Origin of the sequence: Hamadaea tsunoensis DSM 44101, from assembly GCF_000428945.1 — a bacterium.
Lineage (GTDB): Bacteria > Actinomycetota > Actinomycetes > Mycobacteriales > Micromonosporaceae > Hamadaea > Hamadaea tsunoensis.
In genome coordinates this window covers 57,672-115,342 of the sequence record NZ_AUAX01000018.1, presented here as the reverse complement: position 1 = coordinate 115,342, position 57,671 = coordinate 57,672, and the positions used below count along the sequence as shown (strand labels likewise).

Here is a 57,671-nt window from a genome sequence, read left to right as displayed (position 1 = left end):
TCGACCTGCCGGTACGCAACGTCCACCGGACCGTCGGCACCATGCTCGGCTCCCGGGTGACCCGGGTGTTCGGCGGCAAGGGACTGCCCGACGACACCATCGAGGTGGTGCTCACCGGCACCGGGGGCCAGTCCTTCGGCGCGTTCCTGCCGCCGGGCGTCACGCTGCGGCTCTACGGAGACGCCAACGACTACGTCGCCAAGGGCCTGTCCGGCGGCCGGGTCATCGTCCGTCCGCACGAGGCCGCGACGTTCGCCGCCGAGGAGAACATCATCGCCGGCAACACCATCCTCTACGGCGCGACGTCGGGCGAGCTCTTCCTGCGCGGCCGGGTCGGCGAGCGGTTCTGCGTACGCAATTCCGGCGCGGTGGCGGTGGTCGAGGGCGTCGGCGACCACGGGTGCGAGTACATGACCGGCGGCCGCGTGGCGGTGCTCGGCCCGACCGGGCGCAACTTCGCCGCCGGCATGTCCGGCGGGGTGGCGCACGTCCTGGATCTGGACCCGGCGCTGGTCAACACCGAGATGGTCGACATCGAGCCGCTGTCGGCGCAGGACGCCGTCGAGCTGCGCTCGCTGGTGGAGCGCCACCAGGCCGAGACCGGGTCGGTGGTGGCCCGGACGCTTCTCGCCGACTGGGAACGGTACGCGGCGGCGTTCTCGACGGTCATGCCCCGCGACTACAAACGTGTACTACAGGCAAGACGGTCGGCCGAACTGGCCGGCCGTGACGTGGATGAAGCGATCATGGAGGCCGCTCGTGGCTGATCCCACTGGTTTTATGAGGCACGGCCGGGAGCTGCCCCAGCGCCGCCCGGTGCAGGTGCGGATTTCGGACTGGCGGGAGGTCTACCAGCCGTTCGCGGCCGAGAAGCTCAACGCGCAGGCGAGCCGCTGCATGGACTGCGGGATTCCCTTCTGCCACAACGGCTGCCCGCTCGGCAACCTCATCCCGGAGTGGAACGACCTGGTCCGCACCGACCGGTGGCAGGCCGCCATCGAGCGCCTGCACGCGACGAACAACTTCCCGGAGTTCACCGGGCGGCTGTGCCCCGCGCCGTGCGAGGCGGCCTGCGTGGTCGGCATCAAGTCCGACCCGGTCACCATCAAGCAGGTCGAGGTCGAGATCATCGACCGCGCGTGGGCCGAGGGCTGGGTCACGCCGCAGATCCCGGGCCGGCTGACCGGGATGCGGGTCGCGGTCGTCGGCTCCGGCCCCGCGGGGCTGGCCGCCGCCCAGCAGCTCACCCGGGCCGGCCACGAGGTCACCGTCTACGAGTCCGCCGACCGGATCGGCGGCCTGCTGCGGTACGGCATCCCGGAATTCAAGATGGAGAAGCGCCACCTCGACCGGCGGCTGGCCCAGATGGAGGCCGAGGGCACCCGGTTCGTCACCGGCGTGCACGTCGGCACCGACCTCACCGCCGAGCAGCTGCGCGCGGACTCCGACGCCGTCGTGATCGCCACCGGGGCGACGGTCCCGCGCGACCTTCCCGCGCCGGGCCGCGAGCTCGCCGGGATCTACTCGGCGATGGAGTACCTGGTACCGGCGAACCGCGTACAGCTGGGGGACCTGGAGTCGTCCCCGATCGACGCGGCCGGCAAGCACGTCGTGATCATCGGCGGCGGCGACACCGGTGCGGACTGCCTCGGCACCGCCCACCGCCAGGGCGCGCTGAGCGTGACCCAGCTGGAGATCATGGCGCGCCCCGCCGACCAGCGCCCCGGCTACACCCCGTGGCCGACCTGGCCGCTGATCTACCGCACCTCCAGCGCCCACGAGGAGGGCGGCGAGCGGCTGTTCGCCGTCAACACCGAGCGGTTCGTCGGCGACGAGGACGGCAACGTACGCGCGCTCGCCCTGCACGAGGTCGAGCTCGTCGAGGGCCGTTTCGCCAAGATCGAGGGAACCGAGCGCGAGATCCCTGCGGACCTGGTGTTCCTGGCGATGGGCTTCGTCTCCACCGGTGACACCGCCGAAGGAGGCCTCCTGCAGTCCCTCGGCGTCGCGGTCGACCCGCGCGGCCGGGCGGTCCGCGACGCCCAGTGGAAGTCCACTGCGGACGGTGTGTTCATCGCCGGCGACGCCGGACGCGGGCAGTCGCTGATCGTGTGGGCCATCGCCGAGGGGCGGGCCACCGCGGCGGCCGTGGACGCGTACCTGTCGGGGTCGTCGACGCTGCCGGCGCCGGTCCGGCCGGACAGCATGGCGCTCGCCGCGGGCTGACCTCCACCTCACCGCACGAAGCGGGCCTGGCCGACACCGGCCGGGCCCGCTTTTTCGTGGTCACCCCACCTGAGGTATGACACGTCGACGATATATCGGAGATATAGTAGACTGGCGCTCGTCATCCACGTCGACACCCCTGGAGACTTCATGATCGACACTGCGGGCGCGAGTACGCCCGACCGCGGCACCCCGGCCGGTCCGCAAGGCGGCCGCGGCCGCCGCCGGCAGCCGCCCCAGCCCGTACAGGTCGTGGCCGTCGAGCGGCTGACCCACCGGCTCGTCTCCGTGCGCCTCGGCGGGGCGGCGCCCGGCACGTTCGCCGACCTCCCGCCGACCGCGCACGTCAAGCTGTTCCTCCCCGCCGACGGCCAGGCCGCCCCGGTGCTCCCCCAGGCCGGACCGGACGGCCTGGTCTGGCCCGCCGAGGCGGAACGCCCGGTCGTGCGTACCTACACGCCCCGGCGGTTCGACCCGGCGAGCGGCGACCTGGAGATCCAGTTCGTCCTGCACGGCCCCGGCCCGGCCGCGGCCTGGGCCGCCCGCGCCGCCGTCGGCGACCGGCTCGCCGTCAGCGGTCCCGGTGGCCGCTTCCAGCTCGACCCCGCGGCGCGCCGCTGGTGGATCGCCGCCGACGAGAGCGCGATCCCGGCCGTCGCCACGCTCCTGGAGGCCCTCCCGGCCGGCGCCGACGCCGAGGTGCACGTGGAGGTCGACGGCCCGGGCGACGAGTTCCCCCTGCCCCGTCCGGAGCGGACCACCGTCGTCTGGCACCACCGGCGTACGCCGGAAGCCTGGGGCGCCGAGCTGGAGCAGGCCGCGCGCGAAGCCGACCTGAGCGAGGGTACGCACGCCTGGGTCGCCTGCGAGGCGGGCGCGATGCGCCGGATCCGGGGCCTGTTCCTCGGCGAACGGGGACTGCCGCGGGCGTCGCTGACCAGCCGGGGATACTGGCGCCTCGGTACGGCGAACCACCCCGACCACGACTACGGCGACGACGACTGAGGCGGTGGTGACGTCCGCCCGGAGCCGGGCGGACGTCACCGTCCACTGTCGAGAGTGACCGCGCGGCTCAGACCGCCAGGGCGGCCCGGACCGTCGTCTCGGTGGCGGGGTCGGCGTCGCCGGACGCCGTGATGCGCCCGGCCGCCAGCACGTGGTAGCGCTGCGCCGCCGACAGCACGAACCGCAGGTGCTGCTCGACCAGCAGGATCGCGATCGAGGAGCCCAGCGCCACGATCTTCTGCTCGATCTCGGCGACCACCGACGGCTGGATGCCCTCGGTCGGCTCGTCGAGCAGCAGCAGCCGCGGCCGGGTGATCAGCGCGCGGGCGAGGGCCAGCTGCTGGCGCTGGCCGCCGGACAGCAGGCCCGCCCGGCGTTTGGCCAGCGGCACCAGCGCCGGGAACAGGTCGAGCGCGTCGGCCAGGGCCGCGGCGCCGTCCCGCCGGCCGTCGGCGATCAGCCGCAGGTTCTCCATCGTCGTCAGGTGCGGGAAGCACTGCTGGCCCTGCGGCACGTACGCCATCCCGCGCCGGACCCGCTCGTGCGGCGCCAGCCGCGTGATGTCCTCGCCGAACAGGCGTACGCTGCCGCGCTTGGGTTTGAGCAGGCCGGCGGCGGCCCGCAGCAGGGTGCTCTTGCCGGCGCCGTTGTGCCCGAGGACGGCGGTGATCCCCTCCCCCGGTACGCCGAGCGTCAGGCCGTGCAGCACCGTGCTGCGCCCGTAGCCGACGTCGATCGCCGAGATCTCCAGCATCACGCCGCTCCCTCGGTCGAGGTCGAGTGTCCCAAGTAGACTTCCTGGACCCGCTGATCCGCCTGGACTTCGGCGACCGTACCCTCGCTGAGCACCTTCCCCGCGTGCAGGACGGTGACCGTACGCGCGTACCGGCGCAGGAAGTCCATGTCGTGCTCGATGACCACGACGGTCCGTTCGAGCGCGATCTGGTGCAGCAGTTCGCCGGTGGCGTCGCGCTCCTCGTGGCTCATCCCGGCGACCGGCTCGTCGAGCAGCAGCAGCCGGGCGTCCTGGACGAGCAGCATGCCGATCTCCAGCCACTGCTTCTGCCCGTGGGCGAGGGTGCCCGCGAGATCGTCCAGGCGGCCGGTGAGCCCGATGGTCTCCAGCGCCCGCGCGACGTCGTCCGGTACGCCCCGGCGCCGCCGCAGCAGCCCGAGCGCGGACCGGCCGGAGCCCGCGGCGATGTCGAGGTTCTGCAGGACGCTGAGTTCCTCGAAGACCGTCGCGGTCTGGAAGGTACGCCCGACGCCCAGCCGGGCGATCCTGTGCACCTCCCGGCCGAGCAGTTCGGTCTCGCCGAAGCGTGCCGACCCGGTCGCCTTGACCAGCCCGGTCACGGCGTCGACCAGGGTGGTCTTGCCGGCGCCGTTGGGGCCGATGAGGAAGCGCAGATCGCCCGGCGGCACGTCGAGGTCGACGCCGTCGACGGCCACGAAGCCGTCGAAGCTGACGGTCAGCCCCCGGATCGTCAGTCCACTCACGACGGAACTCCCTCCTCGACCGGGCGGGCGGCCGGGCCGTCCACGACCGTGCTCACCCGCGGGGTGGCCCGGCGACCGCGCAGCCACGCGAAGATCGTGGCGAGGCCGCCCGGCAGGAACGCCACGACCACGACGAACAGGGCCCCCTGCAGGTACGTCCAGGTGCCCGGGAACCGTTCGGACAGCGCCGTCTTCGCCCAGGCCACCGCGACCGCGCCGGCGATCGGGCCGAGCAGGGTCGCCCGGCCGCCGACGGCGACGCCGATGACGAACTCGATCGACGGCACGACCCCGATCAGGGCCGGCGAGATGATCCCGACCGCCGGCACGAACAGCGCCCCGGCCAGCCCGGCCATCCCCGCCGCCACCACGTAGGCGGTCAGCTTCACCTTCGCCGGGTCGTAGCCGAGGAAGCGTACGCGCTCCTCCGCGTCGCGTACGGCCACGAGCAGTTCGCCGTAGCGGCTCTGCATCAGCTGCCGGACGATCGCGAGCAGCACCAGCAGGCAGGCCGCGACGACGAAGTAGACGGTCTCCTTGTTCACCGGGTCGGCCAGGTCGTAGCCGAAGAAGCCCTGGATGTCGGTGAGGCCGTTCGTGCCGCCGGTGGTGCCCTGCTGGCCGACCAGGAAGATCACCATCGCCGCCGCCAGGGCCTGCGACAGGATCGCGAAGTACGCGCCCCGCACCCGCCGGCGGAACACGACCCAGCCGAGGACGAAGGCCACCGCCATCGGCAGCAGGACCGTGGCCGCGAGGGCGAACGCCGGGTTCTCGAACGGCTTCCACCACCAGGGCAGCTCGTCCAGCTGGCCGTAGAGCTGCATGAAGTCCGGCATCTGCCCCGGCCCGGCGTCGGCCAGCTTGAGGTGCATGGCCATCGCGTACCCGCCGAGGCCGAAGAAGACGCCCTGGCCGAGGGTCAGCAGGCCGCCCCGCCCCCAGGCCAGGCCGATGCCGACGGCCACCATGGCCAGGCACAGGTACTTCGCGAGCAGGTTCAGCCGGAAGTCGTCGAGCACGGCCGGGGCCACCGCGAACAGCAGCAGCGCTCCCCCGGCGAAACCGAGCCCCGTCCGCAGCCTCGACGGCCGGCCCAGTCCGGTCAGGACACTCATGCCAGGCTCCTCGTCCGGACCGTGAACAGGCCCTGCGGTCGCAGTTGCAGGAACGCCACGATCGCCACGAACACGATGACCTTGGCGACGCTCAGCGTGGTCGCGTACTCCACGCCGGACTGCAGGACGCCGAGCGTGAACGCGACGATGACGCTGCCCTTCAGCTGTCCGATGCCGCCGACCACCACGACGAGGAAGGCGTCGATGATCACGTTGGTGCCCATGGTCGGGCCGATCGGGCCGAGCAGCGTCAGGGCGACCCCGGCGACGCCGGCGAGGCCGGAGCCGAGGAAGAAGGTGAGCCGGTCCACCCGCGCGGTCGGCACGCCCGACACCGCGGCCAGGTCGCGGTTCTGCACCACGGCGCGGATCCGGCGGCCGAGCGGGGTCAGCCGCAGCACCAGGGTGAGCGCGACCAGGCAGACCAGCACCAGGCCGAGGATGAACAGCCGGTTGCTCGCGATGGTCAGCTCCACCCCGTCCGACCCCGTCCACAGGTGCACGTTGCCGGTGAGCAGGTCGGGCGCGCGGGTCTGCACGTTGGGCGCGCCGAAGACGTCGCGCGCCAGCTGCTGCAGCATCAGCGACACGCCCCACGTCACGAGGAGGGTGTCGAGCGGGCGCGCGTACAGCCGGCGGATGAGCAGGATCTCCAGCAGCACCCCCATGAGCCCGGCCACGACGAACGCGGCGGGCAGCGCCACCAGCAGCGAGACGCCCGCGTCGCTGAACACCTTCTGGAGCACGAACGTCGTGTACGCGCCGGCCATGATGAACTCGCCGTGGGCCATGTTGATGACGTTCATCTGCCCGAAGGTGAGGGCGAGGCCGAGCGCGATGAGCAGCAGCACCGCGCCGATGCTGATGCCGGTGATGAACTGGCTGGCAACCAGGGTCACGTGGACTCCTCGGCTCGTGGCCGGCGGCCCCGGGCGGGGCCGCCGGCCGGCGGATGCGTCAGGACAGCCCGGCTGCCCAGGGGTAGCCCTTGAGGTAGGGGTCCGGCTTCACCGGCGAACCCGAGTTCCAGACCTCGGTGATCAGGCCGTCGTCGCCGATCTTGCCGATCCGGGCGGTCTTGTAGATGTGCTGCGTCGCGCCGTCCACGGTCACCTTGCCCTCGGGCGCGTCGAACGTGATGCCGTCCGAGGCCGCCTTGACCTTCTCGACGTCGAACGAGCCGGCCTTCTCGACCATCGCCTTCCACAGGTAGACCGACACGTACGCGGCCTCCATCGGGTCGCTCGTCGGCTTGTCCGCCCCGTACTTCGCCTTGTACGCCTTGACGAACTTGGCGTTCGCGTCGCCGGGCGTGGTCTGGTAGTAGTTCCAGGCCGTCAGCTGGCCGGCGAGGTACTGCGTACCGATGCTCTTGACCTCCTCCTCGGCGATCGAGACGGAGACCACCGGCATCGCGGCCGCGGTCAGGCCGGCCGACTTGTACTCCTTGAAGAAGGCCACGTTGCTGTCGCCGTTGAGGGTGTTGAAGACCGCGTCGGCCTTGGCCGCCTTGACCTTGTTGACGATCGTCCCGAACTCGGTCGAGCCCAGCGGCGCGTAGTCCTCGCCGAGGACGGTCATCCCGTTGGCGGCCGCGTACGCCTTGATCTCCTTGTTGGCGGTACGCGGGAACACGTAGTCCGAGCCGACGAGGTAGATGGTCTTCTTGCCCTGCGACTTCAGGTAGTCCAGCCCGGGAATGATCTGCTGGTTGGTGGTGGCGCCGGTGTAGAAGATGTACGGCGACTGCTCCAGGCCCTCGTACTGCACGGGGTAGAACAGCAGCGCCTTGTTCGCCTCGAAGACCGGCTTGACGGCCTTGCGGCTGGCCGAGGTCCAGCAGCCGAAGACGGCCGCGACCCGGTCCTCCTTGATGAGCTTGGACGCCTTCTCCGCGAACGTCGGCCAGTCGGAGGCGCCGTCCTCGCTGATCGGGTCCAGCTTCTTGCCGAGCACGCCGCCCGAGGCGTTGATCTCCTCGATCGCGAGCTTGATGGAGTCGCGCACGGTGACCTCGGAGATCGCCATCGTGCCGGACAGCGAGTTGAGCAGACCGACCTTGACCGTGTCGCCGGCGGTGTCGGCGGTGACACCCGCTCCGGACTTGTTCTCGCCGGTCTTGCTGCCGCAGGCGGACAACGCGACCGCCGCGACAAGGATTGCGCTGTACGCCAGAAGGCGTCCGCGGGACCTGAGCATCGAATCTCCTAGAGAAAATGCAGAAGTGCGCAACGGCCGTGCGGTGGGGTGAGGAAAGCCTGATCCGGGCGCGTTGCGCGGGTGTTTCGGCACCCTTAAGTCACTGTTTCCCTAAGACAGTCCAATGAGGACTCCGGATACACGAAAAGCCTATGCGACAAGCCATTCCGTACGCGTGTCGGCGCGCATCGGATGACCTATCGCATAGGCTTCGGAGAATCGTATGGTCAGCATCCCGGAAGAAGATGCTTCACACAGGAAGTATCTCGGTCGCCGGGTTCGGATGTCAAGCACGCCCGCGGCAGGCCGGCTCACAGCTCGGCCGGGACGGCTCACAGCTCGGCGAGGACGTCGAACTCCAGATCGCGTGCCCGGGCGAGGTAGATGCGCTGCCTGACGTGCCGCTCCCGCAGGCGCATGGACCCGCGCGGCCCCTCGTAGGAGACGGCCTCGCCGACGGCGCCGATCGCGCGTACGTCGAGGGTCCGGGCCCGCTCGATCAGCGCGGCCAGCAGCAGCACACCCTCGTGGCAGGACTCGCCGAGGCTGCCGAGCTGCGGCGCGTCGACCCCGAAGCGGCGCGCGTACCGGCCGTGGAAGTCGAGGTTCTCCGGCGTGATCATCGAGGCGAAGAACCCGGCCGTGCTGTAGAGGTCGCCGGTGGCCCGCGCCCCGCTGGCGAGCAGCATGTTCTCATCCATCAACGTGGACAGCCGCAGGCAGCGCGCGTCCAGCCCGGCGGCCGCGAAGGCGCGGTTGAAGCGTACGGCGTCGTTGCCGACGAGCAGCATCAGGACGCCGTCGGCCGCCGAATGCTCGATCCGGCGCAGCACGGACGCGAAATCGTGGGTGCCGAGCGGCAGGTAGGACTCCCCGCAGACGACCGAACCCGAGGCGGCCGCGAACCTCCGGGCCGCCCGGGCCGTCCGCCGCGGCCAGACGTAGTCGTTGCCGACGATGTGCCATCGGCGTACCCGCCGCTCCCGGGTCAGCAGCCGCATCGCGGGCAGCAGCTGGCCGTCGGGCGTCTCGCTGGTCAGATACACGCCCTCGGTACGCTCGCCGCCCTCGTACAGCGCCGTGTACACGTACGGCACCCGGTGGGCGATCCGCGGCGCGAGCGCCTGGCGCACCGACGAGATGTGCCAGCCGGTCACGCCCTGCACGGCCCCGACCGAGACCAGCGCCTCGACCTCGTCGGCCACCTGCTTCGGCGGCGCGCTCCCGTCCACCGCCAGCAGCCGCAGCTCCCGGCCCAGCACCCCGCCGGCCGCGTTGACCTGCTCGACGGCCAGCTGCGCGCACAGCTCGCAGGTGGGTCCGAAGATGCCCGCCGGCCCCCGCATCGGGAAGACCAGCGCTATGTCGATGCGGGAGTCGTCCGGCAGCTCCAGCCGAGGCATGACGCCATGATTGCCCGCCCCCGCCGGTCGCGGAAGAGCATTCCCGAAGCTGCGGCTCATCTGTAGCATCGGTGGCGTGAGCGGGGACCTCATGCGGATGCTGACCCGCGCCGAGCGCCTCCTGGCCCGCCGGGTGACCGAGATCGTCGGCGGCCACGGGCACGGCGTCGACGCCTGGCGCGTCCTCAGCCTGCTCGCCGACGAGGGCGGCCAGCCCATGACCGCCGTGGCCGATCAGGTCTTCCTGCCGCCGGGCACGCTCACCAAGCTCATGGACTCCCTCGTCGAGTCCGGGCTCGTGCACCGCAAGGTCGACCCCGCCGACCGCCGTCGCATCCGGGCCTATCTCACGCCGCGCGGCCAGGCGCTCCACGATCGCATCCAAGCGGAGATACGCGAAGACCTGCGCTCGGTCCTCACCAGCGACGCGGAGTCGGCGCACCTGTCGATCGCCTTGGACTCGCTGGTGAGCGCCCTGGAGAACCGCTCCGTACCCGTCGCCTGAGCAAGCCTCAAGATCCCGTTCGGATCAGGGTTCCGCACGTCATCATGGACCAAGATTCGGGTGATTTCCCTGATCCAAACAGGATCTTGTAGCCGCCGGGGTCAGCGGGTGAGGTAGGCGCGCAGGGTGTGGGCGTCGGGAGCGGTCGCGGTGACGAGCCAGCCCGGCCCCGCGAGCGGCATCCCCACCGCGGTCGGCGCGATGATCTCGGAACCCGGCCACGCGATCGAGGCGTCCACCCGCAGCAGGGAGCCGGAGGCCCGGGCGCCGTCGAGGACCGCGGGGCCGTCCCAGCCGGGCGCGTGCGGGCCGACGTCGAGCGACTGGACGAGCAGGGGGCGGCCGGCGTACTCGGCGCGGAAGGAGATGACGCCGTCGCCGGACGGCTCGTCGTGGCGGCCGCAGATCAGCTCTTCGCGCCAGAGCAGGGTCGCGCCGCCGCACAGGTCCACTATGGAGGATACGCGGTGGTCGGCGCGGTGGCCGAGGATGAGCGGTTCGGGCAGCCATTCGAGCCGGGCACCGGGCGCGACCGTCGCCGTCACCGACATCCGGGACGGGCCGGGGCGGTGGCCGGGCAGGGCCAGCTGGGCGGCCGCTGAACGGATCCGGAGCACGGCGTTCTCGCGTACCTCCAGGTGGAGATGGAGATCGTCGCCGCCGAGCGGGCCCGCGGCCGTGCCCACGACGTAGACCGCGTCGGGGGTGGCGCGCAGGGTGAGCGGCGGTTCGCCGCGGAGGACCGGCAGGCGGCCGGCCTCCGCGACGACGACGGCCTCAGCGCGCATGGTCCACGAGGTGGCGCACCCAGTCCGCGACGGGCTTGGCGTGCTTGTCCTCGGCGAGGGAGAGGAAGACGGTGGGCAGGTCGCCGCGGCGGGCGCGGGCGTCGCGGTCCATCACCTCCAGGGAGGCGCCGACCAGCGGGGCGAGGTCGGTCTTGTTGATGACCAGCAGGTCGGCGGCGGTGACGCCGGGGCCGCCCTTGCGCGGGACCTTGTCGCCGCCCGCCACGTCGACCACGAAGATCTGGACGTCGACGAGCCCCTTGCTGAAGGTGGCGGTGAGGTTGTCGCCGCCGCTCTCGACCAGGACGAGGTCGAGCCGGCCGAGCTCCTCCTCCAGATCGTCGACGGCGTCCAGGTTGGCCGAGATGTCGTCGCGGATCGCGGTGTGCGGGCAGCAGCCGGTCTCGACCGCGCGGATGCGCTCCGGATCGAGGACGCCCGCCCGGCGCAGGAAGTCCGCGTCCTCGGTCGTGTAGATGTCGTTGGTGACGACGCCGAGGCGCAGCTCGCCGGCGAAGGCCCGGCAGAGCGCGGCGACCAGCGCGGTCTTGCCGGAGCCGACCGGGCCGCCGATGCCGACCCGCAGCGCCCGGTCGAGCCGGGGCAGCGGCGGATGCGGATCGCTCGTCGGATGCGGATGGGTGTGCACGGGTTCGAGGATCTCAGCTGGCAAAGAGACGCACCTCCCAGGTGGCGTGGAGTTCGGCGGAGAGGTCGGTGAGCGGCGCGGCGCCGCGGGCGAGGTCGCCCTTGACCGCCTCGGCCGCGAGGGCGTCCAGCTCGGGGGCGAGCCGGATCAGGAGCGCCTGCACGGCGAACGGGTCCAGGCCGAGCAGGCGCAGGGCCGCGCTCGCGGTGGCGGTCGCGACGCCGTGCACGGCCGCGAGCGCGGTCCGGTCGTCGGTCAGCCCGGCGGCGGCCGCCGCGAACCCGAGGACGATCGGCTGATGGGGCTGGGCGGGCAGGCGTACCCAGGGGGCGTCGGGCCAGATCACCCGGGCCGCCCGCAGCAGCGCCCGGCCCTGCCGCCGCGACGCCGTCCGCAGCGCGGGCGAGGCCGTACGCGCGTCCAGCTCGGCGTCGAGCCGGTCGGGGTCGCCGTCCCGGGCCGCCACCGCGAACGCGGCCGTCATCAGGCCGGCGGTCCGCAACCGTCCGATGAGGACGCGCTCGACGGCGTCGAGATCGCGTACGCGGCCGGAAGCGACCATCGCCTCCAGACCGTGCGAGTGGGCGTGCCCGCCGGCGGGGAACCGGCCGTCGGCGAGCAGGAGCAGGGCGGCGGTCATCAGAACAGGAAGTAGCGGCGGGCCATCGGCAGCTCCGTCACCGGGTCGGGGTCGATGACCTGGCCGTCGATGCGTACGGTGAAGGTGTCCGGGTCCACCTCGATCCTCGGCAGCGCGCCGTTCTCCGGCAGGTCCTCCTTGCCGCGGCTGCGGACGTCGCCGACGGGGACCAGCGGCCGGCGGATGTCCAGCTCCAGTCCGGCTTCGAGGGCCGCGGGAGCCACGAACGCCAGGCTCGTCGCGCCGGGTCGGGCCGCCCCGAACATCGGCCGGGGGAACTGCGGCTGCGGCGTGGGGATCGAGGCGTTGGCGTCGCCCATCTGCGCGTACGCGATGAAGCCGCCCTTGAGCACCAGATGCGGGCGTACGCCGAAGAAGGCGGGCTCCCACAGGACGAGGTCGGCGAGCTTGCCCGGCTCGACGGAGCCGACGTGGTGTTCGAGGCCGTTGGCCATCGCGGCGCAGATGGTGTACTTGGCGACGTAGCGGCGGGCCCGGTGGTTGTCGTCGTCCCCGTCGCCCGGCAGCGCGCCGACCCGCTTCTTCATGACGTGGGCGGTCTGCCACGTCCGCAGCACGACCTCGCCGACCCTGCCCATGGCCTGGCTGTCGGACCCGATGATGGAGATGGCCCCGAGGTCGTGCAGGAAGTCCTCGGCGGCCATGGTCGAGGGCCGGATGCGGCTCTCGGCGAAGGCCAGGTCCTCGGGCACGGCGGGGTTCAGGTGGTGGCAGACCATGAGCATGTCGAGGTGCTCGGCCAGGGTGTTGCGGGTGTAGGGGCGGGTCGGGTTGGTCGAGGACGGCAGCACGTTGGGGTGGCTCGCGACGGTGATGATGTCCGGCGCGTGCCCGCCCCCGGCGCCCTCGGTGTGGTAGCTGTGGATCGCCCGGCCGTTGATCGCCCGCAGGGTGTCCTGCACGAAACCGGCCTCGTTCAACGTGTCCGTGTGGATCGACACCTGTACGCCGGACGCGTCGGCCACCCGCAGGCACGCGTCGATCGCGGCCGGGGTGGTCCCCCAGTCCTCGTGGAGTTTGAAGCCGCCCGCCCCGGCGCGCAGCTGCTCCCACATCGACGCCTCGGAGACGGTGTTGCCCTTGCCGAGCAGCAGGTAGTTGACCGGCCAGGTGTCCAGCGCCTCGTGCATCCGGGCGAGGTGCCAGGCGTTGGGCGTGACCGTGGTCGCCTTGGTCCCCTCGGCCGGCCCGGTGCCGCCGCCGACCAGCGTGGTCACGCCGGAGGCGAGCGCCTCCTCGATGATCTGCGGGCAGATGAAGTGCACGTGGGTGTCGACCGCGCCTGCGGTCAGGATCCGGCCGTTGCCCGCGATGACCTCGGTGCCCGGCCCGATGACCAGGTCCGGGTGTACGCCGGGCATCGTGTCCGGGTTGCCGGCCTTGCCGAGGGCGGTGATCCGGCCGTCGCGGATGCCCACGTCGGCCTTGACGATGCCCCAGTGGTCGAGCACGACGGCACCGGTGATGATCGTGTCGACGGCGTTCTCCGCGCGGGTGGCCAGGGACTGGCCCATCGACTCGCGGATCACCTTGCCGCCGCCGAAGACGGCCTCGTCACCGCCGGCGCTGCGGTCCTCCTCGATCCGGATGAGCAGGTCGGTGTCGGCCAGCCGGATCCGGTCCCCGGCCGTCGGGCCGTAGAGGGCGGCGTACCGGGCGCGGGTCAGGGCGCTCACAGGGCACCTCCGGCCAGGCCGCGCAGTCCGGGCACGATCCTGTTGCCGTCCAAGGGAACCAGCTCGACCTCGCGGCTGACGCCGGGCTCGAAGCGTACGGCGGTCCCGGCCGGCACGGCGAGGCGCTGCCCCCAGGCGGCCGCGCGGTCGAACTCCAGACCGGCGTTGGCCTCGGCGAAGTGGAAGTGCGAGCCGACCTGCACCGGGCGGTCGGCGGTGTTCACGACGACCAGTGTCGTGACAGGACGGTCCACGTTGATCTCCACGTCCTCGGCGGCGAGCAGGAACTCGCCGGGGATCACGCTCACGGGATCGGGTGGTGCACCGTCACGAGCTTCGTGCCGTCGTCGAACGTCGCCTCCACCTGCACCTCCTTCACCATCTCGGGGACGCCGTCCAGCACGTCGGCCCGGCTGAGCACCTCGCGGCCGGCCTGCATGAGGTCGACGACCGTACGCCCGTCGCGCGCGCCCTCCAGCAGGAAGGCGCTGATGATCGCGACGGCCTCGGGGTAGTTCAGTCTCAGCCCGCGCTCCCGGCGACGCCGGGCGACGTCGGCGGCGACGTGGATGAGCAGGCGGTCCTGCTCGTGTGGGGTCAGGAACACGCTTCCTCCGGGCGGGATCACGCCTCCCGGGCACCTTCCCGGGCCCGGAAAGCTTCCTGGAGGAAGGATTCCAGTCGCGGATTACAGGCCCATTTCGCGCACGGGTCCGGCGAATTCACGGCCCGGTTCACCAGGACGGGACGATCGGGGTGGGGCGCGTGCGTACGGGCTGTCCGGTTCCTGATCGTCCACGGCGGATCCGGGGAGCGGCGGGCCGCTCCCCGGATCCGGTCAGCCGATGTGCGTCGCGCCGACGATGCCGATGGCCAGGCCGGCGATGATGACGATCACCCCGAAGGCCGTGCCGAAGCCCTGGTTGTAGCTCGACGCCCAGGCGAACAGCAGCGGCGGGGCGGGCTTCTTGCGATTGGCGTCCCACAGGCTGTAGACACCCAGGGCGATCATCGCCAATCCGACCAGGAGCAGGACGACCGCGATGGCGGTACCCATGATCCAACCTCCTCCATAGTGGAGTTGTCTCGGACGGATCAACGTATCGCCGGGCAGGGCGGGCGGCGGTCGGCTACACGTCACCGCGTCAGTCGGGTCCCGGCGCTTCTCCGCCACCAGTGCCGCGAGGCCAGCGCGGCCAGTCCGGCGCCGGCCGCGTTGAGCAGGACGTCGTCGACGGAGGAAACCCGGTCCAGCCGCAGGGCGTACTGCGCGACCTCGATCAGGGCCGAGCAGGCCGCGCCGAGCGCCAGGATCCGCGGCACCGACGCGAGCTTCGCGAACCGCAGCGGCGCGAAGAACCCCAGTGCCGCCAGCACCAGCAGGTTGCCGCCGACCTGGACGATCGCGGTCCGCGTCCCGCCGGCCGTCATCGTGTGCAGGTCCCGCAGCGGTACCAGGCTCACCCGGCCGGCGACCTCGCCCGCCCGTCCGCCGGGCAGCATGGTCAGCCACACCCACGGCACCGTCCCGTAGACGATGCCGACCTCCGCCAGTGACGTGCGCCAGGCCCGCGGGTCGCCGGCGGCGCTCCGCCGGCGGGCCAGCGCCCACACCGCCAGCGCGGCGAGCGGCAGCAGGGCCACCGTGAGGCCCACGACGCCGGGGATCGTGGTGAACCAGGCCTGCCATCCCCCGTGGACCAGGTGATCCCGCAGGGGCGGGCCGAGCGCGCCGCCCGGCGCGGCGCCGGCCGGCACCGCGCCGGCGTGATCGAGCCCGGCCTTCACCACGGGCACGGCGGCTGCCGTCAGACCGGCGGCCGCCAGCACGGCCACGCTCCATCCGATCAACCGCCGGCGGTCGACGCCGCGTACGGGACTCAAGGCCATGACCACACACCTTCACAAGATCAAGATTGGCAGGTTCCCCCAGGTGGGGGGCTCGCAGACCATGCTTCCCGGCGCGGGGAGGCGGCTGCCTCCGCCTGTGGTGCCGATCCCCGGTACCCGAGAACCGATCGGATGATCCCAAAAGTGGTGTACGCGGTGATTGCTCGCGTTTCGTGCACCCGCTGCCGTCCTGTTGACCTTGGCGAAGCCTACATTTCGGGCAGGTGGTGTGAGCGGGAAGAGGTGCGACCGTGACCACGATGCGCTTCGGTGACCTCGAGATGGGCTTCGTCATGGCGGGCCGGCCGCCGCTGCCGGGATTCCACGCCCTGCCCGGAGTGGCGAAGGACGGCGACTGGGTGATGTGCGTACGCGACGCGGCCCCTGCCGCAGCGACGGCCGGGGTGATCGCCTCGCCGGTCCGGATGAAGTCCACCAGCCACCTCCCTTTCGGTCCGCCGTACGAGCCCCTTCCGCCGGCCGGGTACCGGGCCCTGAGCCGCGTGACCTACCTGCCCGGCATGGACTACCGCTCGTTCGCCTGCGTACGCGACGACCACTGCCGCGCGGCCGACTGGATCGACGGGCAGGTCGTGCTGGCGCCGTACGAGGGCGGCGACGAGGTGTTCCTGCTGCCGCCGCACCACCAGACGATCACGCGGCCGCCGTGCGTACTGGCTCTGCCGGTCACCTCCGTCACCGGCCGGCCGCCCGCCCGGCCGCGGCTGTCCGGGCGCGACCGGCCGGAGACCGACAACGACTGGGAGCTCTACCGGTCCACGTGGGTGCCGTTCCCCGCTGTGCGGGACGCCGGGCGCGGGACCGCCTGGCGGGTCGCCAACACGCCGTTCTACCGGCTGGAGCTGTGGCGGCGCTTCGAACTCGTGTCCTTTCTGGACAATGAAACCTCGGTGACCCAGCGGCTGAGCGACACCTGGACCGTCGGCGTCGCGCGTACCACGACGGACACGTTCCTGGCCTCGACGACGATCACGGTCAGCGGCGAGACGGGCATCGGCGTACCGGGGGTGAACGTCCGGGGTTCGGCGAGCGTCGCCGTGACGCTCGGCTACCAGCACTCGGTCGCCGTGGCGCAGATGGAGTCCCGCACGGTCACCCGCCAGATCGACGTGCCCGCCGACCACGCGGGCGCGATCTTCGCCGAGAACCACCGGCTCGTCGTGCGGCGGGCCGACGGCTCGATGGTGCACGGCGGCGAGCTGACGTTCAAGGCCAACCAGAGCTTCATCGCCGTGCAGTACCCCCGGGCCGCGAGCGGCAGCGACCGCCTCGCCGTCATCGGCGACTGACCCGGATCACCGTCCGGGGGCGGCAGCCGGCACCCCGAAGTCCACGGCACCTCGCGGATCGTCGCGGAGAGCGCCGCGTTGGTACGCGTACGCCGACCTCGTACGGGTACGCCTCATCCGGCGATGGGCACATGCGCCCCCACCACGGTCGGCCCGCCGGACGGCGAGTGGACGAAGAGCTCGCCGCCCAGCTCGCGGAGCCGGGCGGCGACGAACGTCAGCGAGTGGCCGATGGCGGCGCGGGCTCCCCCGACCCCGTCGTCGGCGATCAACGGGACCAGCACCCCGTGCTCGTCCCGCAGGCTCACCACGACCTGCGAGGCCTGACTGTGCCGGTCGATGTTGATGAGCGCCTCGGCGATCAGGTCGTAGACCGCCTGCTCGACGGGGCCGCTGTAGCGGCAGAGCACGCCGATCTCCAGCCGGACCGGGACCGGGGCCGCCTCGGCGAGGGCCACGAGCGCCTGCTGCAGGCCGAGGTCGGCCAGGACGGTCAGCGCCGCCGCGGGCGGTTCCCAGGTGCCCGGCTTGCCCGGCCGCCGGGCGGTTGCCGGTGCCGCCAGGTGGGCCAGGTCGATCTGGCGGCGGACGTCGGCGAGGCTGCCGGTCAGGTCGGCGAGGCGGGCCCGGGTACGCGCGTCCGCCCGGTCGCGCCGCTCGCCGTTCAGCCAGGCCGGCTCGGCCAGCAGCAGCCGGCTGAGCTGGCCGCGGGTCGCGGCGGCCGCCCGGACGACGAGCGGGAGGGTGGCCGCCGCGAGCAGGCCGAGCGCGACGTTGAAGGCCAGGTGTACGCCGTAGCCGTCGCCGAGATGCAGCGCGGCCGGAACCGCCTGGTAGCCCGGGATCCCGCTGACGAACCAGCCCAGGACCGGGTACGCCAGACCGAAGATCGCGACCGCCCACCACGTCACGACGACGACGAAGGCCGCGATGGAGAAGGGGAAGATGACGATGCCGTGCAGCACGTCGAGCCAGTAGCGCGCCTGCGTCACGGGGTGCCAGAGGCGTCGCAGCCAACCCGCGCCGGGCGGCGGCGGCGCGTACCGGGGCGGGACGACCGGCGCTCCGCCGAGCTCGGCGAGGTTGCGCCGTTCGACCCCGGCGAAGACCCTCGCCAGGAGCAGGGTGGCGAACAGGGCGCCGCAGACGCCGAGGGGGACGGTGCCGAGCCCGAGGCACAATCCGGTGACCAGTACGACGAAACTGGCCGTGGCCAAGGGAAGCGAGACCATGACGTAGCGGGTGTCACGGCCGATGCGTCCGAACACGGTGTCCATTCCGGAATGCTAGACAGGGACGTTTACTGATAGACATCCGGCTATCACCCTGGGCGTGGTGCAGCCGGCCGGGCTCATCGCGGCAGGCTGCCCGCCAGGGTGTCGGCCAGCGCGTCGATCGAGTAGCGGGTGCGGACGAGGTCCCAGCCGGCACCGGCCAGCCGCGCGCGTACCGCCGCGTCGGTGAGCAGGACGGCCAGCGCGTCGGCGAACTCGGCCGGCTTCTCCGCCGCGAGGTAGTGCCGGCCGGGCTCCAGACCGAGCCCTTCGACGCCCTTCGCGGTGGAGACGACGGGCGCGCCGGCCGCGAACGCCTCCAGCACCTTGAACCGGCTGCCGCCGCCGAGCGTGAGCGGGACCGCCAGGACGCTGTCGGCCACGATGTCGGCGATCTGGCGGGGCGCGGAGACCAGCCGCACGGTGGGCGGCAGGTCCGGCCCGTCGAGCAGTTCCCGGGCCATCATCCCGGCGATGACCACCGGCACCTCGATCCCGCGCTCGATGAGCAGCGGCGCGATCTCGTCGATGAGGGCCCGGCCGGCGCCGATGTTGGGGAACCAGTCGATGCGGCCGGTGAAGCTGATCCGCTCGGCCCGGTTGGGCGGCACCGCGGTTCCCGTGACCGGCACGACGTTGGGCGCGACGCGTACCTTGGCCGCCGGTACGCCGAACGTCGCCACCGCGAGGTCGCGGTCGTCCGGGCTGCACACCCAGACCGCGTCGGCGGCCTGGACGGCGGTGCGCTCGGCCACCGCCACCCGCCGGGCGTAGTCCTCGGTGTAGTGCCCGGCGTAGGGCGAGCCGGGCGGCATCTGCTCGACGATCTGCCTGTGCAGCACCGTTTCCACGTTGTGCAGGTCGAACACGACGTGGAAACGGCCGGTGGCGGCCAGCGCGGCCACGTAGCGGTAGGTGTCCAGTCCACTGCAGACGATCGTGCCGACACCGGACTCCGCGAGATCGTCGGCGAGCCAGCGCGCGTACTCGTCGCAGAAGGTGCGGTCGTTGAACCACACCTTGCCGCCGGTCACGGCGACGTTGTGCGTACGCGCGGAGACTCCGCTGGTGACGCACACGCGCTCGCAGGCCGCCCACCGGTCGCAGCCGAGCTCGCGGAAGGTCGTGGGCGCGTGGCGCGCGAGGGCGTCGCGCAGCGCCCGCCAGCGCATCGCCAGGCCGCCGGGGACGCGGATGCCGCCACCGCCGAGGATGACGGCACCGCGCGCACCGGAGTGCGAGGTCATGGCCGCGCCCTCAGCCGAGGGCCCGGCGGCGGAACAGGCGCGCGGCGGTCGGCACGGCGAGCAGGAGGATCGCCGCCCACCACACGAGGGCGAGCCAGATGGAGTTGCCGGCCGGGGCCTCGGTGAGCAGCGACCGCACGGCGTCGGCGATGGCGCTGACCGGCTGGTAGCGCACGATCGTGCCGAGCACCTTGGGCATCGTCTCGGTCGGCACCAGCGCGGAGCTGAGGTACGGCAGGAAGACGAGGATGAGGCCGTAGCCGCTGCCGCCCTCGACGCTCTTGGCGAGCAGGCCGAGGATGACGGCGACCCAGCACAGCGCGGTGGCGAACAGCGCGAGCAGGCCGATGACCGCGAGCCACTCCAGCGGGCCGGCGTCGGGCCGGAAGCCGACGAGGAAGCCCGCGACGATCAGCACCGTCGCCGACACGAACGTCCGCAGCACGGCCGCGGCCACGTGCGCGACGAGCACCGACGGCGGCAGCACCGGCATGGACCGGAACCGCTCGACGATGCCGTTGCGCATGTCGTTGGTGACGCCGATGACCGTGGAGGTCAGGTTGAACCCGGCGCTGATGACGATGAGGCCGGAGATCACGTAGTTGATGTACGTCTGGTCGGTCTTGATCGCGCCGCCGAGCAGGTAGCGGAACATGAGCAGCAGGATGATCGGCAGCGAGAAGGTCTGGATCAGCTGGTCCATGTTGCGGGTCAGGTGGCGCAGGCTGCGGCCGGTGAGCACCAGGCAGTCGCTCCACGCCAGCGCCAGGGCCGACCGGGGCGCGACGGCGACGGCGCGGACGCGCTCGGGGGTCAGGACGTTCGTGCTCACAGGGTGGCTCCCTCGGTCTGGCCGGTCATGGTCAGGAAGACGTCGTCGAGCGTGGGGCGGCGGATCTCCAGACCCGTCGCGTCGAAGCCGGCGTCGGCCACCCGGTTGATCAGGTGACGGACCTCGGCGGGGTCGGCGGCGGGCACGCTCAGCCCGTTGCCGTGCAGGACGGCCCCGCCGACGAGCAGCTGGGCCTTCTCGGCCACGTCGTCGGTGGCGAACTGGAACTCGATGCGCTCGGAACCGATACGGCGCTTGAGGTCGCCGGGCGTGCCCTCGGCGACCACGCCGCCGCCGTCGATGAGGGCCACCCGGTCGGCGAGGATGTCGGCCTCCTCCAGGTACTGGGTGGTCAGCAGGATCGTCGTGCCGTCGGCCATCAGCTTGCGGATGACCTCCCACATGCCCTGGCGGCTGCGCGGGTCCAGGCCCGTCGTCGGCTCGTCGAGGAAGATCACCGGCGGCGCGGTGATGAGGCTGACGGCCAGGTCCAGCCGGCGGCGCATGCCACCGGAGTACCACCGGGCCTGCCGGCCGGCCGCCTCGGTCAGGTCGAACTGCTCCAGCAGGTCGTCGGCACGCTGCCGGGCCGCCGCCTTGCCCAGGTGGAACAGCCGGCCCATCATCACCAGGTTCTCCCGCCCGGTGAGCAGCCCGTCGACCGACATCTCCTGGCCGGTCAGGCCGATCACCTCGCGGACGCGCGCCGCAGCGCGTACCACGTCGTGCCCGCCGACGGTCGCGGTGCCGCCGTCCGGGATCAGCAGGGTGGTCAGGATGCGGATCACGGTGGTCTTGCCCGCGCCGTTGGGGCCCAGCAGCGCCAGCATGCTGCCGCGCTCGGCGTACAGGTCGACGCCGCGCAGCGCGTGCACGTCGCCGTAGGACTTCGCCAGCCCCCGCGCCTCGATCGCGTACTCGGAACTCATAGGTCCGTCTCACTTCCTCGAATGGCCATGTTGATCATTTCGTCGATGTTCATCTCGTCGATGGACGCCTCCCGGCCGTCCGCACCGCCGTCGTCGCGCGCCAGCGCGATCCCGGCCAGTTCGAGGAGGTTGTCGAGCAGGCCCGCCTCCCGCAGGCGCGTGAGCGGGATCGCCGCCAGCGCCGCGCGTACCTGCTCCTCGGACAGTCCGCCGGGCTGCTGCTCGGCGGGCGCCGGCCCGAGTTCGGCGCTCAGGTGCTCGGCGAGCGCCCGGGGGTTCGGATAGTCGAAGACCAGGCTCGCGGGCAGCTTCAGGCCGGTCACGAGCATCAGCTTGTTGCGCAGGCCCACCGCCGACAGCGAGTCGAAGCCCAGCGCGCTGAACGCCCGGTCCGGTCCGACCGCGTCCGGCCCGGGCAGGCCGAGGAGCGCCGCCGCGTGCTCGCGTACCAGGTCCAGCGCCGCCGCGTCGCGCTGCGCCGGGGGCAGTGCCGACAGCCGGGCCTGGGCGCTCGCCGCCGCGTCGGCCGAGCCGGTCGCCTCCGCCCGGCGCCGCGCCGCCTTCCTTTCCGGGAGTACGCCGCGCAGCATCGGCGGGATCTCGTCGGCGACCCGGGCGAGGGCCGCGGTGTCGAGCCGTAGGGGCACGAGCACAGTGTCGCTTGTGGACATCGCCCTGTCGAGAAGGGCGAGGCCGCCGCTCGCCGACAGGGCGCCGATGCCGGTCGCGGCCATCCGCCGGGTGTCCGCCTCGGCCAGCCCGGCCGCCATGCCGCCGCTGCCGTCGGACTCCCACAGCCCCCAGGCCAGCGAGACGGCGGGCGATCCCGCGGCCCGCCGGTACCCGGCGAGCGCGTCGAGGAAGGCGTTGGCCGCGGCGTACCCGCCCTGGCCGGGTGCGCCGAGCACGCCGGCCGCCGAGGAGAACAGGACCAGCGGGACGTTCTCGCCGATCAGCTCGTGCAGGTGCCAGGCGGCGTCCGCCTTCGGCCGCAGGATCGCCGCCACCCGCTCGGGCGTCAGCGAGCCCACGGTCGCGTCGTCGAGGACGCCCGCGAGATGCGCCACGGCGGACAGCGGCCGGTCGATGCCGGAAAGGAGGGCGGCCAGCTGCTCGCGGTCGGCGACGTCGCAGGCGGCCAGGGTCACCGTCGCGCCCTGGCGTTCCAGGTCCGCCCGCAGTTCCGCGGCGCCCGGCGCGTCCCCGCCCCGCCGGCCCGCCAGCACCAGACGGCGTACGCCGTGCCGGGCCACGAGGTGGCGGGCGAGCGCGGCGGCCAGGGCGCCGGTGCCGCCGGTGATGAGCACCGGACCGTCGCCCGCCCAGCCCGTCCCTTCGCCGGCCGGGGTGGCCGGGACGAGCCGGGGGGCCAGCAACGCTCCATTCCGGACGGACACGTGCGGCTCGCCGGTCGCGACCGCGGCGGGCAGGTGCTGCGCGTCCGCCGCCGTACCGAGGTCGACGAGGAGGATCCGCTCGGGGTTCTCGGCCTGGGCGGACCGGACGAGCCCCGCGACCGCGGCACCCGCGAGATCGGGCCCGGGGGTTGCGGCCGCGTCGGTGGTCGTGGCGCCGCTGGTGACGACGACGAGCCGGCCCGCGGCGAAGCCGTCGTCGGCCAGCCAGGCCTGCAACGCCTGCAGCACCCGGGCGGTCTCCGTACGCGCGGCCGCGGCCTGGTCGCCGGGTTCGCCGCCGCACGCCAGGACGACGACGTCCACACCGGCGGCTTCGTCTACATCGGACAGCAGGCGGACGCCGAGGGTGTCGGCGAGCCCGAAGCGGTCCGGGCCGAGCACCGCCCACCGGTCCCCCGCCGCGGCGGCCCCGGACTCGGCGGCCGGCTGCCACCGCAGGCGCAGCAGCGCGTCGGCGGGGCCGTCGGCGACCGTGGCGGGCTCGGCGAACGCCGCCGCCGCCATCGGCCGGAGCAGCAGCTCGTCGACGGACGCCACCAGGTTCCCGGCCGTATCGGCCAGCGTCAGCGAGACCGCGCCGGTGCCCGCCGGGCGTACGCTCACCCGCAGTTCGGCGGCGCCGGCGGCGTACACCTGCACGCCCTCCCAGGCGAACGGCAGCACGGGTTCGGAGTCGGGATCGGCCAGCGCGATCGTGTGCAGGGCGGCGTCCAGGACGGCCGGGTGCAGGCCGTAGGGCTCGGCGTCGACGAGCACGGCGTCCGCGCGTACCTCCGCGTGGACCTCCGCGCCGGACCGCCACGCGGTCCGCAGTCCCTGGAACGCCGGACCGTACTCCAGGCCGCCTGCCGCCAGGCGCGCGTAGTGCTCGTCCAGCGCGATCGGCTGGGCTCCGGGCGGCGGCCAGGCGCCGGTGGTCTGCGCGGGGGCGGGGGTACCGGCCGTCAGGCGGCCGGAGGCGTGGCGGCGCCAGGGGCCGTCGACGTCGGCTGCGGCGTGGACGGCGAAGGCGCGGCCGCCCTCGTCGTCCGCCGGTTCGACGAACATCTGCAGCTGTACGCTGCCCTCCGGAACGACGACCGGCGCCTCGACGGTCAGCTCGGCGATCCGCGGTACGCCGAGATCCTCGCCCGCCTGCGCGGCCATCTCGACGAGGCCGGCGCCGGGCAGCACGACGAACCCGGCGAGCCGGTGGTCGGCCAGCCACGGGTGGGTGTCGACGGCGACCCGCCGCGTGTAGACCACGCCCCGGCCGTCGGCGAGCGGCGCGGCCCGGCCGGTCAGCGGGTGGCCCGCCGTGGCCGGGTTCGCCGACAGCGCGCTCGACACCCAGTAGCGGGACCGTTCGAAGGGGTAGGTCGGCAGGTCCACCGGCTGCCGCGGGGCCGTGCCGTACAGGGCCGTCCAGTCGACGGCGGTTCCGGTCGCGTACAGGCGGGCGATGACGTCCGCGTCCCGGCCGCCGATGATCTCGGCACCTTCGACGCCGACGGCCGACTCTCCGAAGTGGACGATCCGGGAGATGCCCTTGCCGGTCAGCTCGTCGGCCGAGGTGGCCACGACGTCGGGGCGTACGCCCCCCGCGGCCAGGCGGCGCAGCGCCTCCTCGTCGGGCCCGTCGTCGAAGAGCGCCGCGAGCAGGCCGCCCCGATCGGTGCCGGTGACGACCCCGGGTGCCGGTTCGCCGTCGGCCACCGCCATGAGGCCGCGCAGGAAGTCGGCGCGACGCGTACCGGCGAGGACGGCGCGGTGCTCGAACGGCGTACGCGTCGTCGCCAGCGCCCGCCCGACGGTGGCCGGATCCACGTCCGGGTTCTCGTCCAGGTAGGACAGGAGCTGCTCGGCCCGGGCCCGCAACGCGCCCTCGGTACGCGCCGACAGCGGCCACAGCAGCGTGCCGGCGGGGGCGTCGGGGGTCTCGGGTTTCGCCTCCGGCGGCTCTTCGAGCAGGACGTGGGCGTTGGTGCCGCTGACACCGAACGAGGAGATCCCGGCCCGGCGCGGATGCCCGTTGGTACGCCACGGCGCCGGCTCGTGCAGCAGGCTGACCTGTCCGGCGGTCCAGTCGACCTCGGCGCTGGGCCGGTCGGCGTGCAGCGTACGCGGCAGTTCGCCGTTGCGCATCGCCATGACCATCTTGATGATCCCGGCCGCGCCCGCCGCCGCCTGGGTGTGGCCGATGTTCGACTTGACCGAGCCCAGCCACAGCGGCCGGTCCCTGTCCCGGCCGTAGGTGGCCAGCAGCGCCTGCGCCTCGATGGGGTCGCCGAGCCGCGTACCGGTGCCGTGCGCCTCGACGGCGTCCACATCGGACGGCTGAAGCCCGGCCGAGGCGAGGGCCTGGCGGATCACCCGCTGCTGGGCCGGCCCGTTCGGCGCCGTCAGGCCGTTGGACGCGCCGTCGGAGTTGACTGCGCTGCCGCGGACCAGGGCGAGGACGGGGTGGCCGAGGCGGCGCGCGTCGCTCAGCCGCTCCAGCACCACCATCGCGGCGCCCTCCGACCAGCCCGTGCCGTCGGCGTCGGCGGAGAACGGCTTGCAGCGCCCGTCGGGGGCCAGGCCGCGCTGGCGGGAGAACTCCACGAAGGTCTCGGGCGTGGCCATCACGGCGACGCCGCCCGCCAGCGCCAGGTCGCATTCGCCGGACCGCAGCGCGTGCGCCGCCCAGTGCATCGCCACCAGCGACGAGGAGCACGCGGTGTCCACGCTCACCGCCGGACCCTGCAACCCCAGCGTGTACGCGACGCGCCCGGTCACGATCGAGCCGGTGCTGTTGCTGCCGATGTAGTCGTGGAACTGGACCCCGGCGTAGACCCCGGTGAGGCTGCCCGACAGCGACGCGGGGTCGATCGCGGCCCGCTCCAGCGCCTCCCACGAGACTTCGAGGAGCAGGCGCTGCTGCGGGTCGAGGGCGGCGGCCTCCTTCGGCGACACCCCGAAGAACGCCGGGTCGAAGTCGCCCGCGTCGTAGAGGAAGCCGCCGTGGCGTACGTAGGTGGTGCCGGGCCGCTCGCCCTGCTCGTCGTAGAGCGCCGCGAGATCCCAGCCCCGGTCGGCGGGGAACTCCCCCACCGCGTCGACGCCGTCGGCCACCACGCGCCAGAGATCCTCGGGCGTGCGTACGCCACCGGGCAGGCGGCACGCCATGCCGACGATCGCGATCGGATCCGCGGTGCCGGACGCCGAGGACCGGACCGTCGCGGTGGTGTCCTGTCCGGACATCTCCGCGCGGAGGTGCTCGGCCAGCGCCTGGCTGGTCGGGTAGTCGAAGACGAGGGTCGCGGGCAGTTTCAGCCCGGTCGCCGCGCTCAGCCCGTTGCGCAGCTCGACCGCGGTCAGCGAGTCGAAGCCGAGCTGCTGGAAACGCGTACCGGGGGCGACGTCGGCCGCCGAGGGGTAGCCCAGGACCGCGGCGGCGTGCGTACGCACCAGGTCGAGCAGGCCCGCCGGGGCGACCGGCGCCGGCGCGGCCGCGGCGGTCCGGGTCCGGGTACGCCGGACGAGCCCGGCCAGCAGGGCCGGCACCTCCTCGGCCCGCGCCCGGGGATCGAGGGCGGCCGGGACGACGACTGGCACTCCGGCGGAGAGCGCGGCGTCGAAGCGCAGGAGCGCCTCGGCCGCCGGCAGCGGGAGCAGGCCGCCCCGGCCGGCCGTGCGCGCGGCCTCCTTCGTCGTGCCGAGCCCTTCCGCCCACAGGCCCCAGGCCATCGCGACGCCGGGCCGGCCGAGTCCCGACCGGTACGCGGCGAGCGCGTCGAGGTACGTGTTGGCCGCCGCGTAGTTGGCCTGGCCGGGGGCGCCGAGGACGCCGGAGGCCGACGAGAACAGCACCAGTGCCGCCGACTCGCCGATCAGTTCGTGCAGATGCCAGGCGGCGTCCACCTTGGACCGCAGGACGGCCGACACCCGATCGGGGGTCAGCGAGGTCAGCAGGCCGTCGTCGACCACGCCGGCCGCGTGCACGACCGCCGTCACGGGACCGGCCTGCGCCAGCATCGCCGCCACCGCCGACCGGTCGGCGAGATCGCAGCGCAGCGACCGGACGCTTACGCCGGTCAGCTCGGCGGCCAGTTCGTCGGCTCCCCGGCGGCTGACCAGGACCAGCTCGGCGACCCCGCGCGCGGCGAGGTGCCGGGCGACCAGACCGCCGAGCGCGCCGGAGGCGCCCGTCACGAGCACCGTGCCGGTGAGGTCGATAGGCGCGGCGTCCCCGACGAGCACCCGCAGGCGCGGCCGGTACGCCTGCCCGGCGCGTACCATCAGCTGCTCTTCGCCCGTGGCGGCCAGGGTGGGCAGCAGTTCGGCGACGGCGGCCGGTTCGTCGGTGTCGACGAGCAGGACGCGGCCGGGGTTCTCGGCCTGGGCCGAGCGCAGCAGGCCCCACACGGCGGCGGCCGCCGGGTGCGTGACCGGCTCGCCGGGGCGGGCGACGGCGAAGCTCGTGACGACCGCGAGGCGCTCCTCGGCGGCCAGGGCTTCCTGCGCGGCCGCCAGTGCCGCGTGGACGGCGGCGTGCGCGCCGGCCGCGTCGGCCCCGCCGGCGACGACCATGAGCCGGAACCGCTCGCCGGAGACCGTGAACGACGCATCTCCGTCGACGGCGGCAGCCTCGCCGCTCACCGGGGCCAGCTCGACGGCTTGCCAGTCCACCTCGTAGAGCGGCGGCGCCACGGCGGTGACCGGCCGGAAGACGACAGAGTCCACTGTGGCCACGAGCGCGCCGGTCGCATCGGCGACCGTGACGGCGTAGCTCTCCGGTCCGGTCGGCGTGAAGCGGAAGCGCGCGTCCCCGGTGGCCGCCGCGTGCACCTGCAGTCCCGACCAGACGAACGGGATGCGGCCGCCGCCCTGGCCGTCCGCGTCGGCGGCGAGCCAGAGCGCGTGGGTCGCGGCGTCGAGCGCGACGGGGTGCAGCGCGAAGCCGTCCAGCGCCGGTACGCGTACCTCGGCGAAGATCTCGTCGCCGGACCGCCAGGCGGCCGCGAGCCCCTGGAACGCCGCCCCGTACGCGAGCCCGGCCGCGGCGAGTCCGGTGTAGACGGTGCCCGTCGGCAGTTCGCGGGCGCCGGCGGGCGGCCAGGACGTGAGGTCGTCGGCGGGCGCCGGTCCCGCGGCGGCGAGGGCGCCGGTGGCGTGCACGGCCCAGTCGCCGTCGAGCGGACGGGCATGGACGGCGACGGCCGGCCCGCTGACGACCACCTGCAGCCCGACGCCCTCGGCCGGGACGAGCACCGGCTCGCCGAGCGTCAGCTCCTCGACCCGGTCGTACCCGGCCAGCCGCGCGCCCCGCAGGGCGAGGTCGAGCAGCACCGTGCCGGGCAGCGTCACCGCCCCGCCGACGACGTGGTCGGCGAGCCAGGGCTGCGCCGCCGCGCTCACATGTCCGCTCAGGACCAGGCTGCCGTCGCCCGCGAGCGTGATGGCCGCCCCGAGCAGGGGGTGCCCGGCCGGGCTCAGACCGGCCGCGGCCAGTTCCCCGTCCTGGCGGCGCGGCCCGAGCCAGTAGCGGCGGTGCTGGAAGGCGTACGTGGGCAGGTCGACGCGGCGGGCGCCGGCCGTGGCGAACACCGAGGCCCAGTCGGGGTCGGCGCCCGCGACGAACAGCCGGCCCAGCGCGGTCACGGCGGTGGCGGGTTCGGCGCCGTCCCTGGTGAGCATCGGCGTGAGCACGGCCTTGGCCGGGTCGGTCAGGCACGCCCGCGCCATGGCCACGAGCACCCCGTCCGGGCCCGCCTCGACGAAGCGGGTCACCCCGGCGGCTTCCAGGCGGCGGACGCCCGCCAGGAACGGGACGGCGTCGCGGACCTGGCTCACCCAGTAGCCGGGCGAGGTGACGTCCCCGTCGGTGACGATCGGGATCGTTGGCGCCGAATAGGTCAGGCTCTCGGCCACCGCGCGGAAGGCGGCCAGCATCGGGTCCATCCGCCGCGAGTGGAACGCGTGCGAGACGGTCAGGGCGCGGGTCACCTCGAACCCCGCGGCCACCTGCGCCACCGCGTCCTCGTCACCGGAGATCACCACCGCCCGCGGCCCGTTCACCGCCGCGATGTCCACGCCGGCGCGCAGCGCCGCGCGTACCTGCTCCTCGGTCGCGACGACGGCCACCATCGCCCCGCCCGGCGGCAGCTCCTGCATCAGTCTGGCCCGTGCGGTCACGAGCGCACAAGCGTCCACAAGCGACAGCACGCCCGCGCAGTGCGCCGCGGCCAGCTCGCCGATGGAGTGGCCGAGCAGGTAGTCCGGGACGATCCCCCACGACTCCAGCAGCCGGAACAGCGCCACCTCGATCGCGAAGAGGGCCCGCTGGGCGTACCCGGTCCGGGCCAGGATCTGCGGGTCGCCGTCCCACATCCGGGCGCGTACGTCGTCGTCGAACCGGGCCAGCACCTCGTCGAGCGCCGCGGCGAAGACCGGGAACGCCGCGTACAGGTCGCGTCCCATGCCGACGCGCTGCGCGCCCTGCCCGGTGAACAGCACCGCGGTCAGGCCCTCGGCCGCCTCGCCGGTCACCAGGGCGGGATCATCGGCGCCGGTCGCGAGCGCGGCCAGCGCCGGGTCGCCCCCGCCCAGGACCATCGCCCGGTACGCCAGGGCGGTCCGTCCGGTGGCCAGGGAGAAGCCGATGTCCGCCGGGTCGCCGTCCACTCCGGACAGGCGGCGGGCCTGATCCCGCAGCGCTTCCGCGGTGTGCCCCGACAGCGGCCACGGCACCGGCGTACCGGCGGGCCAGCCCGGGGCGGACGGCTCGGCAGCGGACGGCTCGGCGGGCGCGGGGGCCTCTTCGATGACGACGTGGGCGTTGGTGCCGCTGACGCCGAACGACGAGACCCCGGCCCGGCGGGGTGTCCCGCCGCGCGGCCAGGGCTGCTCCTCGGTCAGCAGCCGGACCGGTCCGCCAGCCCACGCGACCCGGGTGCTGGGCTGCTCCGCGTGCAGCGTCCGCGGCAGGGTCTCGTGCCGCAGCGCCTCGACGATCTTGATGATGCCACTGACGCCCGCGGCGGCCTGCGCGTGCCCGATGTTGGACTTCACCGAGCCCAGCCACAGCGGCCGCTCGCGGCCGGGGCCGAAGGTGGACAGCAGCGCCTGCGCCTCGATGGGGTCGCCGAGGACCGTGCCGGTGCCGTGCCCCTCGACCGCGTCGATGTCGGCCGGGGTGAGCCCGGCGGCGGCCAGCGCCTGGCGGATGACGCGCTGCTGCGACGGTCCGTTGGGGGCGGTCAGCCCGTTGGAGGCGCCGTCGGAGTTGACCGCCGAGCCGCGCAGCACGGCGAGGACCGGGTGGCCGAGCCGCTCGGCGTCGCTCAGCCGCTCCAGCAGGAGCAGGCCCGCCCCTTCCGACCAGCCGGTGCCGTCGGCGCCGTCGGCGAAGGACTTGCAGCGGCCGTCCCCGGCGAGGCCGTCCTGGCGGTCGAAGGCGAGGAACGGCGCGGGCGTGCTCATGACCATCACACCGCCGGCGAGGGCCATCGAGCACTCGCGCCGCCGCAGGGCCTGGCTCGCCAGGTGCACCGCGACGAGCGACGACGAGCAGGCGGTGTCCACGGTGAGGGCCGGGCCCTCCAGCCCGAAGGCGTACGCGATCCGCCCGGAGATGACCGAGCCGACGTTGCCTGTGCTGAGGTAGTCGTCGACGACCCCGGCGACCTCCGCGGGGACGAGGTCGTCGTAGTAGTCCTGCCCGCCGCTGCCGACGAAGACGCCGACGGGCGCCTCCCGCAGCGAGCGCGGCGGCAGGCCGGCCCGCTCGAACGCCTCCCAGGCGAGTTCGAGGACCAGGCGCTGCTGCGGGTCCATGGTGAGCGCCTCGCGCGGCGAGATGCCGAACAGCCCCGCGTCGAAGTCGGCCGCCCCGGTGACGAAGCCGCCGTTCCAGTGGGCGGAGGCGGGCCAGCCGCGGTCGGCCGGGGGCGCGCCGATGGCGTCCACCCCGTCGGCCACCAGCCGCCACAGATCGCCGGGCGTCCGCACGTCGCCGGGGTAGCGGCAGCTCATCGCCACGATCGCGACGGGCTCCCGGTCGGCGGCCTCCGCCTCGCGCAGGCGCGCCCGGGTCTCGTGCAGGTCGATGGTGGCCCGCTTGAGGTATTCGAGGAGCCGTTCGTCGTCAGCCATCTGCGTCCCTCGTCGAGAGTTCCTTGTCGAGCAGGTCCAGGACGTCCTGCGTACTCGCGCCGTCGAGCAGGCTCGCGAGGCCGGCACCGTCCACAGGGGATCCCGCGTTTTCGAGGCGGGCCGCCAGCGCCCGCAGTCGCGCGGCGACGTTCGCCCGGTCGAGTTCCTCGGGCGTGAGGTCGGCCAGCCCCGCCTCCAGCCGGTCGAGGTCGGTCAGCACCGAGGCGGCGCCGCCGAGTTCGCGGCCGAGTTCGCCGTCGAGGTGGGCCGCGAGCGCCTGCGGGCTGGCGTAGTCGAAGACCGCCGTGGCCGGGAGCGCGACGCCGGTGGCGCGGCCGAGCCGGGTGGACAGGTCCACCGCGGTCACCGAGTCGAAGCCCAGGTCGGCGAAGGCGCGGGCCGGTTCGACGGCGCGCGGGTCGTCGTGCCCGAGCACCAGCGCGACCTCGGTACGCACAAGCCGCAGCACCTCCCGGGAACGTTCGGCCGCCGTGAGTCCTTGGAGCCGCAGTTCCAGCGCGGCTTCCGGGGCCGCCGCGACGACCGGGGCGGCGGCCAGCCCGGCGACGAGCGGCCGCGGCCGGGCGAGGGCGTACACGGGCACGAACCGGTCCCAGTCGACGTCGGCCACGACGACGTGGCTCTCGCCGGAGTCGAGCGCCTGCTGGAGGGCGGTGAGCGCGGCGGCCGGAGCCATCGCGCGCACGCCGATCCGCCGCAGGTACGCCTCGGCGTCCGGATCGTCGGCGAGCCCGCCACCCGCCCAGGTGCCCCAGCCGACGCAGGTCACCGGCCGGCCCTGGGCCCGGCGGCGCTGGGCGAGCGCGTCCAGGTACGCGTTCGCGGCCGCGTACGCGGGCCGGCCCTGACCGCCCCAGGCGGAGGCGCCCGAGGAGAACAGGATGAACGCGTCGAGATCGGTGTCGGCGAGCAGTTCGTCGAGGTGCTCGGCGCCGGCCGTCTTGGCCCGGGACGCCGCGGCGTACTGCTGCGGGGTCAGGTCGAGCAGCGGCGGCTCGTCGGCCATCACCCCGGCCGCGTGGACGACCGCCGTCACCGGGCCGATCGCGTCCAGCAGCGCCGCCACCTCCGCCCGGCTGCCGATGTCGCAGGCGCGTACGCTCACGCGCTCGTCGAAGTCGGCTGCGCCCGGCGCCTGCGGTCCGCGGCGGCTCGCGAGGACGACCCGCTGCGCGCCGGCCGCCAGCAGCCACCGCGTCACGTGCCCGCCCAGCGCTCCGGTGCCGCCGGTGACGAGAACCGTCCCCTGTGGACGCCAGTGGCGCAGCCGTTCGAGCCGGTGCGCGCGGACGAGGCGGCGGGCGTACCGGCCCGAGGGGCGGATCGCCACCTGGTCCTCGGCCGCCTCCGCCAGCACCGCCCGCAGCGCGGCCGGATCCCAGTCCCCCGCCACGTCGACCAGGCCGCCCCAGCCGGTGGCGGCGTCGAGCCCGGCCACCAGGCCCAGACCCCAGACCGCGCCCGCGTCGGGATCGGCCGCCTCCGCCGGGTCGACCGCGACCGCGCCACGGGTCAGACACCAGAACGGCGCCGTGACGTCCGCGTCGCGTACGGCCTGGACGGCGGTCAGCGCCTCGGGCACGTCGGCGGCCGCGGCCAGGACGCCCGCGACGGCCCGCCCGGCGAGCGCCGCCCGGACCCGCTCGGCCAGCTTCGCGCGTTCGTCGCCCGCCGCGTCGAGCACGATGCTCTCCAGTCCGAGGGCGTCCGCCGCCGGGTCGCCCTCCGGCGCCAGCACGAGCCACACCCCTTCCGGCGTACGCGAAGAGCCGCCCAGTCCGGCCCACTCCACCCGGTAGCGCCAGGAGTCGGCCGCGGACGCCGGGGCGCCCGGGGTCGGATCGGTCCAGTACCGCCGATGCTCGAAGGGGTAGGCCGGCAGGTCGACCAGGCATCCCGCCGGGCTCCCGGTGCCGAGGTCTCCGATGTGGACTCCGGGATGGTCCGCCCCGACGGCCAGCGCGGTGAGGGCGGCGAGGAGGTCGGCCCGGCCGTCGCCGGTCACCGTCGCCCGGTGCTCGAAGACCGACCGGGTCCGCAGCGTGTACGCCACGTCCGCCGGGCTCAGCTCCGGATGCCGTTCGAGGTGCGCCGCGAGGCGCCGGGCCGCCGAGGCGAGGGCGGTCTCGGTCTTGGCCGACAACGGCAGCGCGTACGGTCCACTCTCGACGATCGCGGGCTCGCCGGCGGCCGGCTCGGCGGGCGGCTCCTCGATGAGGACGTGGGCGTTGGTGCCGCTGATGCCGAACGAGGACACGGCGGCCCGGCGCGGGCGCGGGCCGGCGGGCCAGGCCTGGCCCTCCGTCAGCAGGCGCACCGTCCCGGCGGCCCAGTCGATGTGCGGCGAGGGCTCGTCGACGTGCAGGGTCCGCGGCAGGTACGCGTGGCGCAGCGCGAGGATCACCTTGATGATCCCGGCCACCCCGGCGGCCGCCTGCGGATGCGAGAGGTTCGACTTCACCGAGCCCAGCCACAGCGGCCTGCCCTCCGGCCGGGGCCCGTACGCCGCGATCAGCGCCTGCGCCTCGATCGGGTCGCCGAGGGCGGTCCCGGTGCCGTGGCCCTCGACGGCGTCCACGTCGGCGGGGGCGAGACCGGCGTCGGCCAGGGCGGCGGCGATGACGCGTACCTGGGAGGGGCCGTTGGGGGCGGTGATGCCGTTGGAGGCGCCGTCGGAGTTGACCGCGCTGCCGCGCACGAGCGCGAGGATCCGCCGGCCGTCCCGCCGGGCGTCCGAGAGCCGTTGCAGGACGAGGACTCCGACGCCCTCCGCCCAGCCCGTGCCGTCGGCGCCCGCCGCGTACGCCTTGCACAGGCCGTCCGGCGCGAGTCCCCGCTGGCGGCTGAAGTCGACGAACATGTCGGGCGTGCCCATGACCGTGACGCCGCCCGCGAGCGCCAGGCCGACCTCCCCGCGGCGCAGCGCCTGCACGGCCAGGTGGACCGCGACGAGCGAGGAGGAGCAGGCGGTGTCCACCGACAGCGCCGGCCCTTCGAGCCCGAGGCTGTACGCGACCTGGCCGGAGACGAGGCTGCCGCCGGGGCTGCCGTTGTTGTAGTCGTGGTACATGAGCCCCGCGTAGACGCCGGTGGTGCTGCCGTGCAGCGCGAGCGGGTCGATCCCGGCCCCCTCGACGGCCTCCCAGCACGTCTCCAGCAGGACGCGCTGCTGCGGGTCGGCGCGGCGGGCGTCGTTCGGGCTGATGCCGAAGAAGTCGGCGTCGAATCCGGCGGCGTCGTCGAGGAAGCCGCCGCGGCGTACGTAGGTCTTGTCCGGCCGGGGCTGCGGATCGTAGATGCCGTCCACGTCCCAGCCCCGGTCGGCGGGGAACTCCCCGATGACGTCGCGGCCGTCGGCCAGCACCGACCACAGGTCCGCAGGCGTTCGCACGCCGCCCGGATAGCGGCACGCCATCCCGACGACGGCGATCGGCTCGGCGGCCTTCGCGCGTACCTCGTCGAGGTCGCGGCGCGCCTGCTGGAGCTCGGCGGCGGTGCGCTTGAGGTAGTCGCGCAGCCGGGTCTCGGTGTCGGTCATGCCCGCCCCAATTCCTCGTCGAGGAAGTCGAAGAGCTCGTCGTCGGTGGCGCCGTCGAGGGCCCGCGCGTCGCCGGCGGGCTCGCGTACGCGGCGCAGCAACGCTTCCAGCCGCGCGGTCACCCGGACGCGCCCGTCCTCGGCGGCGTCGAGGCCGGCCAGGCCCGCCTCGATCCGGTCCAGGTCGGCGAGCACGGCCACGGCCGGGTCCACCGGGGCCGGTGCGATCAGTTCCAGCAGGTGCCGGGCGAGGGCTGCCGCGCTCGGGTGGTCGAAGACCAGCGTCGCGGGCAGCGGGCGGCCGGTCAGCGTGCTGAGCTGGTTGCGCAGTTCCACCGCCGCCAGGGAGTCGAAGCCGAGGTCGCCGAAGGCCTTCCCGGGCGCGATGGCGGTGCCCGGCGCGTGCCCGAGTACGCCGGCGACCCGCTCGGTGACGACCCGCAGGACGAAGTCCTCCCGCTGCTCGGCGGGCAGCGCGGCCAGCCGGGCCGGCAGGGTTCCGGTCGCCCCCTCGGTACGCCGTCCGGCCAGACCGCGCAGCATCGGCAGGGCGGCGTCGCCCTGCGCGCGTACGGCGGCGAGGTCGAGCCGGGCCGCCACCAGGTCGGGTTCGGGCCGGCGGACGCCGCCGTCGAACGCCCGCAGACCGTCCGTGATGGACAGTGGCGGCAGGCCGAGCCGGGCGAGCCTGCGCAGCCCGGTCTCGTCCAGCTCACGGGTGAGGCCGCCGGCGGCGGGATCCCAGGGGCCGAAGGCCAGCGCCGTGCCCGGGAGTCCCCCGGCGCGCCGGTGGCGGGCCAGCGCGTCGAGGAACCCGTTCGCGGCCGCGTACGCCGCCTGCCCGGCGCCGGTGAACACCCCGGCCGTCGACGACAGGAGCACGAACGCGGTCAGATCCTGGTCGCGGGTCAGCTCGTGCAGGTGCCAGGCGCCCTCGACCTTGGGGCGCAGCACGGCCGCGAGCCGCCCCGCCGTCAGCTCCCCGACGAGCCCGGTGTCGGCGATCCCGGCCGCGTGGACGACCGCGCCCAGCGGCCCGGTCCGCGCCAGCAGCGCCGCGACGGCGGTCCGGTCGGCGACGTCGCACGCCGCGATCGTCACCTCGGCACCGAGCGCGGTCAGGTCGGCGTGCAGGGCGTCGGCTCCCGGGGCGGCCGGGCCCTGGCGGCTGGTCAGCACGAGGCGGCGCGTACCGGTCCCGGCGAGGTGGCGGGCGAGGGCCGCGCCCAGGCCGCCGGTGCCGCCGGTGATGAGGACAGGACCGTCCCCCAGCCCGGCTCCGGGCTCCACGTGCGGGGCCCGGCGCAGTCGCGGGAACAGGATCACGCCGGCTCGGACGGCGGTCTCGGGGAGGTCCACGGGTACGAACCCGGCCGGATCGTCCACATCGGCCAGTCCGAACCGGCCGGGATGCTCGGCGGCGGCCGCGCGTACCAGGCTCCCGACGGCCGCGGCCGCCGGGTCGACCGGATCGCCGTCGGCGGCCGCCACACCGCCGGTCGTGACGAAGACGAGTACGCCGGCCGGCGTACGCAGGTGTTCCTGGATCGCGGCCAGGACGGCGGCGGTCGCGGCGTGCACGGCCCCGGGGATGTCGGCCCGCGCCGGGGGGACGGCGAACGTGGCGACGTCCCCGGCTGCCGCGACCGGTTCCGTCACCGGTTCCCAGCCGACGCGGAAGAGCAGGTCGTCGGCGCGGGCGGCGGCCAGCGGCCGGGCGGCCACCCGGTCCACCGACACCACCGGTACGCCGAACGCGTCGGTCGCCAGCAGGCTGACCGCGTCGGGCCCGGCCGGGCTGAGCCGGACCCGCAGCGCCGCGGCGGACTCGGTGTGCACGGCGACGCCGCTCCACGCGAACGGCACCAGGGGCGGGCCGCCCGCGGGCGAGGCGAGCAGCTGGACGTGCAGGGCGGCGTCGAGCAGCGCCGGGTGCACCCCGTAGCCGCCCGGCTCGGCGCCGTCCGGCAGGCCGACCTCGGCGTACAGGTCGTCGCCGGATCGCCAGGCCTTGCGCAGGCCCTGGAACACCGGCCCGTACGCGTACCCGGCGGCGGCCAGGCGCTCATAGGCGTCGCCGAGGTCGACCTCGGTCGCGCCCGCCGGGGGCCAGCGGGTCGGTTCCGTGGCCGCTGCGACCTCGGTGGTCCCGGCGGGCTCCACGACGCCGGTCGCGTGCAGGGTCCAGTCCGTGTCCGCGTCCGCTGTGGACGGTCGAGTGTGGATGGTGACTTCGCGGCGGCCGTCCGCGTCCGGCGCACCGAGGCCGACCGTGACCGCCAGGCTCGTGTCGAGGGCCACGGGCGCGTCCAGGACCAGCTCGGCGACCCGGGGGCAGCCTGCCTGCGCGCCGGCCCGGGACGCCAGCTCCACCAGACCGGTGCCGGGCAGGATCGCCCGGCCCCCGATGACGTGTTCGGCCAGCCACGGTTCGGCGTCGCCGCTCAACCGGCCCGACAGGACCAGGCCCCCGGTCGCGGGGACGGGCGTCGCGGCGGTCAGCAGCGGATGGCGTACCGCCCCGGCACCGGGTACGCCGGTCGCGGTGCGCAGCCAGAAGCGGCTGTGCTCGAAGGCGTACGCGGGCAGGTCGGCGTACGCGCGGGTGTCGGCGTACACGGCCGGCCAGTCGACGGAGCCGCCGTGGGTGTGCAGTTCGGCCAGCCCGCCGAGCAGCGCGTACGCCTCCGGTTGCCGCTTGCGCGCCAGCGGGACGCAGACCGCCCCGTCGGCGCTGCGGGCGGCGAGGGCGGTGAGCGTCGAGTCCGGTCCCAGCTCGACGAACCGGGTCACGCCGCGCTCGCGCAGAGCGGTGACGGCGTCGGCGAAGCGGACGGGCCGGCGCACGTGCTCGGCCCAGTAGCCGGGATCGGTGAGGCGGTCGGTCTCGGGCTCGCCGGTCATCGTGGAGACGAGCGGGATCGACGGCTCCGCGTACGCCATCGTGGCCGCCACCGCGCGGAACTCCGCCAGCATCGGATCCATGAGGTGGGAGTGGAACGCGTGCGAGACCCGCAGCGGCACGGCACTGTCGAAGGCCGCCGCCACGCGGGCGACCGCCTGCGCGTCGCCGGAGATGACGACCGACCGGGGGCCGTTGACGGCCGCGAGGGCGACGCCGGCTGCGAGGAGCGGGTGTACCTCCGCCTCGGCGGCGGCCAGCGCGACCATGGCTCCCCCGGCGGGCAGCGCCTGCATGAGCCGGCCCCGGGCGGCCACCAGCCGGGCGGCGTCGGCGAGCGGCAGGACCCCGGCGGCGTACGCGGCGGCCAGTTCGCCGATCGAGTGCCCGGCCACGAAGTCCGGCGTCACGCCGAAGGCGCGCACGAGTGCGTAGAGCGCGACCTCGGCGGCGAACAGGGCCGGCTGCGCCCAGCCCGTCTTGTTCAGCTCCTCCGCGTCGGTCCCCCAGACCACGGAACGCAGCGGGGCGGGCAGCAGTCCGGTGAACGCCTCGCACACCTCGTCGAACGCGGTCGCGTACGCGGGGAATGTGTCGTAGAGCTCCTTGCCCATCCCGAGCCGCTGCGCGCCCTGGCCGGTGAACAGGAACGCGGTGCGGCCCTCGGCGGGCTCCGCGCGTACCAGAGCGGGGTGGAAGTCGTCGCGGGCGAGCGCGGCCAGACCGCCGAGCAGGGTGTCGCGGTCCTGGGCGACGATCGCGGCCCGGTGGTCCAACGCGGCGCGGCCGGTGGCGAGGGTACGCGCGACGGCGAACGCGTCCTGGTCGCCGAGCGCGGCGAGGAGGCGGGCGGCCTGCACCGGCAGTGCCTCGGCGGTGGCCGCGGACAGCAGCCACGGCGCGGGAAGCTGCCCGCCCGTCACGGACTCGGCAGCCGGCGGCTCTTCGAGGATGACGTGGGCGTTGGTGCCGCTGATGCCGAAGGCGGAGACGCCGGCGCGGCGGGGCCGGTCGGCGGCGGGCCAGGGGGTCGCGGCGGTGAGCAGCTCGACCGCGCCCGCCGTCCAGTCCACATGGGACGACGGGGTGCCCGCGTGCAGCGTGGGCGGCAGGACGCCGTGCCGCAGCGCCATCACCATCTTGATGATCCCGGCGACACCGGCGGCCGCCTGGGCGTGGCCGAGGTTGGACTTGATCGAACCGAGCCGCAGCGGCGTCTCGCGGTCCTGGCCGTACACCGCCAGCAGCGCCTGGGCCTCGATCGGGTCGCCGAGCGCGGTGCCGGTCCCGTGCCCTTCAATGGCGTCCACTTCGGACGGCCGAAGCCCGGCCGCGGCCAGCGCGTCCCGCAGGACCCGCTGCTGCGCCGGACCGTTGGGCGCGGTGATGCCCGCGCTCGCCCCGTCGGAGTTGACGGCCGAGGAGCGGACGACCGCGAGGATCTCGTGCCCCCGCCGGCGCGCGTCGGACGCCCGCTCGACCACGAGGACGCCGCAGCCCTCGGACCAGACCGTGCCGTCCGCGCCGTCGCCGAACGACTTGCAGCGCCCGTCGGGCGCCAGCCCCCGCTCGCGGCTGAACTCGACGAACGTCTCCGGCGTCGCCATCACCGTCACCCCGCCGACCAGCGCGAGGTCGCACTCGCCGCGGCGCAGCGCCTGCCCGGCCCAGTGCAGCGCGACCAGCGACGACGAGCACGCCGTGTCCACGCTGACCGCCGGTCCCTCCAGCCCCAGGGTGTACGCGACGCGGCCGGACACGAGGCTGCCGAGCCCGGCGCTGCCCGGATAGTCGTGGTACATGACCCCGGCGAACACCCCGGTACGCGAGCCGCGCAGCGACGTCGGGGCGACCCGGGCGTGTTCGAGGGCCTCCCAGGCGACCTCCAGCAGTACGCGTTGCTGCGGGTCCATCGCCAGCGCCTCGCGGGGGCTGACGCGGAAGAACGCGGCGTCGAAGTCGGCCGCCCCGCGCAGGAAGCCGCCCTCGCGGACGTAGGTCTTGCCCTCGACGGGTCCGGCCGGGTCGTAGATGGCCTCGACGTCCCAGCCCCGGTCGGCGGGGAACGGCGTCACGGCGTCCACTCCGGACACGGCGAGCCGCCACAGATCCTCGGCGGACCCGACGTCGCCCGGATAGCGGCAGCCGAGGCCGACGATGACGATCGGATCCTCGTCGGCGACCGCCGTCACCGCCGGGCCGGCCTCGGTCTCGCCGCCGACCTGGACGGCCAGGAATCCGGCCACCGCGGCGGCCGTCGGATGATCGAAGATCAGGGTCGCCGGCAGGCGTACGCCGGTCGCTTCGGCCAGCCGGTTGCGCAGGTCCAGCGCCGACAGCGAGTCGATGCCGAGCTCGGTGAACGGGCGGTCGGCCGGGACCGCGGCGGCACCGGTGTGGCCGAGCGCGAGGGCGGTGTGCGAGCGGACGAGGTCGAGCAGGTCCGCCTTCGGCCGCCGGACCGCCCGTGCGGGCCGGGGCTTGGCGCGCACCGGTTCCAGGCGGACGGGCACCAGGTCGGCCGCCGGTACGCCCAGCGCCGTGTCGAACAGGGCGAGCGCCTCGGCCGGGTCGAGTTCGCCGACGCCGGAACCGGTCCAGCCGCGGTCGGCGGCCATCCCTTCGCCCGCCCACGGACCCCAGGCGAGCGACTGCCCGGGCAGTCCCCGTTCCCGGCGGTGGACGGCGAGCGCGTCGAGGAACGCGTTGGCCGCGGCGTAGTTGGCCTGGCCCGGCGCGCCGAGGACGGCCGACGCGGAGGAGAACAGCACGAACGCGGCCAGGTCGTGCCCGGCCGTCAGCTCGTGCAGCAGCCAGGCGGCGTCGGCCTTCGGGCGCAGGACGGTGTCGAACCGTCGCGGGGTCAGCGCGGTCAGGACGGCGTCGTCGAGGACACCGGCCGCGTGCACGACGATCGTCAGCGGGTACGCCGACGGCAGGTCGCTCAGCGCGTCGGCGAGCACGGCCCGGTCGGCGGCGTCACCGGCGACGACGCGTACGGAGGCGCCCGATTCGGCGGTGCTCAGCTCGGCGGCAAGGTCGTCGGCATTCCCGCCCCGGCGGCTGACCAGGACGAGATGGCGTACGCCGTGCCGCTCGACGAGGTGCCGGGCGACCGCGCGACCGAGCCCGCCGGTGCCGCCCGTGATCAGGGCGGTGCCGCCGAGGGGCGGTGGCTCGACGGCTTCCGCCGCGAACTTCGCCAGCCGCGGCGCGTACGCGGAGTCCCCGCGGAGGGCGATCTCGGGTGCGGCCAGGCCGAGGGCCGACGGAAGGTTCGCCTCGGCCGCCGCGGAGCCGTCGACGTCGACCAGCAGCAGCCGGCCGGGGTGCTCGGCCTGGGCGCTGCGGACGAGGCCGGTCAGGGCGGCGTGCACGAGGCCGATCGCGGCATCCTCGTCGAGCCCCACCGCTGCCGCGTCGCGTGTGACGACCGCCAGGCGGGCGGCGGTCTCCCCCGACAGCCAGGACGTCAGTTCCGCGTGCAGCCAGTGCGTGGCGAGGTGTACCGAGTGCGGCAGGTCGGTCCCGGTCGGCGGCTCGACCCGCAGGATCTCGACGTCGTCGGCGGCGGTCGCGCCGGTGAGCTCGACCCGGTCCCAGGTCCGGTGGTGCAGCGACCGCAACCGTCCACTTGAGACCGTGGGCGGCCGCAGCGCGAGCGTGCCGATGGCGGCGACCGGCGTACCGGCGGTGTCGGCGAGGTCCACCGAGACGGTGTTGTCGCCCGTGCGGACCACCCGGACCCGGGCCGACGATCCCGCCGGGCGCTCGCCCGCGAAGTCCGTCCACGCGAACGGCACGCCCGCCAGGTCCAGCAGGGCGGCGGCGTGCAGGGCGGCGTCCAGCAGGGCCGGGTGCACGCCGTAGCCGGTCACGTCCACGTCGGCGGGCAGCGCCACCTCGGCCAGGATCTCGTCGCCCTGCCGCCAGGCCCGGCGCAGACCCTGGAACACCGGGCCGTACGCGTACCCGGCGTCGGCCAGGCGCTCGTAGAAGCCGGTCAGGTCGACCGGGTCGCCCGGCGGCGGCCAGGCGGCCAGAGCTGCGTCCCGCGGATCGGAAGCTTGCTCGGCGGTCACGAAGCCCGTCGCGTGCCGGGTCCAGTCCGCTGCGGCGTCGGCCGGTCGCGTGTGGATGCCGATCGGGCGGCGTTCGTCCACGCCGGCCGGGCCGACCGTGACGCGTACGGCGACCGCCGCGGCCTCGCCGAGGTCCACCGGTTCGGCCAGGGTCAGCTCCGCCACGACCGGGCTGCCGGCGGCCGCACCCGCCGCCCGCGCGATCTCGACCAGGGCCGCGCCCGGCAGCCAGGTACGCCCGCCGACGGCGTGCTCGGCCAGCCACGGCAGGCTCGCCGTCGAGATGCGTCCGGTCAGGACGATCATCTCGGGTTCGGGGACGTCGACGACCGCCCGCAGCAGCGGATGGCTCGTCGCGGCCAGTCCGGCGGCGGTCGCGTCGCCCGCGGCGGTGTCGGCGAGCCAGAAGCGTTCGTGCTGGAAGGCGTACGTAGGTAGGTCGGCCGACGCGGGTACGCCGAAGTAGGCGGCCCAGTCGACGTCGGTCCCGGCGGCGTGCAGCCGGGCCAGCCCGGTCGTGAGCGCGTCGGCCTCGTCACCGTCGCGGGCCGACAGCGCCACCGTCAGACCGTCGGCGCAGGCGGCCGTCAGCCCGGCCAGCGTGGCGTCGGGGCCCAGCTCGATGAACCGCCGGGCGCCCGAGGAAGTGACGGACTGGGCGAACAGGACGGGTTGGCGTACATGCTGCACCCAGAACTCGGGATCGAGCACATCGCCCGACGTCGCGAGCGGGATCGCCGGTGCGCTGAAGGTCAGCGAGGTCACCACCGTCCGGAACTCCGCCAGCATCGGGTCCATCAGCGACGAGTGGAACGCGTGCGACACCCGTAGCCGCTTCGACGCGGGGAAGCGCTTGGCGACGGCCAGCACCGCCTTCTCGGCCCCGGAGATCACCACCGAGTGCGGCCCGTTCACCGCCGCGATGTCGACACCCGGCTTCAGCGCCGCCCGCACTTCCGCCTCGGTGGCGGCCACGGAGACCATCGCCCCGCCGGCCGGCAGCGCCTGCATCAAGCTCGCCCGCGCCGACACCAGCCGCACCGCGTCGTCCAGCGACCAGACACCGGCGACGTAGGCCGCCGCGACCTCACCGATCGAATGTCCGATCAGGACATCCGGCTTCAGGCCCAACGACTGAACGAGGCGGAACATCGCCACCTCGAACGCGAACAACGCCGGCTGCGCCCAACCCGTCGCCGCAAGGGTCTCCGCCGACGAGCCCCACATCACCTCCCGCAGACCCGGGAACCGGACCACGACCTCGTTCAGGGCTTCGGCGAACACCGGGAACCGATCGGAGAGCGAAAGGCCCATGCCCAGCCGCTGCGACCCCTGCCCGGTGAACAGGAACGCCGTGCGGCCCGGCCGCGTCGCCGAGTCCACGATCACGCCCGGCACCGCGTCCCCGGCGGCCAGGGCGGCGAGTCCCGCCCGCGGGTCCCCGAGCACGACCGCCCGGTGCTCGAAATGGCTGCGGGTCGTCGCCAGCGAGGCCGCGACCTCCGGCGAGTACGCCGGGAGCCCCGCCCGCAGCCGGCCGGCCTGATCCCGCAGGGCGGTGGGCGTACGCGCGGAGACGAGGAAGGGCAGCGGGCGGTCGAACGGGCCCGGCGGCAGCACCGGCTCGACGGCGGGCGCCTCCTCGATGATGACGTGCGCGTTGGTGCCGCTGATGCCGAAGGAGCTGACCCCGGCCCGGCGCGGCCGCCCGTTCGCCTTCCAGGGGCGCGCCTCGGTGAGCAGCTCCACCGCACCGGCGGACCAGTCGACGACGGACGTGGGCCGGTCGACGTGCAGCGTACGCGGCAGCTCCTCGTGGCGCAGCGCTTCAATGATCTTGATAATCCCGGCGATGCCCGCGGCGGCCTGCGTGTGCCCCATGTTCGACTTGACGGAGCCGAGCCACAGCGGCGCCTCGCGGTCCTGCCCGTACGCGGCCAGCAGCGCCTGCGCCTCGATCGGGTCGCCGAGGACGGTCCCGGTCCCGTGGCCCTCCACGGTGTCGACGTCGGCCGGGTTCAGCCCGGCGTCGGCGAGCGCCTGGCGGATGACGCGCTGCTGCGACGGCCCGTTCGGGGCGGTCAGGCCGCTGCTGGCCCCGTCGGAGTTGACGGCCGAGCCGCGGACGACGGCGAGGATCGGATGGCCGAGGCGCTGGGCGTCCGACAGCCGCTCGACGACGAGGACGCCGGCGCCCTCCGACCAGACCGTCCCGTCGGCGGCGTCGGCGTAGGACTTGCAGCGGCCGTCCGGGGCGAGGCCTTTCTCCTTGCTGAAGTCGACGAACGTGTCCGGTGTGGACATCACGGTGACCCCGCCGACCAGGGCCAGACCGCAGTCGCCGCGGCGCAGTGCCTGGGCGGCCCAGTGCAGCGCCACCAGGGCCGAGGAGCACGCGGTGTCGACGGAGACCGCCGGCCCCTCCAGCCCCAGCGCGTACGCGACCCGTCCGGAGACGATGCTGCCGACGCTGCTGCCCGCGGGGTAGTCGTGGTACATGACCCCGGCGAACACCCCGGTGCGGCTGCCCTTGAGGGTGGCCGGGACGATCCGGGCGCGTTCGAGCGCCTCCCACGAGATCTCCAGGAGCAGCCGCTGCTGGGGGTCCATCAGCAACGCCTCACGCGGGCTGATGCCGAAGAAGGCGGCGTCGAACGCGGCGGCGCCGGACAGGAAGCCGGCCTCGCGGACGTAGGTGGCGGCGGGGTCGTCGTCGGGGCCGAACAGGCGGTGCAGGTCCCAGCCCCGGTCGGCGGGGAACGGGCCGATGGCGTCGCCCCCCGCGGCGACGAGGTCCCACAGCTCCTGCGGGGTCGTCACGCCACCCGGGTAGCGGCAGGCCGCGCCCACGATCGCGATCGGCTCGGTGGCCCGCTGCTCGGCCTCCTGCAGCTGGCGCTTGGCCTTGCGCAGATCGCCGGTGGCCCGCTTGAGGTACTCCAGCAGCCGCTCCTGCTCCGTCACGCCGGCACCCCCTCGGTCACGCGCCGGGCGAGCCGCGCGGCGACCGTACCGGGGGCGGGCATCGCCCAGGCCGCGTCCCGCAGTCCGGCGGCGGCGTCGCGTACACCCGGATCCCGCACGGCCGCGACGACCCGCTCGGCGAGGGCGTCGTCGGCGAGGGTGGTGAGGTCGATCTCCACGAGCCCGGCCACGACGGCGGCCGCGACGACCTCGGACTGTCCGGAGTGGAGCACCGCCGCGCACGTCGGCGCGAGGGCGGCGAACGGGACGGCGTCGAGGACCCGGACGTTGTCGGGTACGCCGGAGGCCGGCAGCCGGTCGAGCGGTGTGGCGCAGATGATCTCGAAGGGCAGCCCGGCGAGCGCCGGCAGGACGCCGGGCCGGGGCAGGCCGTGCAGGTAGACGCGCTCGCGGCGGGGCTTGCGCCGCAGCCACGAGGGGATCTCCGTGAGCCCGTCGTAGGGGATGTGCCGCATCGCCAGGTCGGGTTCGGCGGCGAGCGACCGCAGCGGTGGCGGGGTCGTGTCGACGACGAGATCCGCGCCGCAATCGTCGAAGGCCGAGGGGGTGCGGTGGTCGGCGAGCCCGCGCAGGCAGACGCCGAGCGCGCCGGCGGACCGGGCGGCGTCCGCGGCGGTCGGGGCCTGACGGTCCCAGACCACCATGCCGGCGCCCCAGGCGGCCGCGAAGCCGGCCAGCCCGTCGGGGCCGGGTTCGGCGACGACGAGACCCGTGAGCTGGACCGCCGCGGTGAGGCTCGGGGGCGCGGCGACCAGGACCTCGTGCCCGGCGGTACGCAGGGCCCAGGCGAGCGGCGTGAGGTGGTGCAGCCGCGCGAGGGAGTCCGGAGTGCTCAGCAGTACGCGCATGTCACCGCCTCCGGCCGGCCCGCTTCGCGGCGGGGGCGAGCCCGGCGAGCCAGTCGCGCAGGCTGTGCGCCGTGGTCTCGGCGGCGTCGACGACGATGGTGAAGTGGTTGCCCGGCACCGTGCGCACGTCGTCCGCCCGGCTCCAGTTGGTCCGCCACGACCCGTCGTCCGGGCCCTCCCGCTCGGCGAAGGGTTCCTCGGGCCGCAGCAGCAGGGTCGGCGCTGCGATGTCGGGCGACACCACGGCCGGCAGGAGGTCCATGTACCGGGCCATCGCCGTCAGCTTCGTCCGGTCGAAGGCGTCCCCTGTGGACTCCCGGGCGAGCATGCCGACCGCGAGATCGGTGAAGGACCGCGTACGCACCTCGCCGCCGTCGCCGGTGATGTCGGAGGCGTTGACCGGATAGGTGTCGACGAGGACGACGCCGGCGGGGGCCCGCCCTTCGGCTTCCAGCCGGGCCGCGACCGCGTACGCGAGCACGCCCGCCGAGGAGTAGCCGAGCAGCACGAAGGGTCCCGTCCCGGCGGCCGCGCGTACGCTCGCCGTCAGCACCTCGACGGCGGCCTCCGCGGTGGCGGGCAGTTTCTCGTCGGCCCGGAAGCCCGGCATGCCCAGCGCCGTCAGAGCGACGCTGCCCTGCAGGGCGGCGGCCATCCGCGCGTACTGCTGCGGTCCGCCGAGCGCGACCGGGGTGGCGAGGCAGATCACCTTCGGGCCCTCGGCCTGGCTCAGCGTGACGGGGTTCGGCGGGGTGCCGGCCTCGGCAACGGTCGTGAAGGCGGGGCGCAGGTTGGCCGCCGCGCTCAGCAGCGCCATGCCCTCGGCGGTGCGTCCGGAGTGGACGGCGTCGGCGAACAGCTCGCGCAGGGCGGCGGAGACCGGGTCGGCGACCGGGCCCGCGACCGCGGGCGTGTCGTCCGCGGGAGCCGTGGCGGGCGCGGCGCCCCCGCCGCCGAGCAGGCCCAGCACGTGGTCGACCAGTGCCGCCGGGCTCTCCACGTCGAAGATGACCGTCACCGGCAGGTTCAGCCCAGTCGCCGACGCGATGCGGTTGCGCAGGTTGACCGCGGTCAGCGAGTCGAAGCCGAGCTCCAGGAACGGCCGGTCGGCGTCGATGGCGTCGGCGCTGGCGTACCCGAGCAGGGCCATGGTGTGTTCGAGGATCAGGTCGCGGATCGGCTGCGCCGTGTCCCCCGGGTTCGCGGTACGCGACCGGCGGGCGGCCGTGCGGCGCGCCGGGGTCAGATGCGACCGCTCGGCGAGCACCCGGTTCGCGGGTACCGCCGTCATCGGCCGCAGCACCAGACCGGCGACGGAGGCGACCGGCTGTCCGTCCACATCCGACAGCTCGATCGCCACGGCGTCCTCGTGGATCGGCCGGACGTGGGCGCGTACCGCGGTGGCGCCGGTGGCGTGGATCTGGACGCCCGACCACTCGAACGGCAGGCCGCCGGCGCGTACGCCGCCGCAGAACCCGATCGCGTGCAGGGCGGCGTCCAGCAGGGCCGGGTGCAGGCCGAAGCCGTCGACGTCGAGGTCGCCGAGGTCGATCTCGGCGTACGCGTCGGCACCTGAGCGCCAGGCGGCCTTCAGGCCCTGGAACGCCGGTCCGTAGGTGAGACCGGCCTCGGCCAGCCCCTCGTAGAACCCGGTCAGGTCGACGGGCTCCCCCGCGGGCGGCCAGGCGACGGCGGCCGGTTCGGCCGCGACGGCCTCGGCGAGCACCCCGGCCGCGTGGCGCAGCCAGGGCGCGCCCGGCTCCTCCGCCCGCGAGTGGACGGTGACGGTACGCGTACCCGTGGAGGAAGCCGCGCCGACCTCGACCTGGAGCTGGACGCGGCCCTGCTCGGGCAGGACGAGCGGCAGTTCGAGGGTCAGCGCCTCGATGCGCCCGCAGCCGGCCTCGTCCCCGGCGCGCAGGGCGAGCTCCGCGAAGGCCGCGCCGGGCAGGATCGCGGCGCCGCCGACGCGGTGGTCGGCGAGCCACGGCTGGGTGGCGAGCGAGAGGTGCCCGGTGAGCGCGAGCGAGCCGGAGTCGGCCAGGCGCAGGGCGGCGCCGAGCACGGGGTGCCCGATGCGGTCGAGCCCGGCCGCCGGGGCGCCGCCGTCGCGGGCCATCAGCGCCTTGGCGTCGACCTCGGGCCAGTAGCGGGTGCGGTGGAACGCGTAGGTGGGCAGCGGTACGCGGCGCGCGTCGCGCCCGGTGAACAGGCGGGACGCGTCGACGCCGAGCCCGTCGGCGTAGAGGCGCCCGACGGCCAGCTGCACCGAGACCGGCTCGCTGAGGTCCTTGCCCAGCGTGGCCAGCGCGACCACGTCGTCGCCGTCGAGGGCGAGGCCGACGAGTCCGGCGAGGGTGGCGTCCGGTCCCAGCTCGACGAAGCGGCTGACCCCGAGGTCGGCGAGGGTACGCACGCCGTCGAGGAACCGCACGGTCCGCCGGCAGTTGTCGACCCAGTACGCCGCGCCGCCCATCTCGTCCTCGACGAGGTCCCCGGTGACGGTCGAGACGATCGGCAGGCGGGGCGGGTTGAAGGTGAGCCCGGCGGCGACGTCGCGCAGGTCGTCGAGGATGTCGTCGACGTGGTGGGAGTGCACGGCCTGCTTGATGGCCAGCCGGCTCGTGCGCCGGCCCCGCTCGGCGAGGCTCGCGGCCAGCGCGAGGACCGGCTCCTCGTCGCCGGAGACGACGACGGACCGGGGTCCGTTGACGGCGGCGATGCCGACGCCCTCGGTCAGCAGCGGCCGCACCTCGTCCTCGCTCGCCTCGACGGCCACCACGGCGCCGCCGGCGACCTCCTGCAGCAGCAGTCCTCTGTGGACGACGAGCTTCGCGGCGTCGCGCAGGGACAGGATGCCCGCCACGTGCGCGGCCGCCAGCTCGCCGGTCGAGTGCCCCAGCACGTACGCGGGCCGCTGGCCCCACGACTCCAGCAGCCGGAACAGCGCCACCTGCACCGCGAAGAGGCCGGCGACGGTGAACGAGGTCTGGCCCAGCAGGGCGGCGTTCGGGGTGCCCGGCTCGGCGAACAGCACGTCGCGCAGCGGCCGGTCGAGGTGGCGGTCGAGCGCGTCGGCCACCTCGTCGAACGCCCACGCGAACGCCGGGTACGCCTGGTACAGCGCGGCACCCATGCCGGGGCGCTGCGTGCCCTGGCCGGAGAACAGGAAGGCGGCCTTGCGCCCGGGTCGCGTACGCCCGGTACCGATGCCCGGTGCGGCCTTGCCCTGGGCCAGCGCCATGAGGCCGGCCGTCAGCTCGGCCCGGTCGGCGCCGACGACGACCGCCCGGTGCGGGAACGGGCTGCGGGCGGTCACGAGGGAGTAGCCGATGTCGAGCGGGTCGAGGTCGGGGTGCGCCATCGTGTAGGACAGCAGCCGGGCGGCCTGGTCCGGCAGCGCCTCCCGGGTACGCGCCGACAGCAGCCACGGCACCGGCACGCTGCCGGAGCGGACCGGCCGCGGCGCTTCGACGGGTGCCTCCTCCGGCTCCGGCGCCTGCTCGATGATCACGTGCGCATTGGTGCCGCTGTAGCCGAAGGCGGAGACGCCGGCGCGGCGCGGGTGGCCGTAGTCGGGCCACGCGATCGTCTCGGCCAGCAGCTTGATGTTGCCGCTCGTCCAGTCGACGCCCTCGGTGGGCGTCCCGGCGTAGCGGGACTGCGGCAGGCGGCCGTGCCGCAGCGCCTGCACCATCTTGATGACACCGGCGACCCCGGCCGCGGCCTGGGCGTGCCCGATGTTCGACTTCACCGAGCCCAGCCACAGCGGCTGGTCGTCGGGGCGGCCCTGGCCGTAGGTGGCCAGCAGCGCGTTGGCCTCGATCGGGTCGCCGAGCGTGGTGCCCGTGCCGTGCCCCTCGACCGCGTCCACTTCGGACGCCTCCAGCCCGGCGACGGCCAGCGCCCGGCGGATCACGCGCTCCTGCGCGAAACCGTTCGGCGCGGTCAGGCCGTTGGAGACGCCGTCCTGGTTGACCGCGGTCGCCCGGACGACGGCGAGCACCTCGTGCTTGTTGCGGCGCGCGTCGGCCAGCCGCTCCAGCACCAGGACGCCGACGCCCTCGCTCCAGCCGACGCCGTCGGCCTCCGCCGAGAAGGACTTGCAGCGCCCGTCGGCCGCGGTGCCGCGGGTGTGCGCGAACGACTCGGGGTTCGCCAGCACGTACACGCCGCCCGCCAGCGCCAGCGAGCAGTCGCCCGCGTGCAGCGCCTGCACGGCCGTGTGCAGCGCCACGAGCGAGGACGAACACGCCGTGTCGATCGACACCGCGGGCCCCTCCAGCCCGAAGGTGTACGCGACGCGGCCGGGCACCATGCTGCCCAGGACGCCGGTGGCGCGGAAGATCACGTTCTCCGGCGCGACGGCGACCGGACCCGGGTCGTAGGTGCAGCCCATGCTGCCGACGAAGACGCCGGTGGAGCTGCCCTTGAGGGTGAGCGGGTCGAGGCCGGTGCGCTCCAGCGCCTCCCAGCAGACCTCTGACAGCAGCCGCTGCTGCGGGTCCATCATCATCGCCTCGTTGGGGCTGATCCCGAAGAACGCGGCGTCGAAGTCGCCGGCCCCGTCGAGGAAGCCGCCCTCGGGCTGCTTGCCCATCGCGGCGAGCTGGCCGGACCAGAAGTCCATGTCCCAGGCGCGGTCCTGCGGGAACGCCGAGACGCCGTCGCCGCCGGCGGCCACGAGCCGCCACAGGTCGTCGGGCGAGCCGACCCCGCCCGGGTAGCGGCAGGCCATGCCGACGATCGCGATCGGATCGTCGGTCGCCACGACGGGCGCGGCGACCTCCGTCGACTCGGCGGTCTCCCCGAACAGCTCGGCGTGCAGGCGTACGGCCAGGTCCCGGGCGGTCGGGTGGTCGAAGATCACGGTCAACCGCAGCTGTACGCCGATCGCCGCGCTCAGCCGGTTGCGCAGCTCGACCGAGAGCAGCGAGTCGAAGCCGAGGTCCTGGAAGATGCGGTCGGGGTCGATGAGTTCCGGCGCGGCGTGCCCGAGCACGGCGGCGGTGTGGCTGAGCACCAGTTCGCGCAGGGCGTCGTAGCGCTGCGGTACGCCCAGCGGGCCGAGCCGGCTGATCAGCGACTCCGACCCCGCCTGGCGTACCGCGCGGGCGCGGCGGGCCGGGGCGACGAGGTCGCGCAGCAGCTCCGGTACGCCCATCGGGTTGGCGCGCATGCCGTCGAGGTCGAGTTTGATCGGGACGAGCAGCGGCTGGTCGAGCCCGAGCGCGAGGTCGAAGATGTCCAGCCCCTCGGCCGGGGTGAGCGAGTGGCCGTCGGCGTGGCCCATGCCGCCGTCGAGCGCCCACTGTCCCCAGGCGAGCGACTGGGCGGGCAGTCCCCGCGCCCGGCGGTGCGCGGCGAGCGCGTCGAGGAACGTGTTCGCGGCGGCGTAGTTGCCCTGCCCGGGCGCGCCGAGCACGCCGGCCGCCGACGAGAAGAGGACGAACGCCGACAGCTGCCGGCCGGCGGTCAGCTCGTGCAGGTTCCAGGCGATGCCCGCCTTCGGCACGAGGACGGCGTCGAGCCGTTCCGGGGTCAGCGAGGGCACGATGCCGTCGTCGAGGACGCCGGCCGCGTGCACGACCGCGTCGACCGGGTACGCCGCCAGCAGGGCCTCGGCGGCCGCGCGGTCGGTCAGGTCGCACGCGACCGCCTCGGCTTCGCAGCCCTGCGCGGTGAGCTCGGCGACGAGGTCGGCCGCACCCGGTGCCTGCGGGCCGCTCCGGCTGACCAGCAGCAGGCGGCGGGCGCCGTGCCGGGCGACGAGGTGGCGGGCGAGCAGCATGCCCAGTGCCCCGGTGCCACCTGTGATGAGAGTCGTTCCCTGCCAAGGGTTTCCCGCAGCACTCGGTTCCGAGGTGCGGGCCGGGCCGGTCGCGCGGGCCAGGCGCGGGACCCACACAGTGTCGCCGCGCACGACGGCGTCCGTCTCCCCCGAGGCGACGATCGCGGGCAGGAGCGCCAGCGCCCCGTCCGCGCCGTCGCCGGATCGATGGTCCACAAGGTACAGACGCCCGGGGTTCTCGGCCTGCGCCGAGGCGACGAGTCCGCGTACGGCGGCGGCGCCGAGGTCGGTGACGTCCTCCCCGGGCAGCGCCACGGCCCCGGACGTCAGCACGATCAGCCGGGCCGAACCGAAGCGCGGCTCGCGTTGCCACTGCTGGATTCCGGCCAGCGCCTCCTTCGCGGCGGACCGGGCGGCGTCCGCGTCCGGCCCGCCCGTCACGCGCAGCAGCAGCAGGTCGGAGACCGGCCCCGCCGCCGGTACGCCCGCCAGCTCCGCGATGGACAGCGCGGCGGCCGGCGGTTGCAGGCGCGTCCAGCCGACTCCGAAGAGCGCGTCGTGGACGGGTTCGGCCGCGGACGGGGCCACCGGGGCGCCCGCCTGCACGAGCAGTTCGGCGGCGACCGGCCGCAGCAGCAGGGAGCCGACCGACGCGACGGGCTGCCCGTCCGGGTCGGCGATCTGCAGGCTGACCGTGTCCGGGCCGCCCACCGGAACGATGCGTACGCGTACCGTCGCGGCGCCGGAGGCGTGCAGGACCACGTCGGACCACGCGTACGGCAGGGAGACGGTCGCCGACGGCGCCTCGTCGAAGGAGGCCGCGCCGATCGCGTGCAACGAGGCGTCGAAGAGGGCCGGGTGCAGCCCGTAGTCCTCGGCGCCGAAGCGGGCCTGTTCGGGCAGTCCGACCTCGGCGAAGACCTCGTCGCCGCGCCGCCACGCCTGGCGCAGCCCCCGGAACACCGGCCCGTACGCGAGCCGCCCCGCGTCGGCCAGTTCGTCGTACACCCCGGCGATCTCGACGCGCTCGGCTCCGGCCGGCGGCCACGCTGCCAGCGAGAACGAGGCCTGCTCCGATCCTGTTCCCAGTACGCCGGTCGCGTGCCGCGTCCACGTGGCGATCTCGCCGTCGCCCTCGGGTCGCGAGTAGACGGTCAGGGACCGGCTGCCGGACGCGTCGGGCGCGCCGACGGCGACCTGGACGCGTACCCCGCCACCGCGGGCGGGCAGCACCAGCGGCGAGTGGATGGCGAGTTCCCGCACCTGCGGCGTACCGGTGTGCGCGCCGGCGGTGACGGCCAGTTCGACGAAGGCGGTACCCGGGAAGACGATCGCGCCGCCGACGGTGTGGTCCGAGAGCCAGGCGTGCGTCTCGGTCGAGATCCGTCCCGACAGGACGATCCCGTCGGAGTCGGCCATCACCGTCGCGGCGGACAGGATCGGGTGGTCGACGGGTTCCAGGCCGAGCGAGGCCGGGTCGCCGTCGGTGGCCGACGCCTCCAGCCAGAAACGCTCCTGCTGGAAGGCGTAAGTCGGTAGGTCGATCAGGGCGGCACCGGTGAAGTAGGCGCTCCAGTCGACGTCGGTCCCGCCGACGTGCAGCCGCGCCAGCCCGGTCGTGAGCGCGTCCGCCTCGTCGCCGTCGCGGGCGGACAGGGCGACCGCCGGACCGTCGGCGGACAGGGTCGCCAGGCCGGTCAGCGTGCCGTCCGGCCCCAGCTCGATGAACCGCCGCGCGCCCGAGGACGTGACGGACTGGGCGAACAGGACGGGCTGGCGTACGTGCTGCACCCAGAACTCGGGATCGAGCACGTCGCCCGACGTCGCCAGGGGGATCGTCGGCGCTGTGAAGGTCAGCGACGCCACCACCGCCCGGAACTCCGCCAGCATCGGGTCCATCAGCGACGAGTGGAACGCGTGCGACACCCGCAGCCGCTTGCTCGTCGCGAAACCCTGCGCGACTGCCAGCACCGCGTCCTCGGCCCCGGAGATCACCACCGACCGAGGCCCGTTCACCGCCGCGATGTCGACACCCGGCTTCAGCGCCGCCCGCACTTCAGCCTCGGTCGCGGCCAGCGACACCATCGCCCCGCCGGCCGGCAGCGCCTGCATCAGGCTCGCCCGCGCCGACACCAGCCGCACCGCGTCGTCCAACGACCACACACCGGCGACATGGGCCGCCGCGACCTCGCCGATCGAATGTCCGATCAGGACATCCGGCTTCAGGCCCAGCGACTGTGCGAGACGGAACATCGCCACCTCGAACGCGAACAGGGCCGGCTGCGCCCACCCCGTCGACTCCAGCTCGGCCGCCGACGAGCCCCCCATCACCTCACGCAGACCGGGGAACCGGTCCACGACCTCGTTCAGGGCTTCGGCGAACACCGGGAACCGATCGGACAGCGAAAGGCCCATGCCCAGCCGCTGCGACCCCTGCCCGGTGAACAGGAACGCCGTCGTTCCGCCGGCCGTCGCCTCACCGGTCAGCACCGTGTCCGACGGCTCGCCCTCGGCCAGCGCGGTCAGGCCCGCGAGCAGGTCGCCGCGCGTCGCGCCGAGTACGACCGCCCGATGGTCGAGCGCCGCGCGCGACCGGCCCAGCGTGTAGCCCACGTCCGCGAGGTCCGGCGTACCGGCCACCCCGGCCAGCTGCCGCGCCTGGGCACGCAAAGCCGCCCGGCCCCGGCCCGACAGTGCCCACGGCACCAGTCCCGGCGTACGCACGGCGTCACGGGCCGGCGCGGTGACCGCGTCGGCTTCCTCGATGATGGCGTGGGCGTTGGTGCCGCTGAGCCCGAAGGACGACACGCCCGCCCGGCGGGGGCGCCCGTTCGCCGTCCACGGCCGCGCCTCGGTGAGCAGCTTGACGCTGCCCGCCGTCCAGTCCACCAGCGACGAAGGCTTGTCCACGTGCAGGGTCTGCGGCAGTACGCCGTTGCGCAGCGCCATGACCATCTTGATGACGCCGGCGACACCGGCGGCCGCCTGGGTGTGGCCGAGGTTGGACTTGAGCCCGCCCAGCCACAGGGGCTCCGCCCGGTCCTGCCCGTACGCCGCCAGCAGCGCCTGGATCTCGATCGGGTCGCCGAGGGTGGTGGCCGTGCCGTGGCCCTCGACGACGTCCACCTGGTCGGCGGAGATCCGGGCGCTGGCGAGCGCCTGCCGGATCACCCGCTGCTGGGCGAGGCCGTTCGGGGCGGTGATGCCGTTGGAGGCGCCGTCCTGGTTGACCGCCGTACCCCGGACGATGGCGAGCACGGGGTGGCCGAGGCGCTGGGCGTCCGACAGCCGCTCCAGCAGGAGCAGGCCGGCCCCCTCCGACCAGCCCGTGCCGTCGGCCGAGTCGGCGTACGCCCGGCAGCGGCCGCTGCGCGCGAGCGTGCCGTCGATGCTGAACTCGACGAACGTCCGCGGTGAGGCCATGACCGACACGCCACCCGCCAGCGCCATCGAGCACTCCCCCTGCCGCAGCGCCTGCACGGCGAGGTGCAGCGTGACGAGGGACGAGGAGCACGCGGTGTCGACCGTGACGGCCGGGCCTTCGAGGCCGAAGGCGTACGAAACCCGGCCGGACAGGACACCGGAGGAGCCGTAGCTGCCCGGGTAGTTGTGGTACATCGTCCCGGCGAACACGCCGACCGGGCTGCCCTTCACCGACGGCGGCGCGACGCCCGCGCGCTCGAACGCCTCCCACGCCAGCTCCAGCAGCAGCCGCTGCTGGGGGTCCATCAGCAGCGCCTCGCGCGGGCTGATGCCGAACAGGTCCGCGTCGAACAGGGGCGCCTCGTGCAGGAAGCCGCCCTCGCGGACATAGCTGGTACCGGGGCGCTCGCCGGTCGGGTCGTAGAGGCGGCTCAGGTCCCACCCCCGGTCGGCCGGGAAGGGCCCGACCCCGTCGCCGCCGCGGGCGACGAGATCCCACAGCTGCTCGGGTGTGCGTACGCCGCCGGGGAACCGGCAGGCCATGGCCACGATCGCGATCGGCTCCCGCGCGGCGTCGGCGAGCTTCTTGTTCTGCTCGCGCAGGCGCTCGGTCTCCTTGAGGGAGACGCGCAGGGCATTGACCAGCTTCTCCTCGGGCGTGTTCACGAGCATCACCGTAAGAGCGGCGCCGATCCGGTCCCACCCCTAACCGCGTGACCGGTCCCCCAGACGCGGTGCGCCCGCACGGGCGGCCCGGACCGCGCTAGGGGTTGGTACGCCAGTCCGCCAGCCGCGCCCGCAGACTCGCCAGCACGGCGGGGGCCTGCTCGACGAGGAAGAAATGCCCGCCGGGGAACACTTCCACGGTGCACGGCCCGGTGGTGTGCCGCCGCCACGCCTCGGCTTCGTCCACTGTGCTCATCTCGTCGGCCTGTCCGATCAGGACGTGCACGGGGCAGGTCAGTTCCCGGCCAGGGGTGTGCGCGTACGTCTCCACCGCCTTGTAGTCGCCGCGGATGGCCGGGAGGATCATGCGGACCAGCTCGTCGTCGGCCAGGACGGCCGCGTCGGTGCCGCTGAGCTCCCGCAGCGCCCGCACGATGCCGTCGTCGTCGCGCAGATGGACCGTCTCGTGCCGCCGCGTCGAGGGCGCCCGCCGGCCGGAGGCGAACAGTCCGATGGGGACGATCCCCTCGGCCTCGAGCCGCCGGGCCACCTCGTACGCGACCATCGCGCCCATGCTGTGCCCGAAGAAGGCCACCGGCCGGTCGCACAGCGGCCGCAGCTCGGCGACGACGAGGTCCGCCAGCCGCTCGATGTCGTCGACGCAGGCTTCGCCGCGCCGGTCCTGGCGGCCGGGGTACTGCACGGCGACGACGTCGACACCGGGCGCGAGGGCACGGGCGACCGGGAAGTAGAAGGTGGCGGCGCCGCCGGCGTGCGGGAAGCAGACGAGCCGCAGGGGCGCCGCGGGGGCGGGATGGAACTGCCGGAACCAGAGCGAGAGGTTCTCGGTGACTGCTGACATAGCTAAGTGACTATTCCACGTCGACCTTTGTCGATCAACCCCTATGGCGCCCCTGGATTTCCGGTGCGCCGACCCGGCTGAGAGGCAAGAGGCCGACCAGTCCGCGCCCGACCGGCCTTCCGGTCGATGCCCCGCCACATCAACTCTCCTGTATATCCCTTATGGTCGGTGGCAGTAGAGACAGAGACGTCCTCGGCTCGACATGGCGGTGTCGCCGGTGGACAGTCATCAGTCTTGGCAATTGGGGTGGAGTTCACGTGCCCAGGGGTAGGCCGACAAGTACTTCGGCGCGGGGCGAAGTACTGTCATTTCTGCAGCAGAAGCTGGTCGCATGCTCGGCGGGCGCGGGCGGGCTGGTCATCGTCGAGGGCGGGACGGCGAGCGGCAAGACTCATCTATTGAACGATTTTCTGCGATTCGCGGCGGATTCGGGCACGCTCACTCTGAGCGCCACTGGCGCGCCGGACGAGCAGAATTACGGGACAGGAATTATTGAACAGCTGTTCATCAATTCGTCCGCGCTACCGGCTAATGTGGCGGATCAGGTCGCCGAGATCCTGCACGAGGTCGGCGAGCGCGTGGCCGGGGTCGCCGATCCCGAGGCCGCGCTGAGCCCGATCGTCCAGGAGATCCGACACATCCTGCTCGGCCTGGCCCGGGGGCGCACGATGGTCATCGGTGTCGACGACCTGCAGTACGCCGACGCCAGCTCCCTGCAACTGCTGCTGCAACTGCAGCGGCGCATCCGGTCGGTGCAGATCCTCATCGTGCTGACCCTGGACCGCGGCGACAGCTCCCGGCCGGAGATGACCGCGCACTTCGACCGGCTGCCCCACGACCGGCTGCATCTGCGGCCGCTGGACGACCAGGCGATCGCCGAGCTCACCGCGCCCATCGCCGGGCCGGTGACCGCCGAGCAGGCCACCCGCCTGCGTACGCTCAGCGCCGGCAATCCGATGCTGGCCGCCGCGCTGGCCGAGGACTTCGCCGGGGACGGCGAGGTCGTGGCGGGCACGGCCTTCGGCCGGGCGGTCGTGGCCCTGCTGCACCGGCACGAGCCCGCGCTGCGCGAGATCGCCGGGACGCTCGCGATGCTCGGCGAGTACGCCGGCCACGGCGCCCTCGCCCGCACGGCCGGGGTCAGCTCTGCGGTCGCGGAGGACGCCCTGGCGGTCTTGACGGATATCGGACTCATCGAGAACGGTCAATTCCGTCACCCGGCCGCGAAGGTGGCCGCCGCGGACGCCCTGCCGCCCGCGACGCGGTCACGGCTGCATCTTCAGGTGGCGCACGCGAAGTACCGGCAGGCCGCGCCGGCCGAGGAGATCGCCGGGCATCTCGTGGCGGCCGGACAGGTGGCGCCCGACTGGTCGACCGGGGTCCTGCGGCGCTCCGCCGAGATCGCCACCGTACGCGACGACCTGGCCTTCGCCGGCCGCTGCCTCGAACTGGCCCTGACGGCGACCACCGACCGGGCCGAGCGCCGGATGATCCGGGTGGCGCTCGCGCGGGTAACTTTCCGCGTCAACCCCTATGTGTCGGCTTCCTGTCTCGCCGCCCTCGACGAACCCGAGCCGGGCGTGCCGCCGGAGCGGGCGGAGTCGATGGCGCGGGCCCGGTTGTCACTGTGGAACGGCGACCGCGAAGGGCTGGCCGACGCCGTGAGCGGCTGGCACGAGTCCGGCCAGAAGATCGACTCCCGGTCGCGGGCCACCCTGACGCTGGCCGCCCAGTGGCACTTCGGCCCCGGCCACGCCGGTCCGGTCGCCCCCGTGGAGTCCGGCGCCGGCGACCGCGATCCCTGGTCGC

Annotated in this window: 28 protein-coding genes and 2 pseudogenes (2 of these 30 cut by a window edge); 6 read left to right on the top strand and 24 right to left on the bottom strand. The window is 74.4% G+C overall.

Annotated elements, in window-relative coordinates:
- The 3 genes from gltB to G401_RS0124590 form a co-directional block, all read left to right on the top strand.
- Nucleotides 1-767, top strand: partial view of a glutamate synthase large subunit gene (gene gltB, locus G401_RS0124600; protein WP_034592974.1) — the end only. Its footprint begins 3,802 nt before the window's first position; 767 of the gene's 4,569 nt are visible here — the last part of the coding sequence; its start codon lies off the left edge, out of view; it ends in the stop codon at nucleotides 765-767.
- Complete coding sequence (locus G401_RS0124595; RefSeq protein WP_027344580.1) at nucleotides 760-2,226, top strand: glutamate synthase subunit beta; 1,467 nt, start codon at nucleotides 760-762, stop codon at nucleotides 2,224-2,226. Before gltB ends, G401_RS0124595 begins: the two co-directional genes overlap by 8 nt.
- Before the next feature lie 150 nt (nucleotides 2,227-2,376).
- Complete coding sequence (locus G401_RS0124590; RefSeq protein ID WP_051367103.1) at nucleotides 2,377-3,231, top strand: siderophore-interacting protein; 855 nt, start codon at nucleotides 2,377-2,379, stop codon at nucleotides 3,229-3,231.
- A gap of 67 nt (nucleotides 3,232-3,298) precedes the next feature.
- On the opposite strand, the gene G401_RS0124585 is transcribed toward G401_RS0124590, so the two are convergent.
- The 6 genes from G401_RS0124585 to G401_RS0124560 all read right to left on the bottom strand — a co-directional run bounded on the left by G401_RS0124585 (nucleotide 3,299) and on the right by G401_RS0124560 (nucleotide 9,451).
- Nucleotides 3,299-3,985 (bottom strand): ATP-binding cassette domain-containing protein, encoded by a 687-nt coding sequence (locus tag G401_RS0124585; RefSeq protein ID WP_027344578.1) that lies wholly within the window; start codon nucleotides 3,983-3,985, stop codon nucleotides 3,299-3,301.
- Complete coding sequence (gene urtD / locus G401_RS0124580; protein ID WP_027344577.1) at nucleotides 3,985-4,731, bottom strand: urea ABC transporter ATP-binding protein UrtD; 747 nt, start codon at nucleotides 4,729-4,731, stop codon at nucleotides 3,985-3,987. The genes G401_RS0124585 and urtD overlap by 1 nt, the downstream gene beginning before the upstream one ends.
- Nucleotides 4,728-5,849, bottom strand: coding sequence for an urea ABC transporter permease subunit UrtC (gene urtC, locus G401_RS48110; RefSeq protein WP_051367102.1), 1,122 nt, complete (start codon nucleotides 5,847-5,849; stop codon nucleotides 4,728-4,730). The genes urtD and urtC overlap by 4 nt, the downstream gene beginning before the upstream one ends.
- Nucleotides 5,846-6,748: an urea ABC transporter permease subunit UrtB gene (urtB, locus tag G401_RS0124570; protein ID WP_027344576.1), complete on the bottom strand. Its 903-nt coding sequence runs from the start codon at nucleotides 6,746-6,748 to the stop codon at nucleotides 5,846-5,848. Before urtB ends, urtC begins: the two co-directional genes overlap by 4 nt.
- A 58-nt stretch (nucleotides 6,749-6,806) precedes the next feature.
- Nucleotides 6,807-8,048, bottom strand: coding sequence for an urea ABC transporter substrate-binding protein (gene urtA, locus G401_RS0124565; protein WP_027344575.1), 1,242 nt, complete (start codon nucleotides 8,046-8,048; stop codon nucleotides 6,807-6,809).
- 332 nt (nucleotides 8,049-8,380) lie between these two features.
- Entirely contained in the window at nucleotides 8,381-9,451 is a 1,071-nt protein-coding gene (locus tag G401_RS0124560) for a substrate-binding domain-containing protein (RefSeq protein ID WP_027344574.1), read from the bottom strand.
- 76 nt (nucleotides 9,452-9,527) lie between these two features.
- Here G401_RS0124560 and G401_RS0124555 point away from each other — a divergent pair, with 76 nt between their 5' ends.
- Nucleotides 9,528-9,956 (top strand): MarR family winged helix-turn-helix transcriptional regulator, encoded by a 429-nt coding sequence (locus G401_RS0124555; protein WP_211240833.1) that lies wholly within the window; start codon nucleotides 9,528-9,530, stop codon nucleotides 9,954-9,956.
- A gap of 101 nt (nucleotides 9,957-10,057) precedes the next feature.
- Here the strand turns inward: G401_RS0124555 and G401_RS0124550 are convergent, their stop codons facing one another.
- The 8 genes from G401_RS0124550 to G401_RS48100 all read right to left on the bottom strand — a co-directional run bounded on the left by G401_RS0124550 (nucleotide 10,058) and on the right by G401_RS48100 (nucleotide 15,620).
- Entirely contained in the window at nucleotides 10,058-10,744 is a 687-nt protein-coding gene (locus G401_RS0124550; protein ID WP_027344572.1) for an urease accessory protein UreD, read from the bottom strand.
- A complete protein-coding gene (ureG, locus tag G401_RS48105) occupies nucleotides 10,734-11,417 on the bottom strand; it encodes an urease accessory protein UreG (protein WP_034592970.1) in 684 nt (227 codons plus the stop codon). Before ureG ends, G401_RS0124550 begins: the two co-directional genes overlap by 11 nt.
- Entirely contained in the window at nucleotides 11,407-12,033 is a 627-nt protein-coding gene (locus G401_RS0124540) for an urease accessory protein UreF (protein WP_034592969.1), read from the bottom strand. The genes ureG and G401_RS0124540 overlap by 11 nt, the downstream gene beginning before the upstream one ends.
- Complete coding sequence (locus G401_RS0124535) at nucleotides 12,033-13,730, bottom strand: urease subunit alpha (protein WP_027344570.1); 1,698 nt, start codon at nucleotides 13,728-13,730, stop codon at nucleotides 12,033-12,035. The genes G401_RS0124540 and G401_RS0124535 overlap by 1 nt, the downstream gene beginning before the upstream one ends.
- Nucleotides 13,727-14,038 carry an urease subunit beta gene (locus tag G401_RS0124530; protein WP_245601830.1) on the bottom strand — a complete coding sequence of 104 codons (312 nt, stop codon included), beginning with the start codon at nucleotides 14,036-14,038 and terminating at the stop codon, nucleotides 13,727-13,729. Before G401_RS0124530 ends, G401_RS0124535 begins: the two co-directional genes overlap by 4 nt.
- A complete protein-coding gene (locus tag G401_RS0124525; RefSeq protein WP_027344568.1) occupies nucleotides 14,035-14,337 on the bottom strand; it encodes an urease subunit gamma in 303 nt (100 codons plus the stop codon). Before G401_RS0124525 ends, G401_RS0124530 begins: the two co-directional genes overlap by 4 nt.
- 231 nt (nucleotides 14,338-14,568) lie before the next feature.
- Nucleotides 14,569-14,787 (bottom strand): hypothetical protein, encoded by a 219-nt coding sequence (locus tag G401_RS0124520; protein ID WP_027344567.1) that lies wholly within the window; start codon nucleotides 14,785-14,787, stop codon nucleotides 14,569-14,571.
- Nucleotides 14,788-14,867: 80 nt separating this feature from the next.
- Nucleotides 14,868-15,620 carry a VanZ family protein gene (locus G401_RS48100; protein ID WP_027344566.1) on the bottom strand — a complete coding sequence of 251 codons (753 nt, stop codon included), beginning with the start codon at nucleotides 15,618-15,620 and terminating at the stop codon, nucleotides 14,868-14,870.
- 251 nt (nucleotides 15,621-15,871) lie between these two features.
- On the opposite strand from G401_RS48100, the gene G401_RS0124510 reads away from it, so the two are divergent.
- Entirely contained in the window at nucleotides 15,872-16,930 is a 1,059-nt protein-coding gene (locus G401_RS0124510) for a hypothetical protein (protein ID WP_027344565.1), read from the top strand.
- Nucleotides 16,931-17,043: 113 nt separating this feature from the next.
- Here G401_RS0124510 and G401_RS0124505 read toward each other — a convergent pair whose 3' ends face one another.
- The 10 genes and pseudogenes from G401_RS0124505 to G401_RS0124460 all read right to left on the bottom strand — a co-directional run bounded on the left by G401_RS0124505 (nucleotide 17,044) and on the right by G401_RS0124460 (nucleotide 55,862).
- Nucleotides 17,044-18,207, bottom strand: coding sequence for a sensor histidine kinase (locus G401_RS0124505; protein ID WP_027344564.1), 1,164 nt, complete (start codon nucleotides 18,205-18,207; stop codon nucleotides 17,044-17,046).
- A gap of 74 nt (nucleotides 18,208-18,281) precedes the next feature.
- The gene (locus tag G401_RS0124500) at nucleotides 18,282-19,451 is read right to left on the bottom strand and encodes a glycosyltransferase family 4 protein (protein ID WP_027344563.1); all 1,170 of its coding nucleotides are present in this window, start codon (nucleotides 19,449-19,451) and stop codon (nucleotides 18,282-18,284) included.
- Between the two features lie 10 nt (nucleotides 19,452-19,461).
- On the bottom strand, nucleotides 19,462-20,283 hold the full coding sequence (locus tag G401_RS0124495) for an ABC transporter permease (protein WP_245601829.1): 822 nt from the start codon (nucleotides 20,281-20,283) through the stop codon (nucleotides 19,462-19,464).
- A complete protein-coding gene (locus tag G401_RS0124490; RefSeq protein WP_027344561.1) occupies nucleotides 20,280-21,212 on the bottom strand; it encodes a daunorubicin resistance protein DrrA family ABC transporter ATP-binding protein in 933 nt (310 codons plus the stop codon). The genes G401_RS0124495 and G401_RS0124490 overlap by 4 nt, the downstream gene beginning before the upstream one ends.
- A complete protein-coding gene (locus tag G401_RS58400; RefSeq protein ID WP_034592967.1) occupies nucleotides 21,209-30,745 on the bottom strand; it encodes a type I polyketide synthase in 9,537 nt (3,178 codons plus the stop codon). Before G401_RS58400 ends, G401_RS0124490 begins: the two co-directional genes overlap by 4 nt.
- 235 nt (nucleotides 30,746-30,980) lie before the next feature.
- Nucleotides 30,981-34,202 (bottom strand): annotated as a pseudogene (locus G401_RS48090) (type I polyketide synthase); the annotation flags it as partial.
- Nucleotides 34,203-34,300: 98 nt separating this feature from the next.
- Nucleotides 34,301-44,245: pseudogene (locus G401_RS0124475) on the bottom strand (SDR family NAD(P)-dependent oxidoreductase); the annotation flags it as partial.
- Between the two features lie 2 nt (nucleotides 44,246-44,247).
- Nucleotides 44,248-45,120 carry a nucleotide disphospho-sugar-binding domain-containing protein gene (locus G401_RS0124470; protein ID WP_027344559.1) on the bottom strand — a complete coding sequence of 291 codons (873 nt, stop codon included), beginning with the start codon at nucleotides 45,118-45,120 and terminating at the stop codon, nucleotides 44,248-44,250.
- A 1-nt stretch (nucleotide 45,121) separates the two neighbouring features.
- Nucleotides 45,122-55,000, bottom strand: a complete 9,879-nt coding sequence (locus G401_RS48085) for a type I polyketide synthase (protein WP_245601828.1) — start codon at nucleotides 54,998-55,000, stop codon at nucleotides 45,122-45,124.
- A 97-nt stretch (nucleotides 55,001-55,097) separates the two neighbouring features.
- Nucleotides 55,098-55,862 carry a thioesterase II family protein gene (locus tag G401_RS0124460; protein ID WP_027344558.1) on the bottom strand — a complete coding sequence of 255 codons (765 nt, stop codon included), beginning with the start codon at nucleotides 55,860-55,862 and terminating at the stop codon, nucleotides 55,098-55,100.
- Between the two features lie 161 nt (nucleotides 55,863-56,023).
- Between G401_RS0124460 and G401_RS0124455 the strand changes: the two genes are divergently transcribed.
- A protein-coding gene (locus G401_RS0124455; protein ID WP_084557569.1) for a helix-turn-helix transcriptional regulator crosses the window boundary here: on the top strand, nucleotides 56,024-57,671 show its 5' portion. It continues 1,127 nt past the right edge of the window; 1,648 of the gene's 2,775 nt are visible here — the first part of the coding sequence; the start codon lies at nucleotides 56,024-56,026; its stop codon lies beyond the right edge, outside the window.

Coding starts and splice junctions, on each gene's coding strand:
- G401_RS0124590 (WP_051367103.1), top strand. CDS start 2,377: ATGATCGACACTGCGGGCGCGAGTACGCCCGACCGCGGCACCCCGGCC.
- G401_RS0124585 (WP_027344578.1), bottom strand. CDS start 3,985: ATGCTGGAGATCTCGGCGATCGACGTCGGCTACGGGCGCAGCACGGTG.
- urtC (WP_051367102.1), bottom strand. CDS start 5,849: ATGAGTGTCCTGACCGGACTGGGCCGGCCGTCGAGGCTGCGGACGGGG.
- urtA (WP_027344575.1), bottom strand. CDS start 8,048: ATGCTCAGGTCCCGCGGACGCCTTCTGGCGTACAGCGCAATCCTTGTC.
- G401_RS0124560 (WP_027344574.1), bottom strand. CDS start 9,451: ATGCCTCGGCTGGAGCTGCCGGACGACTCCCGCATCGACATAGCGCTG.
- G401_RS0124550 (WP_027344572.1), bottom strand. CDS start 10,744: ATGCGCGCTGAGGCCGTCGTCGTCGCGGAGGCCGGCCGCCTGCCGGTC.
- G401_RS0124540 (WP_034592969.1), bottom strand. CDS start 12,033: ATGACCGCCGCCCTGCTCCTGCTCGCCGACGGCCGGTTCCCCGCCGGC.
- G401_RS0124520 (WP_027344567.1), bottom strand. CDS start 14,787: ATGGGTACCGCCATCGCGGTCGTCCTGCTCCTGGTCGGATTGGCGATG.
- G401_RS48100 (WP_027344566.1), bottom strand. CDS start 15,620: ATGGCCTTGAGTCCCGTACGCGGCGTCGACCGCCGGCGGTTGATCGGA.
- G401_RS0124505 (WP_027344564.1), bottom strand. CDS start 18,207: ATGGACACCGTGTTCGGACGCATCGGCCGTGACACCCGCTACGTCATG.
- G401_RS0124500 (WP_027344563.1), bottom strand. CDS start 19,451: ATGACCTCGCACTCCGGTGCGCGCGGTGCCGTCATCCTCGGCGGTGGC.
- G401_RS0124490 (WP_027344561.1), bottom strand. CDS start 21,212: ATGAGTTCCGAGTACGCGATCGAGGCGCGGGGGCTGGCGAAGTCCTAC.
- G401_RS58400 (WP_034592967.1), bottom strand. CDS start 30,745: ATGGCTGACGACGAACGGCTCCTCGAATACCTCAAGCGGGCCACCATC.
- G401_RS0124470 (WP_027344559.1), bottom strand. CDS start 45,120: ATGCGCGTACTGCTGAGCACTCCGGACTCCCTCGCGCGGCTGCACCAC.
- G401_RS0124460 (WP_027344558.1), bottom strand. CDS start 55,862: ATGTCAGCAGTCACCGAGAACCTCTCGCTCTGGTTCCGGCAGTTCCAT.